Annotated in this window: 49 protein-coding genes (2 of these 49 cut by a window edge); 35 read left to right on the forward strand and 14 right to left on the reverse strand. The window is 46.7% G+C overall.

Going from position 1 to position 57,671, the window contains the following annotated elements:
• Positions 1–795 carry the 5' portion of a LysR family transcriptional regulator gene (locus L6H70_RS03915; RefSeq protein ID WP_236329958.1) on the reverse strand. Its footprint begins 93 nt before the window's first position, so 795 of the gene's 888 nt are visible here — the first part of the coding sequence; the start codon lies at positions 793–795; the stop codon falls past the left edge of the window.
• Between the two features lie 99 nt (positions 796–894).
• Here L6H70_RS03915 and zwf point away from each other — a divergent pair, with 99 nt between their 5' ends.
• The 5 genes from zwf (at position 895) to L6H70_RS03940 (ending at position 6,439) form a co-directional block, all read left to right on the forward strand.
• Positions 895–2,424 (forward strand): glucose-6-phosphate dehydrogenase, encoded by a 1,530-nt coding sequence (gene zwf / locus L6H70_RS03920; RefSeq protein WP_236329961.1) that lies wholly within the window; start codon positions 895–897, stop codon positions 2,422–2,424.
• 39 nt (positions 2,425–2,463) lie between these two features.
• The gene (gene fsa, locus L6H70_RS03925; protein WP_236329962.1) at positions 2,464–3,132 is read left to right on the forward strand and encodes a fructose-6-phosphate aldolase; all 669 of its coding nucleotides are present in this window, start codon (positions 2,464–2,466) and stop codon (positions 3,130–3,132) included.
• Between the two features lie 35 nt (positions 3,133–3,167).
• Positions 3,168–4,586 (forward strand): NADP-dependent phosphogluconate dehydrogenase, encoded by a 1,419-nt coding sequence (gene gndA / locus L6H70_RS03930; RefSeq protein WP_236329964.1) that lies wholly within the window; start codon positions 3,168–3,170, stop codon positions 4,584–4,586.
• Positions 4,587–4,770: 184 nt separating this feature from the next.
• On the forward strand, positions 4,771–6,003 hold the full coding sequence (locus tag L6H70_RS03935) for an MFS transporter (protein ID WP_236329967.1): 1,233 nt from the start codon (positions 4,771–4,773) through the stop codon (positions 6,001–6,003).
• Between the two features lie 88 nt (positions 6,004–6,091).
• Entirely contained in the window at positions 6,092–6,439 is a 348-nt protein-coding gene (locus tag L6H70_RS03940; RefSeq protein WP_236329968.1) for a VOC family protein, read from the forward strand.
• 57 nt (positions 6,440–6,496) lie between these two features.
• Here L6H70_RS03940 and L6H70_RS03945 read toward each other — a convergent pair whose 3' ends face one another.
• From L6H70_RS03945 to L6H70_RS03955, 3 genes are read right to left on the reverse strand one after another with little or no spacing between them, the layout of a single operon-like run.
• Complete coding sequence (locus L6H70_RS03945; protein WP_236329970.1) at positions 6,497–7,192, reverse strand: LutC/YkgG family protein; 696 nt, start codon at positions 7,190–7,192, stop codon at positions 6,497–6,499.
• Entirely contained in the window at positions 7,189–8,616 is a 1,428-nt protein-coding gene (locus L6H70_RS03950; RefSeq protein ID WP_236329972.1) for a LutB/LldF family L-lactate oxidation iron-sulfur protein, read from the reverse strand. The genes L6H70_RS03945 and L6H70_RS03950 overlap by 4 nt, the downstream gene beginning before the upstream one ends.
• Positions 8,613–9,362: a (Fe-S)-binding protein gene (locus tag L6H70_RS03955; RefSeq protein WP_236329974.1), complete on the reverse strand. Its 750-nt coding sequence runs from the start codon at positions 9,360–9,362 to the stop codon at positions 8,613–8,615. Before L6H70_RS03955 ends, L6H70_RS03950 begins: the two co-directional genes overlap by 4 nt.
• 165 nt (positions 9,363–9,527) lie before the next feature.
• Here L6H70_RS03955 and aldA point away from each other — a divergent pair, with 165 nt between their 5' ends.
• The gene (gene aldA, locus L6H70_RS03960; RefSeq protein ID WP_279306725.1) at positions 9,528–10,973 is read left to right on the forward strand and encodes an aldehyde dehydrogenase; all 1,446 of its coding nucleotides are present in this window, start codon (positions 9,528–9,530) and stop codon (positions 10,971–10,973) included.
• Positions 10,974–11,075: 102 nt separating this feature from the next.
• On the opposite strand, the gene L6H70_RS03965 is transcribed toward aldA, so the two are convergent.
• Positions 11,076–11,492: a GNAT family N-acetyltransferase gene (locus tag L6H70_RS03965; protein WP_236329976.1), complete on the reverse strand. Its 417-nt coding sequence runs from the start codon at positions 11,490–11,492 to the stop codon at positions 11,076–11,078.
• A gap of 110 nt (positions 11,493–11,602) precedes the next feature.
• On the opposite strand from L6H70_RS03965, the gene L6H70_RS03970 reads away from it, so the two are divergent.
• A complete protein-coding gene (locus L6H70_RS03970) occupies positions 11,603–12,550 on the forward strand; it encodes a glycerophosphodiester phosphodiesterase (protein ID WP_236329979.1) in 948 nt (315 codons plus the stop codon).
• Between the two features lie 93 nt (positions 12,551–12,643).
• On the opposite strand, the gene L6H70_RS03975 is transcribed toward L6H70_RS03970, so the two are convergent.
• Positions 12,644–13,819: a serine hydrolase domain-containing protein gene (locus L6H70_RS03975; RefSeq protein ID WP_236329982.1), complete on the reverse strand. Its 1,176-nt coding sequence runs from the start codon at positions 13,817–13,819 to the stop codon at positions 12,644–12,646.
• 159 nt (positions 13,820–13,978) lie between these two features.
• Here L6H70_RS03975 and L6H70_RS03980 point away from each other — a divergent pair, with 159 nt between their 5' ends.
• From L6H70_RS03980 to gshAB, 3 genes are all read left to right on the forward strand, one after another.
• Positions 13,979–14,110, forward strand: a complete 132-nt coding sequence (locus tag L6H70_RS03980; RefSeq protein ID WP_236329984.1) for a DUF6254 family protein — start codon at positions 13,979–13,981, stop codon at positions 14,108–14,110.
• A 126-nt stretch (positions 14,111–14,236) separates the two neighbouring features.
• On the forward strand, positions 14,237–14,545 hold the full coding sequence (locus L6H70_RS03985) for an ArsR/SmtB family transcription factor (protein ID WP_206104849.1): 309 nt from the start codon (positions 14,237–14,239) through the stop codon (positions 14,543–14,545).
• A 92-nt stretch (positions 14,546–14,637) separates the two neighbouring features.
• Positions 14,638–16,947 (forward strand): bifunctional glutamate--cysteine ligase GshA/glutathione synthetase GshB, encoded by a 2,310-nt coding sequence (gshAB, locus tag L6H70_RS03990; RefSeq protein WP_236329986.1) that lies wholly within the window; start codon positions 14,638–14,640, stop codon positions 16,945–16,947.
• Here the strand turns inward: gshAB and L6H70_RS03995 are convergent.
• Positions 16,924–17,877 (reverse strand): helix-turn-helix transcriptional regulator, encoded by a 954-nt coding sequence (locus tag L6H70_RS03995; RefSeq protein ID WP_236329988.1) that lies wholly within the window; start codon positions 17,875–17,877, stop codon positions 16,924–16,926. The genes gshAB and L6H70_RS03995 overlap by 24 nt on opposite strands.
• Positions 17,878–17,976: 99 nt before the next feature.
• Between L6H70_RS03995 and L6H70_RS04000 the strand changes: the two genes are divergently transcribed.
• From L6H70_RS04000 to L6H70_RS04010, 3 genes are all read left to right on the forward strand, one after another.
• A complete protein-coding gene (locus L6H70_RS04000; RefSeq protein ID WP_236329990.1) occupies positions 17,977–18,456 on the forward strand; it encodes a GyrI-like domain-containing protein in 480 nt (159 codons plus the stop codon).
• 22 nt (positions 18,457–18,478) lie between these two features.
• Positions 18,479–18,943, forward strand: a complete 465-nt coding sequence (locus L6H70_RS04005; protein ID WP_236329992.1) for a phage tail protein — start codon at positions 18,479–18,481, stop codon at positions 18,941–18,943.
• 276 nt (positions 18,944–19,219) lie between these two features.
• A complete protein-coding gene (locus L6H70_RS04010) occupies positions 19,220–20,491 on the forward strand; it encodes a BNR-4 repeat-containing protein (protein WP_236329995.1) in 1,272 nt (423 codons plus the stop codon).
• A gap of 78 nt (positions 20,492–20,569) precedes the next feature.
• On the opposite strand, the gene L6H70_RS04015 is transcribed toward L6H70_RS04010, so the two are convergent.
• Both L6H70_RS04015 and L6H70_RS04020 read right to left on the reverse strand, forming a co-directional pair.
• Positions 20,570–22,309: an alpha-glycosidase gene (locus tag L6H70_RS04015; RefSeq protein ID WP_423802802.1), complete on the reverse strand. Its 1,740-nt coding sequence runs from the start codon at positions 22,307–22,309 to the stop codon at positions 20,570–20,572.
• A 170-nt stretch (positions 22,310–22,479) separates the two neighbouring features.
• Positions 22,480–23,232: a YqjF family protein gene (locus L6H70_RS04020; RefSeq protein ID WP_236329999.1), complete on the reverse strand. Its 753-nt coding sequence runs from the start codon at positions 23,230–23,232 to the stop codon at positions 22,480–22,482.
• Between the two features lie 155 nt (positions 23,233–23,387).
• Between L6H70_RS04020 and ku the strand changes: the two genes are divergently transcribed.
• Positions 23,388–24,230, forward strand: a complete 843-nt coding sequence (gene ku / locus L6H70_RS04025) for a non-homologous end joining protein Ku (RefSeq protein WP_236330001.1) — start codon at positions 23,388–23,390, stop codon at positions 24,228–24,230.
• Between the two features lie 89 nt (positions 24,231–24,319).
• Here ku and L6H70_RS04030 read toward each other — a convergent pair whose 3' ends face one another.
• On the reverse strand, positions 24,320–25,174 hold the full coding sequence (locus L6H70_RS04030) for a manganese catalase family protein (protein ID WP_236330003.1): 855 nt from the start codon (positions 25,172–25,174) through the stop codon (positions 24,320–24,322).
• A 170-nt stretch (positions 25,175–25,344) separates the two neighbouring features.
• Between L6H70_RS04030 and bcbE the strand changes: the two genes are divergently transcribed.
• The gene (gene bcbE / locus L6H70_RS04035; RefSeq protein WP_236330005.1) at positions 25,345–26,625 is read left to right on the forward strand and encodes a bacillibactin exporter BcbE; all 1,281 of its coding nucleotides are present in this window, start codon (positions 25,345–25,347) and stop codon (positions 26,623–26,625) included.
• Between the two features lie 105 nt (positions 26,626–26,730).
• On the opposite strand, the gene L6H70_RS04040 is transcribed toward bcbE, so the two are convergent.
• Complete coding sequence (locus tag L6H70_RS04040) at positions 26,731–27,231, reverse strand: spore coat protein (RefSeq protein ID WP_236330007.1); 501 nt, start codon at positions 27,229–27,231, stop codon at positions 26,731–26,733.
• A gap of 365 nt (positions 27,232–27,596) precedes the next feature.
• Between L6H70_RS04040 and L6H70_RS04045 the strand changes: the two genes are divergently transcribed.
• The 15 genes from L6H70_RS04045 to asnA all read left to right on the forward strand — a co-directional run bounded on the left by L6H70_RS04045 (position 27,597) and on the right by asnA (position 48,731).
• Entirely contained in the window at positions 27,597–33,992 is a 6,396-nt protein-coding gene (locus L6H70_RS04045; RefSeq protein WP_236330009.1) for a rhamnogalacturonan lyase family protein, read from the forward strand.
• Between the two features lie 232 nt (positions 33,993–34,224).
• On the forward strand, positions 34,225–35,214 hold the full coding sequence (locus L6H70_RS04050) for an NAD(P)-dependent alcohol dehydrogenase (RefSeq protein WP_341482694.1): 990 nt from the start codon (positions 34,225–34,227) through the stop codon (positions 35,212–35,214).
• 62 nt (positions 35,215–35,276) lie between these two features.
• Positions 35,277–37,889 carry a phosphoenolpyruvate synthase gene (ppsA, locus tag L6H70_RS04055; protein ID WP_236330013.1) on the forward strand — a complete coding sequence of 871 codons (2,613 nt, stop codon included), beginning with the start codon at positions 35,277–35,279 and terminating at the stop codon, positions 37,887–37,889.
• 96 nt (positions 37,890–37,985) lie between these two features.
• Positions 37,986–38,249: an FAD/FMN-containing dehydrogenase gene (locus tag L6H70_RS04060; protein ID WP_236330015.1), complete on the forward strand. Its 264-nt coding sequence runs from the start codon at positions 37,986–37,988 to the stop codon at positions 38,247–38,249.
• A 51-nt stretch (positions 38,250–38,300) separates the two neighbouring features.
• Positions 38,301–39,044, forward strand: a complete 744-nt coding sequence (locus tag L6H70_RS04065) for a response regulator transcription factor (protein ID WP_236330018.1) — start codon at positions 38,301–38,303, stop codon at positions 39,042–39,044.
• Positions 39,045–39,084: 40 nt separating this feature from the next.
• Entirely contained in the window at positions 39,085–40,377 is a 1,293-nt protein-coding gene (locus L6H70_RS04070) for a sensor histidine kinase (protein ID WP_236330020.1), read from the forward strand.
• Between the two features lie 14 nt (positions 40,378–40,391).
• Complete coding sequence (locus L6H70_RS04075; RefSeq protein WP_236330021.1) at positions 40,392–40,610, forward strand: SHOCT domain-containing protein; 219 nt, start codon at positions 40,392–40,394, stop codon at positions 40,608–40,610.
• A 76-nt stretch (positions 40,611–40,686) separates the two neighbouring features.
• The gene (locus L6H70_RS04080; protein ID WP_236330022.1) at positions 40,687–42,120 is read left to right on the forward strand and encodes an MDR family MFS transporter; all 1,434 of its coding nucleotides are present in this window, start codon (positions 40,687–40,689) and stop codon (positions 42,118–42,120) included.
• A 223-nt stretch (positions 42,121–42,343) separates the two neighbouring features.
• Entirely contained in the window at positions 42,344–43,009 is a 666-nt protein-coding gene (locus tag L6H70_RS04085; RefSeq protein WP_236330025.1) for a MarR family winged helix-turn-helix transcriptional regulator, read from the forward strand.
• 216 nt (positions 43,010–43,225) lie between these two features.
• Entirely contained in the window at positions 43,226–44,578 is a 1,353-nt protein-coding gene (locus L6H70_RS04090; protein ID WP_236330027.1) for an MATE family efflux transporter, read from the forward strand.
• Positions 44,579–44,654: 76 nt separating this feature from the next.
• Complete coding sequence (locus L6H70_RS04095) at positions 44,655–45,977, forward strand: LTA synthase family protein (RefSeq protein ID WP_236330029.1); 1,323 nt, start codon at positions 44,655–44,657, stop codon at positions 45,975–45,977.
• A gap of 66 nt (positions 45,978–46,043) precedes the next feature.
• Positions 46,044–46,355, forward strand: coding sequence for a WGxxGxxG family protein (locus L6H70_RS04100; RefSeq protein WP_236330031.1), 312 nt, complete (start codon positions 46,044–46,046; stop codon positions 46,353–46,355).
• Positions 46,356–46,523: 168 nt separating this feature from the next.
• A complete protein-coding gene (locus L6H70_RS04105) occupies positions 46,524–46,907 on the forward strand; it encodes a hypothetical protein (RefSeq protein ID WP_236330033.1) in 384 nt (127 codons plus the stop codon).
• 75 nt (positions 46,908–46,982) lie between these two features.
• Entirely contained in the window at positions 46,983–47,618 is a 636-nt protein-coding gene (locus tag L6H70_RS04110; protein WP_236330034.1) for a LysE family transporter, read from the forward strand.
• A gap of 102 nt (positions 47,619–47,720) precedes the next feature.
• Positions 47,721–48,731 carry an aspartate--ammonia ligase gene (gene asnA / locus L6H70_RS04115; protein WP_236330036.1) on the forward strand — a complete coding sequence of 337 codons (1,011 nt, stop codon included), beginning with the start codon at positions 47,721–47,723 and terminating at the stop codon, positions 48,729–48,731.
• Positions 48,732–48,761: 30 nt separating this feature from the next.
• Here the strand turns inward: asnA and L6H70_RS04120 are convergent, their stop codons facing one another.
• Positions 48,762–50,141, reverse strand: a complete 1,380-nt coding sequence (locus L6H70_RS04120; protein ID WP_236330038.1) for an amino acid permease — start codon at positions 50,139–50,141, stop codon at positions 48,762–48,764.
• Positions 50,142–50,328: 187 nt separating this feature from the next.
• Here L6H70_RS04120 and L6H70_RS04125 point away from each other — a divergent pair, with 187 nt between their 5' ends.
• From L6H70_RS04125 to L6H70_RS04140, 4 genes are all read left to right on the forward strand, one after another.
• A complete protein-coding gene (locus tag L6H70_RS04125) occupies positions 50,329–50,517 on the forward strand; it encodes a hypothetical protein (RefSeq protein ID WP_236330040.1) in 189 nt (62 codons plus the stop codon).
• Between the two features lie 364 nt (positions 50,518–50,881).
• Positions 50,882–51,973, forward strand: a complete 1,092-nt coding sequence (locus tag L6H70_RS04130; RefSeq protein WP_236330042.1) for a GerAB/ArcD/ProY family transporter — start codon at positions 50,882–50,884, stop codon at positions 51,971–51,973.
• A complete protein-coding gene (locus L6H70_RS04135; protein ID WP_236330044.1) occupies positions 51,973–53,385 on the forward strand; it encodes a spore germination protein in 1,413 nt (470 codons plus the stop codon). Before L6H70_RS04130 ends, L6H70_RS04135 begins: the two co-directional genes overlap by 1 nt.
• Positions 53,375–54,583 (forward strand): Ger(x)C family spore germination protein, encoded by a 1,209-nt coding sequence (locus tag L6H70_RS04140; RefSeq protein ID WP_236330046.1) that lies wholly within the window; start codon positions 53,375–53,377, stop codon positions 54,581–54,583. The genes L6H70_RS04135 and L6H70_RS04140 overlap by 11 nt, the downstream gene beginning before the upstream one ends.
• Before the next feature lie 152 nt (positions 54,584–54,735).
• Here L6H70_RS04140 and L6H70_RS04145 read toward each other — a convergent pair whose 3' ends face one another.
• Positions 54,736–55,953, reverse strand: coding sequence for an NAD(P)/FAD-dependent oxidoreductase (locus L6H70_RS04145; protein ID WP_236330048.1), 1,218 nt, complete (start codon positions 55,951–55,953; stop codon positions 54,736–54,738).
• A gap of 182 nt (positions 55,954–56,135) precedes the next feature.
• Between L6H70_RS04145 and L6H70_RS04150 the strand changes: the two genes are divergently transcribed.
• On the forward strand, positions 56,136–56,960 hold the full coding sequence (locus L6H70_RS04150) for an acyltransferase domain-containing protein (RefSeq protein WP_236330050.1): 825 nt from the start codon (positions 56,136–56,138) through the stop codon (positions 56,958–56,960).
• A gap of 292 nt (positions 56,961–57,252) precedes the next feature.
• Here the strand turns inward: L6H70_RS04150 and L6H70_RS04155 are convergent, their stop codons facing one another.
• On the reverse strand, positions 57,253–57,671 hold the 3' portion of the coding sequence (locus L6H70_RS04155; RefSeq protein WP_236330052.1) for a TetR/AcrR family transcriptional regulator. The gene runs 130 nt beyond the window's last position; only the last 419 of its 549 coding nucleotides appear in the window; its start codon lies beyond the right edge, outside the window — the gene reads right to left on this strand; its stop codon occupies positions 57,253–57,255.

The following is a 57,671-nucleotide window of genomic DNA, read 5'->3' on the forward strand; positions in this document are numbered from 1 at the left end:
CTGTACATCCAGCTTGATCTCAAAGAGCGAGCCCTCTTCCAGCTCCTTGGATACGAATTCCCGGGTCACGAAGGAGATGCCGAGGCCTTTGCGGGCAAATTCGATCAGCAGGCCCACACTGCCGACCTCGAATTCGGGCTTCAGCTCATATCCGTAGCCTTGAAATAAATCCGTAATGGCCATACGCGCCCGGCTGCTCCGCGAGAACAGGATAATAGGATACTGAAGCAGCTCTTCGATAGAGAGCACCTTCTGATTCAGCTCGGCATAACGGCTGCCTGCGATGAAGCAGTCCTGCAGCTGGAGCCCTTGCCGTACTTCAAGCTGCGGATCGGTGATCGGCATACGCACCACTCCTAAATCTACGAGACCTTCTTTTAAATAAGAGATCACTTCCGGTGTCGTACCATGGATCAGATGAAGACGGATACCGGGGTACTGCTGGTGAAAGATCTCAATAAACGGCAGCAGATAATGCTTGAACAGGGAATCACTGCCGCCAATCCGCAGCTCCCCGTTGTCGAGGTTTTTGAGCTCGGCCATTTTCTTCTCGGCCTGTGTGATAAGAATATGCGATTGTTCTATATAAGAGTAGAGAATGGCCCCCTCCGGTGTCAGTGCAACGCCCTTGGAATTCCGGATGAAGAGGGACAGGCCTAAGCTGTCCTCCAGCTGCTTAATCGCATGACTGACACTCGGCTGGGTGATATACAGCGATTTGGCGGCTTGAGTCAGGCTTCCGGTCTTGGCAGCCCAGTAAAAAACCTTGTATAATTCGAAATTTATCATAGACATAGTCTATAGCTCCTGTGAAATATATTAATTACTTGTATAGTTCGTATTTGTATTATAGTGTAACCAGGAAAGATAAACCAGAGCAGAAGGAGAATGGAGATGGAGGCAACTACGTTTGTTTTGTTTGGAGCGACAGGAGATTTGGCCCGGAGAAAAATCTACCCTGCGCTATATAATCTTTTTCTCGATCACAAGCTTAACCATTCATTCTCTGTGATTGGTCTTGGCCGAAGAGAAGTAGCTGATGAAGCCTTTCAGGCGATGGTGGAACGGTCGATCCGGGACTTTTCCCGGCGGGAAGTGAAAGATTCTGCGTCCGTGCGCAGCTTCCTGAAGTCCTTCCGATATAATGTGCTGGATGTTGGGCATACAGAGGATTATAAGAAGCTCCTTCAGCGGGTTGAGCAGCAGGAGAAACGTGCGGGGGGTTCCCCGAACCGGATGTTCTATCTGTCTGTTGGCCCAGAGTTTTTTGAGACAATAGCCTTCAATATTAAACAAAGCGGTCTGGGTAACGCCAAGGGCTGGAAGCGCCTGGTGATTGAGAAGCCCTTCGGACATGATCTGCTGTCTGCACAGGAACTGAATCAGAAGTTGAGCGAGGCTTTTACTGAAGAAGAAATTTACCGGATCGACCATTACCTCGGCAAACCGATGGTTCAGGAGCTCGATGTGTTCCAGCAGAGTAATCCGGTGCTTCATGCCCTCTGGAATAACCGTTACATCTCCAATGTGCAGATTACCGCAGCCGAAACCGTGGGTGTGGAAGAAAGGGCAGGCTATTACGATCATGTAGGTGCACTCAGGGATATGTTCCAGAATCATATGCTGCAGCTGCTGATGATGCTCGCCATCCGTTTGCCAAAGGACAGTTCCCCGGACGAGGTACGCTTCAAGAAGAAAGAGGTAATGGAAGCACTGGAGTCACTGGATGAGGGGGATGTCCAGTTTAACGTGGTCCGCGGGCAATATACTGCTGGCACGATCCAGGGTAAGCCGGTCCAGGGCTATCTCTCTGAGCCGGGAATTCCGGCAGGATCAACGAACGATACCTTTATTGCGGCCAGACTACAGATTGACGATCCATTCTGGAAAGATGTGCCGTTCTATATCCGGACCGGAAAGCGCATGAAGGAGAAATCGACGCGGATTGTGATCGAGTTCAAAGAGCCTCTCAAGCAGAGCTCATCGGCCGGAGAGAATGATATCCCGAATCTGCTGGTGTTTGAGATCAGCCCGAACGAGGGGCTAACCCTCCAATTGAAAGCAAGAGATCCACAGCATAAAGGGAAGTTCAAGGCCATGCATATTGATTTCCATACCAGCTCTATTGAGGTTCCTGAGGCATATGAGAACCTTATACATGATGCATTACATGGTGATCCGTCATTTTTTGCCCATTGGAACGAGGTTGAGCTATCCTGGAAATGGGTGCAGCCGATCCTAAATGCTTTTGATAAGAATACAGTTCCACTTCACACCTATGCTGCGGGTTCATTCGGACCTGCCGAATCAGATCAGCTGCTGGCCAAGAAGGGACATCACTGGTGGCTCGATACTGCCGAAGCTGCAAACGGTGTTGAAGAAGAAGAAAACGATGTTTCTTTACCCGATGCTTCAAATTTTTAATACTAAGTTTAGTTCAACTAAAAAATGGAGGTTATCACAATGAAATTTTTCATCGACACAGCAAATGTAGAAGACATCAAAAAAGCATACCAGATCGGCGTTCTGTCCGGCGTCACAACGAATCCGTCTCTCGTGGCCAAAGAAGGCGTCAAGTTTGAAGACCGCATTGCAGAAATTCTTCAAATTGTACCTGAGGTGGAGTCCGTATCCGCTGAGGTTACTCCGGATGCCATTACCGCGGAAGAAATGATCGCACAGGCGAATGAACTGATCAAGATCAATAACTATGACAAAAACATTACCATCAAGCTCCCGATGACGCTCGCAGGTCTGGAAGCCTGCCGGTATCTGACTCAAAGAGGCGTGAAAACGAACGTAACGCTGATCTTCACCGTCAACCAGGCGCTGCTCGCGGCCCGTGCCGGAGCCACTTATGTATCACCGTTCCTCGGCCGTCTGGATGATATTTCAGAGGATGGGGTTCAGCTCATTGTAAAAGTTGCCGAACTGTTCCGCATTCATAACCTGGACGCGCAGATTATCGCCGCTTCGGTCCGCCATCCTGACCATGTGACCCGAGTAGCGATGGCTGGTGCGCATATCGCCACTATTCCTTTCAGCGTGATCGAGCAAATCTCCAAGCACCCGCTGACCGATCAGGGGCTAGAGAAGTTCGCTGCCGACTGGAAGAAAGCTCCACAGGTCTAATTGTCCTGCACAAATCATAGGGAGGTCTATTGACGATGGGTAAACAACAAATTGGTGTGGTCGGCTTAGCCGTCATGGGTAAGAATCTGGCCTTGAATATGGAGAGCAAGGGGTTCTCGGTAGCTCTGTACAACCGCTCCCGTGAGAAAACAGATGAGCTGCTTGCTGAAGCAGCGGGCAAAAACTTCGTCGGCGCATACAGTATTGAGGAGTTTGTCCAGTCGCTCGAGCTGCCGCGCAAAATCATGATCATGGTTAAGGCCGGCAAACCGACAGATGATACAATTCAACAGCTGGTGCCGCATTTATCACCTGGGGATATTCTGATTGACGGCGGGAACGCCTTTTTCCCGGATACCCAGAGACGGAACAAAGAGCTGCAGGCGCAAGGCTTCCGTTTTATCGGAGCAGGTGTGTCGGGCGGTGAAGAAGGCGCGCTGAAGGGGCCGGCGATTATGCCGGGCGGGCAGAAGGATGCCTACGAGCTGGTTGAACCTATCCTGACTGCCATTTCTGCCAAAGTGGACGGCGATCCTTGCTCGACTTATATCGGTGAAGACGGTGCCGGGCACTATGTGAAAATGGTGCATAACGGTATCGAATACGGCGATATGCAGCTCATTGGTGAAGCTTACCAGCTGCTGAAGGATGTACTGGGCTTGAATACAGATGAGCTGCATGAGATTTTCTCAGAATGGAACAATGGAGAGTTAAGCAGCTATCTCATCGAGATTACTGCCGACATCTTCGCCAAAGCAGATCCGGAAACCGGCAAACCAATGGTCGATGTGATCCTGGATTCTGCAGGTCAAAAGGGAACCGGCAAGTGGACTAGTCAGAATGCGCTTGATCTCGGCGTTCCGTTATCAATCATTACCGAATCCGTCTTTGCACGGTTTATCTCGGCCATGAAGGAAGAGCGCGTCGCTGCAAGCAAGCGCTTGAAGGGGCCTGAGGTTAAGGGCTACGACGGCGACGCCAAGGAATTCATCGAGGCAGTCCGCAAAGCACTGTATGCCAGCAAAATTGCCTCTTACGCCCAGGGCTTTGCCCAGATGAGAGTGGCTTCGGACGAGTATAACTGGAACCTGAACTATGGCAGCATCGCAATGATCTTCCGCGGAGGCTGCATTATCCGTGCCGGCTTCCTTCAGAATATCAAGGACGCTTATGACCGTGACCCTGAGCTCAAAAACCTGTTCCTGGACGAGTATTTCAGCAGCGTCGTTCATAACTACCAGGAAGCGTGGAGAGATGTAGTGGCGATCGCAGTTAAACGGGGCATTCCGGTTCCGGCCTTTGCTTCTGGATTGGCTTACTATGACAGCTACCGTTCCGAACGTCTTCCGGCCAACCTGCTGCAGGCGCAAAGAGACTACTTTGGAGCTCATACCTTTGAACGGGTGGACCAACCGGGAAGCTTCCATTTTGGTTGGATGAGCAACAACGACTAATTTAGTAACAATCGAATATATATTTATCTGCCAAATCGCACATTAATGCGGTTTGGCTTTTTATATTCCCATGGAATAAAATTAAATTTTACATAATTTATTTTTTATACGATAATGTAACAACCGAAATAAACTTAGACCGCTTGTCCTGAAAAATTAATAAGATAACGGGGGGATCACGGATATGAACCAGACTGTAGACCTACAGCAGTATAATAAAAACTATTCTTTGATGACGGTCATTTTGTTCTGGTGCGGGTTAGTTATTCTGACCAGTATGTATATTACGATTCCGCTCGCGAATGTATTTACCCAGGCGTTCCAGATTAGCGCGGCTCAGGCGGCTTGGATTGGGAGTTCGTTCTCCCTCTGCTATGCGTTGGGCTGTCTGCTCTACGGGCCATTCTCCGACCGCTACGGACGTAAAGTATTTCTGGTAGCTGGTATAATCGGGTTAACGGTCGTTACCATTGCGATAGGTTTTGTGGATAGTTATTACGGGCTTATTGTGCTCAGAGGCGTGCAAGGTTTGGTGGCCGCCGCCTTTGCGCCTATTTCACTTGTATATGCAGGAGAGATGTTCCCGCCTCACAAAAGGCTTACCGCTGTTGGTTTTATTAGCTCAGGACTACTAATGGCAGGGATCGTTGGCCAGGTATTTAGCGGAATCGTTCACGATGCTCTCGGCTGGCGGGCTATTTTTTACATATTAGGGATTCTATACGGGATTACTGCAGTAATCGTCATCGGCTTTCTCCCGAAAGACGAGCTGCACCGGCCGAAAGAAAATGTGCTGCTGAAGTTTAGGCAAATGACAAGCTTGCTGAAACAAACCCAGCTGCTGGCGGCCTTTTCTATAACCTTTGTGCTGCTATTAACTCTTGTCGGCATGTATACCGTCTTGGGAGATTATTTAAGTTCAACTAAGTTCGGACTCTCTGCGCAGGAGATCCTGTATGTCCGGGCAATCGGAATTGCGGGAATGCTAGTAGCACCTTTCTCAGGTCGGATCGCGCAAAAGCTGGGGATGACAGCTGTGCTACGGGGCGGATTGGCTTTGTCTGCAATCGGGCTGCTTACGCTGGGTTTAGTGCCGAATCTGGTGTTAATTGTCCTCATGAGCGTTGTATTCGTGGCGGGTATCGCGCTGGTAACTCCCGTTATTATCTCCACTGTCAGTCAGCTAGGCGGGAATGCAAGAGGTGCTGCGATCTCATTCAATGCATTTATTCTCTTTCTTGGTGCCAGTACAGGGCCGATTATAGCCTTGAGATTATTAAAGACTGAGAACTATCCGCTGTCCTTCAGCGTGTTAGGCGGTATTATTACATTAGGCTTTGCCGTATCGCTGTTTCTTAAATTATCTTCTAAGGCACCTGGCAAAAAGGAACGTGCTGCATCTGTACAGGCGGAGTAATTCCTGCCGAAGGAACTTCCCTTTAAGTATCGAATATCTAATTAAACCGGAATGCTACAAAATTTGCTGGCAGGGAGGAGCAGATACGATGATACTAGGTTTTGGAGGCATTTTTTGGAGAACGAAGAATCTGGAAGCTATAAAAAAATGGTATAGCGAAGTGCTGCAACTTGAGATAGGAGATTGGAATGGGACTGTGATCCAACCCCAATCGGGAAATGAGACGATCTTCTCTTTTTTCACCGAGAATGACAGTTACTTTCCAACCGGACAACAGGTGATGCTAAACTTCCAGGTGAACGATCTGAACGAGACCCTTAAGCATCTTGAACAGCTTGGTGTACCACTTGCAAAGCAAAAAGAGGAAAGTGAATATGGAAAGTTTGTTTGGATCGAAGACCCTGACGGCCGGCTGATTGAGCTTTGGGAGAAGTAACTGGAAAAGAAGACCGGAATGTCCGGTCTTCTTTTTTTATGCGCTCTAAAAAATATTCTATATGAGAACATAGGTGGCGCTCAAAGGTCCATGCACCCCGACAACGAGCTTCATCTCAATATCAGCTGAATTAGACGGGCCGGAGATGAGATTTATCGATGAGCCCAGCGGTTCACCGGCCTGAACCCGCCTGTTCAGGGCTGCTGCCGCCTGTGTGGAGCGAAGCACGATCCGCTCCTTTTCGATTACCGCAATATAATGAGCAGGCAGAAAATGAAGGGAGCGTCCCTGATCCGGGCGGCTCTCCACAACAATTGTCCCTGATTCGGCAAGAGCATAATCAGCAAAAATAACCGCTGTGTTCGCCGATTCAGCTCGCATAATATTCAGCTCTCTTCCTGCAGCTTCCTCCCACGCGAATGAACCCGGGAACTTAAGTCCGTAAGCGGCAAACCGGGGATCGCCGGAAGTCATTACGCTTCCTCCGCCATTAGCTTCAATCAGATCATCGAGTGTCCTCTGCAGAATCTCCGGCTTCGACTCAATGACCTGAGTGTGGATGAAAAAGCACTGCTCCTTAAGAATGTCTATCAGATCGTCTTGAGTTAGACTGCCATAGCTGTCCGGGAGCAAACTTTGAATATCCGGCAGCTGAACCTCGTGCCTGCGTTCCCGTCCCAGCTTGGAGGCAATCGTGTTCAGAAAGGATTCCTTATTATTCCCTGATGTATGATGATTCCCTGAGACTGTCATTCGCCCGACTCTCCTTTACGTTTGTCCAGCCAGGCCCTGAAGCTGTCCTGCTGCTTGACGGGTTGGCTAAGATCGCGCGCGCCAATCCAACCTTGGATCAATTCCGGCCCTCTGACAATTCGGCCATGCTTACTCATCAGCCGGCTGGCCGGATGCGCAAACCGCAGTGTTTTACCGAATAGAGCAGGGGAGGACAGCAGCCGTCCCGCCGCCTTCATCTGGAATCTTTCCATGGAACCGGTCCGGTTCTCCTTAACGATGTTCTGCCGGTGCAGAATTAGCTGTTCATGCAACGGAATTCGGACCGGGCAGACATCCGTACAAGCCGCACACAAGCTGGAGGCAAAAGGGAGCTCTTTATAGTCATCGTATCCGCCAAGCAGCGGCGTGATGACGGCACCAATCGGCCCCGGATAGATGGACCCGTAGGCATGACCGCCGATATGGCGGTAGACCGGACAGACATTCAGGCAAGCCCCGCAGCGTATACATTGTAAAGCTTCATTGAATTCGCTGCCGAGAATGTCTGAGCGGCCGTTGTCTACGACAACCAGATGGAATTCTTCAGGGCCGTCCGTGTCACCGGCTACGGAGGGTCCCATTACGGTAATGTAGCTTGTTAACTTTTGTCCAACGGCACTGCGGCAGAGGAGATTATCCAGTACCTCCATTTCCGCAAGTGTAGGTACAATCCGCTCCATGCCCATCACGGCGATATGCGTTTTGGGGATGGCCGCTGTCAGATCGCCGTTGCCTTCATTAGTCACCAGGTTAATTGCCCCCAGGTTGGCGACAGCAAAGTTGCAGCCTGTGATTCCGACCTCAGCCTCCAGAAATTTCTGCCGCAGGACCTTCCGGGCAAACCGGGCAAGCTTCTCAGGACTTTCATCATCTGTATATCCAAGCTTCTCCGTAAACACCCGCTGAATTTGCCGCCGGTCTTTATGCAGTGCAGGAGCCACAATATGTGATGGCGGATCCCAATCATCCATTTGCAGGATATATTCACCTAGATCAGTCTCAATCAGCTCACAGCCGGCTTCAATCAGTACATGGTTCAGCTCAATTTCCTCTGTGACCATGGATTTGGATTTAACGATTTTTTTAGCCTTTTTCTGTACGATAACATCCCGAATATAGCTGCTGGCTTCTTCTTTGGTCGCTGCAAAATAAATATGGCCGCCTTTTTTCTCAATGTTTCCCGCGAGCTGCTCCAGATAATAATCCAGGTTCTGCAGGGTATGCTGACGGATTTGCTGGCCTGCGGTCCGCCACTGCTCCCAATCTCCGAGCGCGGTAGCCGCGGACAAACGCCTGGTCTTGAGACTGTCCTGCGCTGAACCTACGGCATTTCGCATAAATGAATCCCCGAGTCCGTCTGTAGTCCGTTCGCTGAAATCACGTTTATCCGTTTGCAGGCTCAAGTCTGGCTTCCTCCTTTGGCAATCACAGGATTTCGATGGTTCAGCACTTCCGCAATATGCATAATTTTCACAGGTTCTCCCTTACGGGACAGACGGCCGCCGATATTCAGCAGACAGCCCATATCTGCGCTGATCAGAATATCCGCTCCGGTGTCCAGGACACAGCTGCTTTTTTCATCAACCATCTGCTCGGAAATATCCGGCATCTTCACCGAAAAGGTCCCGCCAAACCCGCAGCAGTTATCGCTGTTCTTGAGCGGCTCCATGTGCAGCCCTTTTACATGCTCCAGCAGTTGAAAAGGGGTTTCCTTCTCACCCAGCAGTCTGGTCATATGACAGGAACGGTGGTAGGTAGCGGTCCCGTCAAGGCTTGCACCCACATCCGTGATGCCGAGTACTTTTACAATGAACTGTGTGAATTCATAAGACTTTTCTTTTAAAGTAATCGCTTTCAATTCCCAGTCCGGATCCCCCTTGAAGATCTTCGGATATTCATGAAACATAGCGACGCAGGAGCCGGAGGGACCTACGACATAATCGGAGCTCTCAAAAGCAAGCATCATATTCTTCATCGCAAGCTTGGAATCTTCAAGATAGCCGCTGTTGTAGGTCGGTTGACCGCAGCAGACCTGCGAAGCCGGATAATCGATTTCACAGCCCAGCCGCTCGAGAACCTCTACCATTGCGATCCCGACCTTCGGGGTCATGAGGTCTACTAAACAAGTGGAAAAAATACTGACTTTCACTCCTTATCCCTCCAATCGAAATAACCCTAACCATAGCTTAACTCAACAAGTCAATAAAAAACAACACAAAAACAAATAAAAAATGTGAATCTTATTGACAATAAATATTGATAGCGTTTACACTATTGGTGGGAAATGGAACAATCACCTTGAGGGGGAGAAACAGTGACCAAACATTTGATGTACATCGATGGCCAATTTACCGAAGCAGAAGGCAAAGAGTGGATGGAAGTAACGAATCCTGCAACAGATGAAGTGATCTCACAGGTTCCCAAGGCTACTAGGAATGATGTCATTCGAGCCATCAATGCTGCAGAAGAAGCCCAATCTGCCTGGGAGGAGACACCTGCGGTTGAACGCGGGAAGTATCTGCATGCCATAGCAGACGGGATTCGTGCAGAGGCGGACAACATCGCCAGACTGATCTCCGAGGAAGTGGGCAAGACACTGGAATTATCTACCGTAGAGGTTAATTTTACAGCGGATTATATGGATTATATGGCTGAATGGGCACGACGTTATGAAGGGGAAATCGTTCAGAGTGACCGCGATAACGAGAACATCTTTGTATTTAAACGCGCAATCGGGGTAACTACAGGTATTCTGCCCTGGAATTTCCCGTTCTTTCTGATTGCCCGGAAGATGGCTCCAGCCCTGATCACCGGAAATACGATTGTCGTCAAGCCAAGTGCAGAATCCCCGAATAATGCTGTGGCTTTTAGCAAAATTGTTGACGCAGCAGGGCTGCCCAATGGGGTATTCAATCTTGTCACTGGCAGGGGAGCTGAGGTGGGCAATGAGCTGGCCAGCAATCCAAAGGTCGGAATGGTCAGCCTTACAGGCAGCGTGCCGGCCGGGCAAAAGGTGATGGAAGCTGCTGCTGAGAACATCATCAAGGTTAGTCTTGAGCTAGGCGGTAAGGCTCCAGCCATTGTAATGGACGATGCCGATCTGGATCTTGCCATCAAGGCTATTGTAGATTCACGGGTAATCAACACGGGACAGGTCTGCAACTGTGCGGAGCGCGTCTATGTGCATGAGAAGATCAAGGATGAATTCACGGCCCGTCTGGTTGAGGCCATGAAGGCAGTGAAATACGGTGATCCGTTAAAAGATAAAGATATCCACATGGGGCCGCTGATCAACAAGGCCGCACAGGATTCCGTCCAGCAAAAGGTAGACCGGGCAGTTGAAGAAGGTGCAAAAATCCTCCTCGGCGGTAAAAAGGTAGAGGGAGCAGGCAGCTTTTTTGAACCGACGGTTATCTCAGAAGCTACGAATGACATGGAGATCGTACAAGAGGAAATCTTCGGGCCCGTGATTCCGGTAATTACTTTCTCCACTTTGGATGAAGCCATTGCGCTCGCCAATGACAGCGAATTCGGCTTGACCTCTTCTTTATATACGCAAAATCTTAATGTCGCGATGAAGGTCATCAAACGCCTGAAATACGGTGAAACCTATATTAACCGCGAGAACTTTGAAGCGATGCAGGGATTCCATGCCGGCTGGCGGAAATCCGGCATCGGCGGAGCGGATGGTAAACATGGATTGAATGAATACCTGCAGACGCATGTAGTCTATCTGCAGTATGACAAATCAGTAAACTAAAGGAATAGTGTAACGCAATTATTAGATGATCATAATAATAAGTAAGAAGCTCCCGGGCTGCCCGGGAGCTTTTATGATTGTTGGCACCTAACTGCAAACGGATTATAGGTTTTTCTTCAGATAATACTTAGTATGACCCTGGAGCGGGCAATCCTTGATCTCCCCGAAAATTTCGTAGCCTTGCTTCTGATAAAAATGCGGCGCCTGCCAGCTCATCGTTGTCAATTCACTCACTTTACAGCCGCGCAGCCGGGCTCTGGCTTCCAGCTCCTGCAGAAGTTCACCGCCCAGACCCTTACCTCTGTATTCCGGGTCCACTGCCAGCAGGTGCACATTTAATATATTCCAGACTATGTCCCCGGTGATACCACCAATGAATGTACCTTTCTCGTAAGCTGCCAGAGAGAGCTCTTCGCGTTCATACGGCGGAATGCTGTGATCCGCACGCTGGCTGTGCTCTTCCAGTAATCTCGAGATTTCCCGCTGATTGTGCTGATGGTCCAGCTCTACTATTTCCAACATATGTCCTCCTTATGTCCAAACTATGATAAGTATAATAGCAAGGATGAATTGTTCCAACTTAATGAAACCTGTGGATTTTAATTAGGCCAACTGTTAGTATAATATTCATGTCATTAAGGATAGAGAAGAATGAGGGTAACGGAATGATGAAGGTGTTCAGGCACAAAGCGTATTTTACCGGAATACATGTATTGCTGTTTGTTTCTTTGTTAACAATACTATACGCCTATTCCCCGACGATTCGGGTGAAGGTGAAAGAAATTATGGATCCTGCAGATAAAGTCTACACGATAGCCCACCGCGGGGCGTCCGGATATGCTCCGGAGAACACCATCCCTGCCTTCGAGCTGGCGGCCGAGATGAAGGCAGATATTATTGAGATCGATATCCACTTGACCAAGGATGGGATTCCGGTCGTGATTCATGATGATACCGTTAACCGCACGACTAATGGCAAAGGCTATGTAAAAAACATGACCTTAGAGCAGCTGGAGCGGTTAGATGCAGGAACCTGGTTCAACGAGGCCTACCCGATGTTTGCCCGGGACAAATATGCTGGTACTACCATTCCCACGCTTGATCAGGTATTTGAAACGTTCGGCAAAGAGATCAAATACATTCTGGAGATCAAGGATTCTGCACCAAGCCCTGGTATCGAAACCCTAATCAATGAATCCATTCAGAAATATGATCTGGAGGATGTGGTAGCCATTCATTCCTTCAGCGCAGGCAGTTTACGCAAATTCCACAAAATAAATCCGGACATTCCGTTATATCAGCTGGTCTGGTATGATTACAACGCAGAAAGAGTCTCAGAAACTTATCTGAAAGAGATAAAATCATATGCAGTTGGAATTAGTCCGAATTTTCAGGGGATCAGTTCGGCATATGTAGCACAGGTTAAGAATTTCGGGCTCAAGGTAATGCCCTATACAGTAAATTACCAGCTCAACATGGATAAAGCCTATTCCTGGGGCGTGGATGGGGTATATACCAATTTTCCTGACCGTCTGCTTGAAGTCATAGACACCAACAGAGATAATGCCCAGTGGTAAAGCAATGGGGCCAGAAGAAGGCTGTAGCTTATATATTTAAAAGAGGTCCATTTCTTGTTCTTTCTCCGGAACAAGAAATGGACCCTTTTTGTCTTACAGCGTGCTGAACACGATGTTGCGAAGCTTGCGGGTAACGGCCATCGTGCCGGCATCCTTTTTCTGAACCATGAACAGTACGGTCAGCGCGTCTGCCGGACTGTTGGTGAAATAGGCCCCAAGCCAGCCGTCCCAGCCGTATTCACCGCGGCTGCCGAGACAGCCGGCTTTCCCTGGCTCAGTCATGATGCGCATCTGGTTACCATAACTATGGCCGCATAAGGAATGCCACGTATCGAAGCCTTTTTGCTGCCAGCTGCTTAAAGAAGCCGACGTCATATATTGAACCGTTCTAGGCTTCAATAAAGTCGCACCGTTTAGGGTGCCTTGATTCATCAGCATTGTCGTAAATTTGGCCGCATCATCAATCGTAGATGCAAGGCCTGCTCCGCCTGACTCAAACAACGGTTCCCGGTCCATCTGATGGCCGATGCCTAGATGACTTTCCGCGTATAGCTTAAGCCCGCCTTCGCCGTCATCCTGATAGGTGTTCACAAGGCGCGCTCTTTTATCTTCAGGCAGCCAGAAGCCGGTATCCTGCATTCCCAGCGGGCCGAAAATTTCTTTCTGCAAAAATTGGCCGTAGCGCATGCCGCTAACCGCTTCCACAATTGCGCCAAGAACGTCAGCCGACGTTCCGTATTGCCAGTACGAACCCGGGTCGAACGAAAGGGGGCCTTGGCCCAGGCGGTTAGCGAATTCCATGGTGCTCATCGCGTTATCCGTGTTCAAACGGCTGCTTAGTTCCTGGAACAATGCGTCTGTATGCTGCCCGGCTTTGTCCGTTCCGCCGTATACCAAACCAGAGGTCATGTTCAGTAAATCGTGTATGCAGACCTCCCGGCTGGCTGGCACCAGTTCACCGTTTTTCTCAACCAGGGGGTTCTTGAACCCCGGAATATAGCGGCTTACCGGATCGAACAGATCGATCTCTCCACGCTCGAGCAGCATCATGACGGAAGTGGCGGTGACCGGTTTCGTCATCGAATATAAACGATAAATCGAATCCCTTGCGATAGGGCGTCCTGACTCTATGTCAGCCATCCCATCCTCATGGTAAAAAACTTCACTCCCGTCCTTGATCACCATATAATTCGCACCGGCGATTTCCTTGTTTTCGATGCTCGCTTTCAGCGTCTTTTTCAATTGGTTGGTTATGTTTGGCTCCAGCATGTGGCCTAAGTCTCCTTCTCAAATACAATTTTCTATAGAAAATAGTAAACGCTTTTTTAGCGGTTGTATAGTGCCGCATCATTTTATGAATGAACGCAGCCCAGGAATGACATCCTAAGGAAGTAGTATACAACTCAGTTCCCCGAGGAGGATTCTTGTATGACTCACCAGTTAAAAAGAAGAGAAGCTGCCTGGAAGTCACGAAAGCAAGAACAGCATCCCCATGGTAAAATCAAATCGCTCAAGACCTTGTCCAGCGAATATGATGAGAAGCATACTACTACTTTGTAAGGAAGAAGGGCTGCCTGGGCATTTGCCGGCAGTCCTTCTTCACTTCATTCAAAAATACTTTGACGAATCTCATGACTTGGCGTACTATAAACGCATCAAATAAATTTGATTTGATGAGGTTAATCTATGGATACAGAACAACAATCACGGCTTTTTACGAATTACGAACAAAAGTTCAAGGCGCTGGCCGATCAGAAGCGTTTAGCGATTTTACTCGAAATTAATAAACATTCTGAAGTCTGTGTGTGTGACCTGGAGGGAATTGTAGATCTTCCGCAATCTAAGCTGTCCTATCACCTTAAGCTGTTATTTGATGCAGATTTAATTAAATGCCGCAGAGAAGGCCGCTGGAATTATTACAGTATCAATGAGAAGGTTATGAAGTATCTTTTGCCGGACGACGTATGTTGTGTCTTTTACCCGCCGACTACATAAAGCGCGGGTAAAAATTTACTCTATCCATCAAAATAATTTGATGGATAGAGGCGGATAAGAACAATCTAGACGATTAAGAAAGAAGGTATACGATGGTGAAGCTAAACCCTGATTTTTTGAACTACATAATCGACAACAAGTTAAGTCAAGACATTCTAAAAGGACAGTTCGGCCTTGAAAAAGAGAACACCCGGGTCGATAAGCGGGGTAATCTTGCATTAACACCTCACCCGAAAGCCTTTGGCTCAAAAATGGATAACCCTTATATCAAAACGGATTTTTCGGAAAGCCAAGTGGAGATGATCACCCCCGTCTTTCATACCATCGAGGAGACCTATCATTTCCTGGATGCACTGCAGGATATCGTGACGCTGGAGTTGGGCGATGAGTATTTGTGGACCAGCAGTAATCCACCGGCGCTGCCGCATGAAGAGGATATTCCTGTTGCCCGGATGAATGACCCCTTAGAAGATGCTTATAGAGAAAAGCTGGCCAGAAAGTATGGCAAAAAGAAGCAGCTGCTCAGCGGAATCCACTTTAATTTTTCGTTCGATGAGGGTTTTCTGCAAAAGCTATATGATGCTTCACAAAGTCAAGGTGGCTTTAAGTCATTCAAAGACGGAGTTTATTTAAAAGTCGCACGGAATATTCTGAAATACCGCTGGTTACTGATTTATTTGACAGGCGCCAGTCCTGTATTTAATAAATCCTATGTAGAACAATGTGTTTCCTTAAGCAATCAGTTGGATGACGAGAGTCACTTCTTTCCCAATATGAGTTCACTTCGCAATAGTGTGTGCGGTTACCGGAATGAAAAACCTTTGTACGTTTCTTTTCATTCTATAGATGAATATGTGCGCGATTTGAGGAATTTGGTTCTTTCTGAGGAATTGCTGAGTACAAAAGAGTTTTATAGCCCCATCCGATTGAAGCCGGCTAAAGGGGATCATCCACTTCAGGAGCTTCAGGATCACGGGGTAGCTTACATAGAACTACGGATGTTTGATTTAAACCCGCTTTATAAGAACGGAATTGGCCTACAGACCTTGAAGTTTGTGCATTTATTTCTTGTCTATCTGCTGCTGAAGCAAGATGAACCCTTTAACCAACAAGAACAGCAGCAAGCGGATGTACATGTGGACGTACTTCTAATGACCGGACTCCAGGGTGAACTGCGGGATAAGGGCTTATCAATCCTTGATGAAATGAAAAAAATGATAAAATCACTGCAGCCTGACGACCAGGCGATGATCCAGTATCTGGATGAGCAAAAAAACATTCTTATGAACCCGGAGCTTAGTTACGCCTCTGTCATTAAAGCAGAAATACAGTCTTCATCCTATTTGGATTATCACCTGGACAGAGCGAAGCAATATGCAGAGGAAAGCTCCAAGGCCGGATACAAGTTAGCAGGCTACGAAGATTTAGAATTATCGACTCAGCTTTTACTAAAAGCTGCTGTTAAGCGCGGAATCCGGTTTGAGCTCATTGATCGAGATGATAACTTTGTTGTCCTTACAAAGGGAGACCATAAGGAATACGTTAAACAGGCAACAAAAACCGCCTTGGATTCCTATAGCACGGTCCTGATCATGGAAAATAAGATTGTTACCAAGGAAGTTCTGAAGCAGCATGGAATTCGGGTTCCGGCCGGAAAGGCTTATCGAAGCCCGCAGGAGGCAATACTGGATTATGAGCTGTACCGAGAAAGTAAAATAGTAATTAAACCGAAATCAACCAATTTTGGGCTGGGGATCACCATATTCACCCACAGCTTTACAGAAGAAGATTATCAGCAAGCGGTTGAAATGGCCTTTGCTCATGACCGGACGATCTTACTTGAGGAGTATATATCCGGAAAGGAATACCGCTTCCTGGTGATGGGGGATGAGGTTGTCGGAATACTGCATAGAGTACCCGCCAATGTTATTGGAGATGGAATTCATACGATTGAACAACTGATTGCCCGGAAAAACAAAGATCCCCTCCGAGGCAAAGGATACAGAACTCCGCTAGAACGGATTCAATTAGGCGAAGCCGAAAAGCTGTTTTTGAAAAATCAGTTCCTGAACCCCTCCGATATCCCGGGAACAGGTGAAATGATTTATTTAAGAGAAAACTCAAACATCAGCACGGGCGGGGACAGTATCGATTATACAGACGATATTCCAGAGAGCTATAAACAAATAGCGATCCGTGCGGCCAAAGCTGCAGGAGCCACCTTTTGCGGAGTGGATATGATGATCGGGAACATTCAAAAGGAAGCAAATAACGACAATTATAGTATTATCGAAATCAATTTTAACCCGGCGATTCATATTCATTGTTATCCTTATCAGGGAATGAATCGAAGAGCAGACGATAAGATTCTGGATTTATTATTCGGTCCCATACAAGCGTAATCTCTGTTGTAAACCTACTAAGAGTTCTTCCGGCATTTCTCTAACCTTAATATCCTCGCCCAGGAACAGCAGCCAGCTGGTTATCTCAGTCAATTCATCCGGCTTATTAACATGGATAAAAGTCTTTAGAATCGCTGTGGTTTGGTACGGATTCGTATAGGATAGGGAAACTTTAAAAGGATGGTATTTCTTAAACTGGGCAATGGCTTTTGGTCCGAGCTCCAGAATAAGATTGATTGCTTCTTCCTGCTTACTAAGTTTCTCTAAAATCTTTTTTTTGCTTACTCTTTTCTTCTCCGGGTAGGGAATGACATCAGTAAGTTGGTCAACTGAATAGATTTCTTTCTTTTCATCCTTCAGGTTAAAGGCTTCAATCAGCCAGAGGCTTTTTTCACGGTAGAGGTGCAGGAGATAAATAGGATAGGTTTCTTCCTTAATGCTAATCAATAAATAGCTGTCCAATAGAAGGATCTGGATCAGTTTTTCCAGCATGGGATGCGGCAGATCCGACAGATCCAGCAGGTCCGGATTCCTCGGATTGGTTCCTTCAAATAGCAGAATCTGATTTAGAAGAAACAGGTCTTCCTGCTGATTTTCTGAAATGAGGCCCAGTAACTTCTCCGTTAAAGACTGGCGGCTCTGAAGATAGGGGAGTTGCAGATTTCTTGTAGCCATAAAGGCAATGAATAGAGCTTTGACCTCATTGCCGGTAAAACGGACCACGGGAAGGACCGAGTTGCGCATGACAGAGTATCCGCCATCTCTTCCGACTTCTGCAACAAGCGGCATGCCCAAGGCCTCAATTTCCCTAATATCTCGAATGGCGGTCGAACGGGAGATGTTAAATTCACGCATGATTTCAGAAATAGTAAAGTGGGCACGGTTGTTGATATACCGCATGATGATATTAATCCGCTCAACTTTTTTCATAGGGGCTCCTAAACAGTATCCTTATTTGACATGATTTAAGGCTATCATATAACTATCAAGTGATGAAGACAAATCCAAAAGAAAAGGAAGGGATTACACATGACTCCATTTACCCTGGAAGAAAAAGAAGGCTTTACTGTCGTAGGTTTAGGAACTGAGCTTAAGAGCGATTACACAGACTATGCGGGTATTAACAAGGAAAAGAACGACTTTTGGGAGGCCGTCAGCCAAGATGGAAGGCTTGATTATTTAAAAGGCATCGCCATGAATGACTATATTTTTGCCGTAAATGAAGCAGTGAACAACAAGATGATGCATTATGCAGGCGTTATGACGGAAGCTGCGGCACCTGAAGAAGCCAGAGTGATCCAGTTTCCCAAGGGGCCTTATCTGGTGGTTAAAGGGGAAGCGAAGACGGCTGATGAATTAAATAATAAGCTGGCCGGGGTTGCCTTTGGTCAAGCCTTGCCTGAAGCTAAGGATTTCGCCTATGTAGGGGGGCCTAACACAACAGCCCTGATGGGGGAGCGAGACGGCTTAGTCTATGGTGAAATGTGGATACCTGTTGTAAAGAAATAATGAGCTGAAAGGAGGCAGGGAGATGTCCTATATTGTTGATTTTAAAAATGTGTCAACGGCTGGGTTAGAATCTTCGCCCGTAGCCGAAGTGCTTGCGGGTTTACGTGCGAATGAAGCCCGGTATTTTATGAACAAATACAAGCATGAATTTACGGTTGTACCCGCGAGCGAAAGTCAGGAAACTCTTGATTATGTGAACCGGATTTTGAAAATAGAACGTGATCTTGAGTTTGCGGCCAAGCCTTTGGAAACGTCGCGCTTTCAAGTGGAGAACATCCGGTTTGCCTACGTTTTTTACGAGGATGGACTAGCGCTTAATGTGATGTATACGGTTGATGACCCCAAGAAGCGGGCAGTTGGTTTTAAGCTTTCTGAGGGGATGGAGGTTCCTAAGGAGCTAGAAACAAAGTTTAAGTTTGCCCGGCAAAAGTCTAAATTGGCTGGAACAATCCGGGGCTCGTTTTTTGTAATAAAAGGAGAGTATTAATCGAAGCTTAAACGCATTTCGAAAAGTCCGGATTCCGGGCTTTTCTTTTTTTATATACAAAAGTCCGTGCTTGTACAGCATTCTTGCAAAAGTACAGTAACATTTCCGCCAGCCGGGTGCTATTCTTAGACCTGCGATACCGGAAAAGCCAACTGAAAAGGATGTGGTGCCGAGCATTTTTGAAAGAGTATTTTTGAATGCGTTTACACGGGATGGTTTTGTTCTAGATTAGTAAGGTGTGCTTACTAGAGGTAATTATCTGAGGGAGGCGAAACAATGAACAAAAAAAGAACATGGAAGCTCGGTCTCGTCATAATGGCGCTATTGACTCTCCTTCCGGCGGCTACGGGAAATGCGGCTGCTGTGCTTGAAGAGGTTCCTTTCCCGATGGATTCCAGTAATCAGGCCGGATGGTGGTCTCCTCTTGATACGTATGGACTAGGTTTTGAATATGCATATATGGCATATAATGCGCCGGGGTCAATCGTAAGTAAGCATACGGTAGCAATTGCAAGACGGGATAACGACGGCAACTGGAGTAAGCTCCCGCTAATGAATGGCACCGTCCCTGCGGAATTTAATGATGATCTTGGCCATAATCAGCCTTCCATAGCCAGAGACGGAAGCGGACGGTTTCACGTCTTCGCCTCCATGCACAGCAATCCGTGGAATTATTACCGCTCGGATACGGTAGGAGGGATCCCCCAGAATCATTCGGATGAGCTTCCCCAAGGGATGAATGTAACTTATCCGATTGTTACAACCGCCCCGAACGGGGATTTATACTTACTGGTCCGTGTCGACAAAGATACTGCAGGCAAAAGAGAGGCCGTCCTGTTCCGCTGGAATAACGCGGATTCGGTGTGGAGCCAGATCAAGGTAATTGCGTCTCACCTTAACCGGTCTGTCTACCCTGACGATCTGGTCTTCGATGCTAACGGAGATCTTCATATCTTGTTCGAGTGGGCGTATTTTGCCGCAAGTCCTCTGAGACATCAATTATCTTATCTGAAATACAGCCCATCTACGAACACCTTTACTAAGGCTGATGGAACATCTGTGGTGCCGCCAGTCTCACTGACTACGGCGGATATTGTGCAGCCCTTGGCTCCTAGCGAAATCTATGTACAGAGTGGCAGCGATCCCGGCGGCCCGGGTGTACAGAGTGCAAAGATGACTGTGGATTCTGACGGCCATCCCTATATCGCTTACCGCTATCGTGAAGAGGGAAGTACAAGCTTTTCGGTGAAGCAGGCCACTTATGGCACAGGGGGCTGGGCACTGCAAACGGTCTATAATGCTGCTCCGACGAATGCAGCCATTGATGTGACCTGGACAGGAAATGCGGCAAGAATCTATTACGTAAAAAGCAGCGGAAGTGACCGGGCGTTTATGGCAGTAAATACAGGCGGAGCCTTCACTGAAACCTCTCTTGCGCCGGGTATCCCGGTGGAACGGCTGGCCGTGGACCGCAGTCCCAAAGGTGTTGATATTATGTATCTGGTGGATGTAACGAATCTGAAGCTCTATTACGGCCGGAACGAATAAGCTGCAACAGAACAAAAGCAAGGTCAGAGCACACAGCTTTTTGGAATTGGCTGTGTGTTCTGACCCAATAGTTCGTGTTTAAATTCCAATTAATATTTTATAGCTGAAAGGCTCCAATTGCACTTTAATGTTGCCCTCTGCCGAACTGACAGATTCGTTGTCCAGATAATCCTGCCAATTGCCCTCTAGTGGAAGAGACAGGGTAACAGGCTGTTCGGAAGCATTCATCCAGACAGTCAAATGGGTATTGCTATCCTTCCGCTCATAGACAAAGGAGCGTTCCTGCGGCTCCGCTTGCAGAAATCTGAAATCACCGGTGCGCAGAGCCGGATATTGCTTACGAAGCCGGATGAGTGCCTTATAGCAGTTTAACAGGTCCCGATCCTGCCGGTCTTCTTCCCAGATCATACATTTCCGGCAATCCGGATCACCCTCGCCTTCAAGGCCAATCTCGTCCCCATAATAAATACAAGGTGTACCGGTAAAGGTGAGCAGAAAAGCGATAGCCATCTTCAGTTTTCTTTTGTCGCCTTTCAGCTGGGTAAGAACACGGGGTGTGTCATGACTGGCCATCAGATTGAAAAGAACTTCATTGGCTTGCTGCGGATAGCGCATCAGCAGGCCGCTTATGTGGGAAGCAAAGGTTTCAGCATCCATCTCATCCGAGTTTAGATATTCGAGTAAGCGGTCGGACAACGGATAGTTCATTACGGAATCAAACTGGTCTCCGTGCAGCCAGCGCAGGGAATCATTCCATACTTCTCCGATAATAAAGGCTTCCGGATTAATCGCTTTGACCCGCCCGCGGAATTCCCTCCAGAAGACATGATCAATCTCACTGGCCACATCCAGACGCCATCCGTCTATGCCGACCTCCTTGAGCCAGTACTCAGCAATATCAAGTAAATATTCGCGGGTATCCGGATTGGCGGTATTCAGTTTTGGCATTTGTTCGAAAAATCCGAAAGTATCATAGTTTGGATTTCCTTCCCGTACTTTGACCGGAAACTCGTTAATATGGAACCAGTTCACATATTCCGATTGCTCTCCGTGCTCAATCACATCCTTGAATTGGGGAGAATTAGCGCTCATATGGTTGAATACGGCATCAAGAACGATTCGGATCCCTTTGGAGTGTGCGTTCTCCACCAATTTTTTCAACAACTCCAAATCTCCGAAATGCGGATCGACTTGTTTATAATCCGTCGTGTCGTATTTATGATTGGTGGGGGCTTCAAAGATAGGGGTAAGATAAATAGCTGTAATCCCCAAGTCCTCCAAATAATCCAGACGGTCTATAATCCCTTGCAGATCACCGCCAAAAAAGCTCTCTCTTGTGGGTGTATCCCCCCATGGTGAGATATTCTCCGGATCATTACCGGGATCACCGTTTGCAAAACGGTCCGGCATGATCTGATAGAAGACAGCTGATTTTGCCCATTCAGGTGCCTGGAACAAATCAATCTCATGAATATATGGACGGTCATAGAAACCTGTAGGAGCCTCCGGCTCTTCGGAAAGGATGTCATTTTCGGTCATCCAAACGGTTTCGTCCCCGCTGTGAAAACGGAATCCGTAAGAGAAGCGCCGATGCTCCGGCCGTACCGCCGTCTGCCAATAATCAAAGAACCGGTCGGACGATACCTTTGTCATTTCGTGCTCGTCATGATAGGTTTCCCAGTCATATTTGTCCCCCGTAAGAGCAAAGACCCGATCTACATTCTGCTTCTTGGTCCGGACACGAAGATGGAAGGTATCCTTATCATACAGGTACGCCCAGTTGCTATGGGGTACATGGTGCAGGCAATCCAGCTGGATGTTTGTTTGAAGTCCTGCAGAGTTAATGGCTTGTTCATTTGAGATCATGTGTGTCCCTCCAAAGCGGCTAGTATTGGCAGATTTACTCGCTATTCATAAATATTAACAATTATTTGTAAACCAGCTTTATAAAAAATAAACATTTGGAAAACCCCCGTGCTACCCTGTTGTTATATTCTTGTTACCGGCCAGAACAAAACCTCCAATCGTTTCGTAAAGGTAAGGAGTGAAGGATCAGGATCATGCACAAGACCGAATACACGGGTTGCCGAATTGACATCAAGCTCAAGCTTGGCTTCCTGTAAGGGCCATGGCAGATGGTGAATATCGCCGGTATACAGGCGGCCCTCCGAATCGGATGCATATAGGCAGTACCGCTCTGTCAGCCAGTGGACAAGACTTCCGGGCGCTGCATGAAAGCAATCAGATCCTTTAGAGTGATATTTTCCGCTGAATTCTGCCTGCCCGTGACCGGGAATTGGCCGTTTACTGCTGAATGTGAATTTCTCTCCATCGGTCTTACAGCTCATGTTTGCATACCGGTAAGGCAAATGAGCCAGTGAACGCGCTGACAAAACGGCTAACCGGCTGGATGCATCCAGATTTAAAAAGAATATACCTGCTTTGCCGTTTTTAATGACGTAAGTGCGAATATTGAGTTCCAGAAAGCGGTGTACAAATGGAAGCCGGGGAAGACCTCTCAATCTCAGCGGATCCATAAAAAAGGGAGAGACACTGATCCATGGAGTTCCTTCCCATAGCTGCAATTCCAAACCGGGCGGAATTAAGGATTTTAAACAAGAGCTGCTCACCGGCCAATGGGCAAAGAGCAGGTCATTCCAGGTCTGCTTCATCAGCCAGGGTCCCTGGGGTAATGGAAAGGGGCGATGATGTGTATGCGCAAGAATTTCATGATTCTTCAAAGATGGATCCTCCTTTAGCGTTTATCATCCTGCAGTGAATAGAATCAAGTTACCCTTCTTGCTTATCTTAAATCTCCGCTTACCTTCCTGTTGATTGCATACCACGGTATAAGGTTAATAATTGGCATCCGCAAACGATGAAGGAGGATGCCATGATGCAGGCCATTTGGAAAGGGGCTGTCAGCTTCGGCTTGGTCCATGTTCCCGTTAAAATGTATTCCTCTACTGAGGATAAGGATATTCCGCTCCGAATGCTCCACCGCGAGTATAAAGAACCGATTCAATATAGACGTACCTGTCCCAAATGCGAAGAGGAGGTTCCCTGGAGCGATATTGTCAAAGGCTATGAATACAAAGAAGGACAATATGTTATTTTTGAGCAAGAGGAATTAGAGGATTTGGTTTCTGAAACCTCACGGGAAATCCGCATTATCGATTTTGTTGATTTATCCGAGATTGACCCGATCTATTTTCAAAAAACATACTATCTCTCACCAGAGGAAACTGGCCGGCATGCATATATGCTGCTGGTGAATGCACTGGAATCGACCCAAAAAATCGGTGTTGCCCATGTAACGATACGGCAGAAAAGCAGCTTAGCTGCGGTAAGGGTGATAGATGGAGTACTCTCTCTGGTAACGATGTTCTATGCTGAGGAGTTCCGCGACAGATCTCAAATTCCTAACTTACCGGATAAAGAAAAAGTAGACCGTAGGGAACTCGATATGGCAAAAATGCTTATAGAACACTTAACAGGCAATTTTGAACCTGAGAAATATAGAGATGAATATAAAGCGCGCTTGCGGAGAGCCATTGAGGATAAGATGGAAGGAAAGGAAGTAAAACCGGCCAGCGATGAGAAGACTGCCAATGTGCTCGATCTTATGGACGCTTTGCAGGCCAGCTTGAAGCAGCTGAAGCCGTTTGATGAGACGGATAAAGACAGCAAGCCGTCGAAGAGACGCACAGCAAACCGCACTAAACGCACGGGAGCTTAAAGCACATAGAAAATTGTATTCTCCAAATCTTTCCTAAACATTAAGTTAGGAGAGATTTGGAGTTCTTGCATACATCATATTTACAACGCTCAGAAGTTCATGTCCTGCAGACCAGGACTATGCTCATTAGGCATCTCTGGCATAACAGGGACCGGGAAACCAGGAGGAGGCGGGACGACCTCCAGAGTGCCTTTATTCCGGCTAGGAGAAGTCCCTTGGAAGATTTCGGCCATCCTGGATGGATCCAGACTAAAATTGAACTGGGCATTATGATAGCCCATGTCTACATATTTGCGGCATTCCGGATATTTATTGATGTCATAGTTTGGAATCGGAAATATATTGCCCCAATTCACGCCAAGAGTCTCAAGCGCCTTTGCAAATGCGTTTTGGTGGGCATTATCGCGTACAATCAGGAAAGCCAGGGTTTCACGGAATGTTTTATTAGAGCTCATTTCATAAATCCTAGTCTTCTGAAGCACACCAGTCGATTCGAGGACAACATTATTCAAGAGGTCGCTGATCAGATTACCATGGCTATATACATAATTCCCCATCCAAGGATTACCCGCCGCATCTACAGGCAGTGAGCTTTGTGCACCCACAATGAAATGATGCGGATTCGCGTGCTTCACTGCTTCATCGAGAGGTGCACCATCTGAGCCTGCATTTCCGGCCTGCGCTTCACCGGAACCGTTTAGCAGCTGGTTAATGGTATGCTGTACCAGATCCACATGGGCAATCTCCTCTAAGAATACGCCGCGAAGCAAATCGCGAAACTGGGTTTCTTTCCCTCTGAAATTGCTGCTTTGGAAGAAATACTGCATCATCGTCCGCATTTCACCATAGTGGCCGCCCAGAATCTCCTGCAACACTTTGGCTGCTGCCGGATCTGGCTTATCGACTACGATCTCGTTAATCAATCCTTCTTTATAGAAATACAAAAGAACATCCTCCTTGTATATCTGGTTTGAGTTTTTCCACAATAGTTTCCTCTGCAGCAGGAATGATTATGCACTTCTTTTAGGACATCGTTTTTTAAAATGACTGAATAAATACAGCCTTAAGAACCACAATAAGCAAGGGTAGCAATAAAGAAGAAGGTGGTTCTTCGATGAAAGGTAATAAAGGCGCATTAATCGCACTTGCTTCGATTCCGTTAATTATGACACTTGGCAATTCCATGTTATTACCTATACTGCCTCAAATATCTGAAGAGCTGGGTATTAGTGCTTTTAAAGTCAGTATGGTCATCACGGTTTATGGCCTTATCGCCATCCTGATGATTCCAATTGCCGGATATTTATCGGACCGCTTCGGGCGGAAAATCGTCATATTACCCAGTCTCATCTTAGCAGCCTTAGGGGGCGCAGTCTGTGTTGCGGCTGCTTGGTTTTTTTCAGGAGTAACGGCTTATTGGGTCATCCTTGGGGGACGTTTTCTCCAGGGGATTGGGGCAGCAGGCGCTTTTCCGATCGTTCTTCCTTTCGTAGGGGATCTGTTCAAGGATGAAAAAGAGGTCAGTAAAGGATTAGGAATCATTGAAACCTCTAATACCTTCGGTAAAGTGCTAAGTCCGATTCTTGGCGCTTATTTAGGTATCGTGCTGTGGTATGCACCGTTTATTGCCATTCCGATCTTGTGTCTCATTTCATTTACGCTGGTTGTGTTTCTGGTAAAGAAACCAAAGTCAGAGGAAAAGGCTGAAGTTAAAAGCATCGGGCAATTTTTAACCGGCATTAAAGAAATCCTGCATGAAAAGGGCCGGTGGCTGTATGCGATCTTTGCGATTGGCGGAATATGTATGTTTGCAACCTTCGGAGTGTTGTTCTATTTATCCGAGACCTTAGAATCAGAGTATAACCTGCATGGAGCTTCTAAAGGATATGTGCTGGCCATCCCCCTTGCATTGTTGTGTCTGGCTTCTTACGGAAGCGGGAAGATCATCGGGAAAAATAAGCTGTTAATGAAATGGCTTGGCTTCGGGGGAATGGTGCTGCTAACTGCGGCAATGCTCATTACAGTCTTTAGTCAAAATATATTTTTCATGGTAGGGTTCCTAAGTGTAGTTGGTATCGGGATTGGTGTGGTACTGCCTTGCATGGATGCTCTGATTACAGAGGGGATTGAGAAAGAGAACCGGGGAACGATCACCTCATTATACAGCAGCATGAGGTTTATCGGAGTTGCGCTAGGACCTCCGGTCGTGTCGCTCCTGATGAACCGGGGGCATTGGGTCTTGTTCGGCACTATGGCAGCCGTAGGGGCGGTTGGAGGACTGCTGTCGTTATTCGCCGTAACTCCGAGCAAGGAGGAGAGCGATGGAGGAGACCATCCCAAAGAAAACAGCTTTGGACAAAAGAAAGGGTCTCTGTTCCGTCAGCGGGCGCGGTAGGTGGCTTTATGTGCAACAAATTTGATATCTGGAGTCAAAAAAAAGGGATGTCCTATTGGCCTTAAAATGGCTGTTTGGACATCCCTTTTTAATTGTGCTGCCCAGTTACAGCGATAAAGCCTTATTCGCAGTTGTAACGTCATTGGAGAGCAGCTTGGGAAGATCATAAGACGGGTACAGGCCACGCTCCAGCATGAAATAATAAATTTTACCGTGAAGCATAATGGCTGCGTTCAATTGCTTTTGCAAGGTTTCCCGAAGCTTCGGTGTAGCTGTTTCAGTAATTCCGATTGCATAGCTGCGCACTGCAGTCTTGGCGAAGCCCAAGAGCAGCCCGGAATAGAATCCGGTCATATCCGATTCTTTGGAGCTTTTCCGTGTACCCTGAGGTGCGAGCGGATAGTACTGCAGCAGCTCCTGTAAATTCGATTCTACAGCCTTAATGGTTTCTAAATAAAGGGCGTGCAGCTGAGGATCCTTCACATCATCATGCACCATCTTAAACAGCATAAGCTGATTGCTCTGGAAAGCGGTCAATTCGTGCAGTTCAAGCGTCTCATGCCAGGCTAAATGAGTAGACTGCGGTCGCGATTCATAAGTATACAATCATAATCCCTCCTAAACGGTATGCGTTAGCCTATTCATGCAGGTGATGCAACGTGATTGAATGTGCCTCGCAAAAAAGTCGATTCTAGGTCTAAAATGCGTTTTTTTGCGAAGAATTGACTACCATTATTTGATACACTTGTGCATATTTGGTGCCGGGACATAACCGAACGATTCTCTAAGATTCGTATAGGAGAAGCCTGCACAATATAGAGGATTCTATGAAAGGGGTGAACATCTCCATAAGAAGCCGAGAACTTTTGAAATAACATAAGGATTCGAGATGAGTTGTTTTGCTGGTTTCGTGATCAGAGTTTCCCCTGATTTCTAAATTGAATTTTAGATACGTAGGAGGAGTTAAGTACATGGGTAAAAAAGCTATTTCCATCAAGAAACCGGTTCTTGCATTCATGATGTCATTTCTAATGGTAATTTCGCTTGTAGTTCCCCAAACTCCGGGATATGCAGAGACAGCGGACAGTCAGCCCGGCCGTCAGGCAGAGTATCTTAACCGCGGATTGGTTGCAGTCCTGCAAGGTAACGGCGTATTCCTCAGCTGGCGGTACTTGAATACGGACTCAGATGAAATCGCTTTCAACGTATATAAAAACGGATATAAAGTCAATGCGGCGCCGATAAGCGAAGCTACGAATTATGTGGACACGACAGGCGCAGACAGCTCACAGTACCAGATATCCACCATCGTTGCCGGCAAGGAAGAAATGCAGCCGGAAGTCGTATCGGTGCTGCATAACAATTATTTGCCTATTCCGCTGGATAAACCGGCCGATGGCCGCACGAAAGACGGCGGCACGTATTCCTATTACGCCGGCGATGCCTCCGTCGGAGATTTGGATGGCGACGGCGATTATGAAATCGTTTTCTTATGGAGTCCGAGTAACTCCAAAGACAATTCTCAGGCCGGCTATACTGGTAATGTCTATATCGACGCTATTGAACTTGACGGGACGAGGCTCTGGAGAATAGACCTGGGTGTCAACATTCGCGCCGGAGCCCATTACACCCAGTTGATGGTGTATGATCTGGACGGAAACGGCAAAGCCGAAGTCGTCGTCAAGACGGCTGACGGCACAAAGGACGGCCAAGGTAAGGTAATTGGTGACGGCAGCAAGGATTACCGCAACGAAGGCGGGTACATCCTGACAGGTCCGGAATATCTCACCCTGTTCGACGGACAAACGGGAGCGGCCGTTTCCTCTGTTGAATACGTACCGCCAAGAGGTGACGTTAGCGCATGGGGTGACGGATACGGGAACCGCGTAGACCGTTTCCTGGGCGGCATTGCCTACCTGGATGGCGTTAAGCCAAGCGTGATCATGGCACGCGGCTACTATACACGCACCGTGCTTGCGGCTTTTGACTATATTGGAGGCCAACTAGTACAGCGTTGGACCTTCGACACTAACGAAGCCGGTGCTCAGTATCAGGCACAAGGTAATCATAATTTAAGTGTGCTCGATGTGGACTCCGACGGCAAAGATGAAATCATGTACGGCGCACTAGCGATTAACGACGACGGAAGCCTGATGTACAGCACCGGACTCGGCCACGGCGACGCGATGCACGCCGGCAAGCTCGACCCGAACCGGGACGGCTACCAGATTGTCAGTGTGCATGAGCATACAAATGCCGAATATGGGCTGGAGATGCGCGATGCCGCTACAGGAGAAATTATCTGGGGACAATACACGGGGAAAGATACCGGACGGGGAATGTCGGCGGATATCGATCCGAATTATCCGGGATATGAATCCTGGGCGTCAAACATTGTGGATGGACAAATGGACCCCTTAACCCGGGGATATGCCGCGAATGGGGAAGTCATTTACGAACAGAACGAGGTGCCGAAGACCGCCAATTTTGCGATCTGGTGGGATGGGGATCTCCAGCGGGAGCTGTTCGACCATGAATGGAACAGCACCACAGCCAAAGGCATTCCTCTCGTTTACAAGTGGGATTACGAGAATAAGCAGCTGAAGGAAATTTTCCGCGCAACGGGAGCCTTGACGAATAACCACACCAAAGGTAATCCGGCGCTTCAGGCTGATATCCTGGGCGATTGGCGTGAGGAGCTTCTGCTCCGCAGCGAAGACAGCGCCGAATACAGACTCTATACAACAACAATACCTACAAGCTACCGTATTCCTACACTGATGCAGGATCCGGTATACCGGCTGGGCATAGCCTGGCAAAATGTCGGTTACAACCAGCCGCCGCACACCGGATTTTATCTCGGGACGGAAGCAACAGCATTTCCTAAAGCGAACTTGGCTCTTACCGGTGGACAAGAAGAACCGGAGCAGGTTTATCACTTTGACTTCGGTACTGAGACGTCCGCAGGGACAACCGCTGTGCAGGACAACGTCTATACCCAAGAGACCGGTTACGGCTTCGAGAATATAAGCGGAATTACGGTGGGCACAAATCATGTTACCCTGCCGGAAAACGCCAAATTCGCTGTTAACCTGCCTAATGCTAATTACAAGGTAACGCTGAAACTGGGCGATGATTCCCGGGGCTCAAACGTAGGCGTCAAATCTGAATTTGTTCAGAAACTGGCTGTGACCAACGTGAATGCGGGAGCACCTCTCGAATATTCCTATGATGTTGCGCTGGTAGACGGCCAACTGGAGTTCATCTTCTCCGGCACAGCCATAGATGTGCAGGAACTTACCATTGCGAAATACCCGGAGAAAACGCAAGGAAACGGGACAACGATTTATATGGCCGGCGATTCGACCATGCAGTCATACAGCAGTATGCAGGCTCCGCAAGAAGGCTGGGGCCAGCAATTCGGGCGGTATTTTGATAGTGGTGTAGTGATTCAGAATGATGCAATCGGCGGCAGAAGCAGCAAATCGTTTATGGTTGACGGCCGTCTGGACACGATCCTGCAGCAGATTAAGCCGGGCGACTATTTCTTTATTTCCTTCGGTCATAATGATGCCAGCATAGGCATTCCAGACCGCTATGCGTCACCGGCGGATTATAAAATGTACTTGACCCGTTATGTGAACGGAGCCAAACAGCGCGGCGCAACACCTGTGCTGCTCACTCCGGTAGGGCGCAGAGATTTCAATACGATTACCCAGGAGTTTAACGTCAGCTTTCCGGAATATGTAAAGGCCGCCAAAGAAGTGGCTGAAGAGCAGGGCGTGGCACTGGTTGATTTGAGCCAGTTAAGCATCGCGTATTACGATAAGATCGGATTAAGCGCGACGGAGAAAATTTTCCTGTACGCTAATCCCGGTGAGTATCCGAAGTACCCGAACGGCATCAGTGACAATACGCATTTCAGCAGCTACGGTGCGAAGGTTATTGCAGCTTTGGTTGCGGGAGCGGTAAAAGACATGAACTTAAGCATTTCTCCGTCTGTCATCGATCCGGACATCTCGGAACCGGAGCCAGAACCGGAAATCCAGGTTTACGAGGAAAACTTTGAGGGAGATCCTGCTTCAGCACAATACTCCATGGTGAATGCCACGGGTATCGCCGGTCAGATGACGGGAACGGTCGTCGATCAGAGCGGAAACAAGGTATTGTCCGTTGCCGGATCCGGCTCCGGTAATCGTGCGAAGGTATTCCGGTTATTCGATGCGGTCAACGGAGACATAGTCAATGTCAATTTTGACTGGCAATCCGGAAATGTAAGCGCATCCCCATCGGAAGGACATCTGACGCTGCAGGATGCGAACGAGAATATCATTCTCACTCTGTTAACAAAGACCGGTACTGCCGATCCATACACCAAAATCCATTATTTTGTTGGCCCTTATACCCCAGATTACGGAACCGGTACGACAGCTGTTCCGAATGGCGGAATCGCCACGAATATCCTCAAAAATCAGTGGGTGAATGTAGACGCAACGATCAACTTCGCCGAGAAAACAATCGATTTGACCTTGACGAGTCTTGCGGATTCCAGTATCAAACAGACAATTAAGGATATACCGATGAGTCCCGGCGTCTACGCCAATAACGTAAGGGGAATCCGGTTCCTGGGGACCCGAAAGGGTGGCGGCGGCACATTGAACTGGACCACCCAGATCGACAACGTGAAGCTTGAAGGCGCAAAGCTGCCGCCGGTTGCAGGTGATCAGACGGCCTTGATTGCGCTTCGTGACGAGGTGAAAGCCTTGGATCTATCGGCCTTTACCGAAGCCTCTGTAACGGTGCTGAACAGAGCTTTGGCCGCTGCCGAGGCGGTGATCGGTACAGAAGCGACGCAGGCCCAGATCGACCATGCTATGAACATGCTGACGGTCGCAAAGGATTCGCTGACGAGCGAACCTGTTGGCGAAATCAGTGAGTATAAGTTTGATTTTGGCTCAGGTAACGCTGCTGAAGGATACACTAAAGTGGACGCCAAGCGGGCATACGTGGAAGGCAACGGCTATGGCTTTGCCGATACTGCTCTGCTCGAGGACGAGAACCGAGAAACCGGAGATAAACTTAAGGAAGATTTCATCCGTGTGTACGGCACCTCCTTCCGGGTGGAAATGAGGCCTGCCAATTACCGCGTAACGATGACCATCGGCGATGCACAGGAATCAACCAACACAGGCGTTGTCGTAGAACAAATGCCGAAGTTGCCGGTTACAACCATACCGGCAGGCCAGTATACCGAGGTAACGTACGACATTGCCCTGATTGACGGCATCTTTGATTTTGCCTTCTCAGGCAGCACACCGAAGATCAATGCGCTGAAGATCGAACGTCTGCCGGGCAACGGTGCTGGCGATAAGCCAGTCCTTTATCTGGCAAGCGATTCTACGGTTGCCAACTATGCTGAAAGCTATCGTCCGCAGACTGGATGGGGAGAAACACTGGGCGGTTACTTCGATCTGGATAAGATCAGCATCGATAACCGGGCAGTCAGCGGATTAAGCAGCAAAACCTTCCTAGTAGGCGGATATCTCAACGACATTCTGCTAGACATACACGAAGGGGACTATCTCTTCATGCAGTGGTCGCACAATGATTCCACGCCTTCCCGTCCGGAGCGGTACCTTACACCGGAGCAATTTAAGGTTTATCTGAAAGATTACATTAACGGGACTGTACAAAGGGGCGCAACTCCGGTACTGGTTACGCCGGTGAACAGACGCGATTTTACCGGAGAAGTACTCAATAAGAGCTTCCCGGAATATGTGCAGGCAATGAAGGAAACGGCGCAAGAAACCGGAACCCTGCTGATTGATCTGAATCAGGCCAGCTGGGAAGTTTTCCAGGATCTCGGTCCTGAAGGCACGAAATCCATTTTCATGTGGGTAGGTACAACAGAAGACAATACCCATCTTCAGATGAACGGTGCGGTCAAGGTATCCGAGTTGGTGGCACGGCTTGTGCAGGAGCTGGATATCCCGCTCTCAGATCTGGTCACCCTGGAAGGGGAACCCTCCGATCAGAAGGCACCGCATACGACAGCAGCAGTAAAAGGAGAGTTGCGGAATGGCTGGTATACTTCAGCAGCAGAAGTGACGTTCACCGCGACCGATGAAGACTCCGGAGTGGAATCGACGTTCTTCCAGGTCGACGGCGGCGAGGTCGTGAGCGGAACGCATCTGACCCTGAGCGATGAGGGCAAGCACACCGTGACCTATTGGAGTGTCGATCTGGATGGCAACAAAGAGGCTGCACAGACGCTTTCGGTGCCGATTGATCTCGCGCCTCCGGCCATCGACATTCAAGGTCAGCCGGAATACACGATCGATCAACACGTAGACATCACTTACACCGCATCCGATACAGTCTCTGGTGTTGCTGAACCTAGCGGTGTACTGGTGAACGCACCTGCCTACACGCTGGATCCAGGTTTGAATGTAGTAACCGCTGCTGTCTATGACCGTGCTGGCCGGGAACAGACAGTAGACTATAGCTTCGGGGTCAGCGCTACCTTCGCAAGCCTGGCTGAACTTACGCGCAACTTTGCAGGCGGCTCACAAGACCCGAGTGAAGGCGCGGTCGCCGAGAAGCTTGCCGGTATTCTGCAGCAGGCTGAACAAGCGGCGAATGCACATGAAGGAGCTAAGGCACGCCAGCTGCTTACGGCCTACAGTAATGAGGTTAATGCCGGCAGAAGTACGGTATTTACCGCTGAACAGGCTGATGCGCTGCTTAAGTGGGCTGCATGGCTCAGCCAGGCGACACCGCTGGCAAGCAGCGCTCCCGGTACTCCGGTCTTGTCGGATAATAACGGCTACGACACGGGTCTGAAAGACGGAGACTATACCATTACCATGAATCTGTGGTGGGGCAATAACGGTAACCGATTCAAGCTGTATGAGAACGGTGAACTGATCAGAGAAGTAACCCTGGTTGACCAGTCTCCGTCTGCCCAATCTCTCCAAATCGACGTTGCCGGCAAGAAGAACGGCACCTATGTGTATACCGGCGAATTAATCAATTCACTGGGTACGACCAAGAGCGCTCCGCTCACTGTGACTGTTACAGATGCCTCTCCGGGAAAAGCGGTGTTATCGAATGACAACTGGGACCGGGACGGAAGCTATAACGTCAGTATGAATCTGTGGTGGGGAACGAACGCTACCGGATACAAGCTGTACGAGAATGGAATTCTGGTAGACACTCAAACGCTGCAGGCTCACACTCCTGATGCCCAATCAGCAGTAACGGCCATTTCCGGTAAGGCACCTGGAACCTATGAATACGAAGCCGTTCTAAGCAATTCGGCAGGAGAAACCAGAACAGCAAAGATGATCATAACGGTACGAAAGTAACCACATCAGTACAAAATATCCAGAGATGAACGGAAGAACTTAACGCATTCAAAAGCCCAATGGAACGGCGTAGCCGGTACTTGGGCTTTTTGAGGTGTCATGGGTGGGAACATTTTCCTGGATGATTCGTATGAATCCCTAGAAAGATTAGCTAAATTATGAATATTAACGGAATTAATTTAATATGAAACTATAGATTAATTCCCCAAATCCGATCGAATGGAGAATGAACATGAGAGAACATGGCTCAATGAAAGCAATGGTCTATGATTCCTATGGAACACCAGAAGTCCTGCGGATAGAATCGGTAGATATCCCTGATCCCAAGGATCATGAAGTGTTAATCGAAGTCCATGCGGCTTCAGTGAACTCCTGGGACTGGGACCTCCTGCGCGGGAAACCGTTCATAAACCGGCTTGGAGCGTTCCGCACCCCACGTTACCGGATCCTCGGGGCAGATATTGCCGGGAAGGTCATTGCGGTTGGAGCGGCTGCTACACGATTTAAACCAGGGGATGAGGTTTTTGGTGATCTTTCCGGCTGCGGCTGGGGCGGATTTGCGGAGTATGTATGTGCTGCCGAGGAAGCATTGACACCAAAACCTGCAGGAATAAGCTTTATAGAGGCAGCATCCATTCCCCAAGCAGCCGTACTTGCCTTGCAGGGCCTACGTGATGCGGGGAATTTACAAAGCGGGCAACACGTTCTCATTAATGGAGCAGGCGGCGGAGTCGGGACCTTTGCAATCCAGTACGCCAAATTGCACGGGGCAGAAGTGACCGTAGTTGATAACACCGGGAAACTGGATATACTACGTGCTATAGGTGCGGATCATGTGCTAGATTATACGCAAGAAGATTTCACAGCAAAAGGTATAACATATGATTTGATTCTTGATGTAGTCGGAAACAAATCCATTTTCAGCTTGAAGCGCGCACTAAGCAAGGGTGGCGCCTATGTCATGATCGGAGGCCCCATGGCACGGATTATCATGAATCTGCTGTGGGCTCCATTAGTTTCTCTGCTTGAAAAGAAGAAGGTAAAGGTGCTCGTCCATAAACCCAATCACGGAGATCAGCTGGTTTGGAAAGAGCTTGTCGAATCAGGCCAAGTCACACCTGTTATTGACCGGCAGTACCCGTTACATCAGGCAGCCCAGGCGATTCAGGATCTTGGAAATGGTTCTGTAAAGGGAAAAGCGGTCGTCTGCCTGAAGCTTTAGACAATATGCAGGTAAACTCTCGGCAAATTTTTTTCGCAATCTAATCGTTAGGAGAGATGTGTATGAGTGCTTTGGTTATCGGTTTTGAGGAAGTGGACAGTACGCAGCTTTTGCTCGTTGGCGGAAAAGGGCTCCATTTAGGGGAATTATCAAAAATTGAAGGAATACAGGTGCCCGAAGGCTTTTGTGTTACAACAGCGGGATTTCAACAAGCTCTCGAACATAACGGACCGTATCATGCTTTACTGAACCGGCTAACCATGCTTACCGCAGATAATAGGGATCAGATTGATGAAATCAGCAGGGAGATTCGGGAAATCATTTTGACAATCGAAATTCCTTCTGATGTTGTGAAAGAAGTTACTCTCCGGCTCTCCCGGCTTGGCGAAGAACTCGCTTATGCAGTGCGTTCCAGTGCTACTGCTGAGGATTTACCGCACGCCTCTTTTGCCGGTCAACATGACACCTATCTAAATATCATCGGTAAAGAGTCAATCCTGCAGCATATCCGTAGATGCTGGGCTTCTCTATTTACAGAACGCGCGGTAATCTACCGTATACAAAATGGATTTGACCATCATCAAGTTTACTTATCTGTTATCGTCCAAAGGATGGTTTTCCCGCAGGCCTCAGGAATTGTATTTACCGCTGATCCGGTTACTTCTAACCGAAAGCTGCTCTCCATAGATGCCAGTTTTGGACTGGGCGAAGCATTGGTCTCAGGCCTGGTATCTGCTGATTGCTATAAAGTACAGGGAGAGGAAATCGTTAATAAACGGATAGCAGCTAAGAAACTGGAGATTTATGGGTTAAAAGAAGGCGGAACAGTGATCCGTGAGATCACTCCCGAACTGCAGAAGATGCAAACACTTACGGATGAACAAATTTTACAACTCGCACGCACCGGAAGACAGATCGAGGCTTATATGGGTTGCCCGCAGGATATCGAGTGGTGTCTGGAGCAGGATATCTTTTATATTGTCCAGAGCCGGCCCATCACTACATTATACCCGATCCCGGAAGCAAATGATCCGGATAATCACGTCTACGTATCTGTCGGTCATCAGCAAATGATGACGGACCCTTTGAAACCACTCGGAATGTCGATTTTCCAGCTCTCTTCCTTTGGACCCCGTTATCAAGCGGGTGGAAGGTTATTTGTTGATGTTACACAAATGCTGGCTTCACCGGAAAGCCGGGACAAGTTATTACATACCTTTGGGCAACATGAGCCGCTCATTCATGATGCAATCTCGACTATACTAAAGCGGGATTTTATTAAAATACGGCCAAGAAATGATAAGGACACGCTAAGTCCCCCGAAAAACAATACAGATATGTCCTCTGGTCTTCAAGCCCGGAGTGAAATTGATCCGGCAATCGTACCCGATTTGATTAAAAACACCCAAACCTCAATAGAAACATTGAAACAAACTATCCAAACGAAGTCCGGATCAGAATTAATGGACTTTATTCAAGAGGACATACAAGAGTTGAAGAAGATTCTGTTTGACAAGCAAAGTTCAGCTGTAATTAAAGCTGCGATGGATGCTGCGTTATGGATCAATGAAAAGATGAACGAATGGTTAGGTGAAACAAACGCAGCAGATACGCTATCTCAATCTGTACCAGGTAATATTACTTCGGAAATGGGCCTTGCATTATTAGAAGTCGCAGATGTGATTCGGCCATATCCGGAAGTTATTGATTATCTACAGCAGGTTAAAGAAAATAATTTCATGGATGAACTGGTTAAGCTTGAGGGCGGACGGGAAGTCCAAGACGCTTTGAATGATTATCTCAGTAAATACGGAATGCGATGTGCCGGAGAAATCGATATTACCAGAACCCGCTGGAGCGAACAACCCGCTATACTTATCCCAATCCTTCTGGGTAACATTAAGAACCTTGAGCCTAATGCGGGCATTCGGAAATTTGAGCAGGGTCGACAGGAAGCTCTGACCAAAGAGCAAGAGTTATTAGGGCGATTGCAGCAATTGCCGGATGGTGCGCAAAAAGCCAAAGAAACCAAAGTAATGATCGACCGTATCCGTAATTTCAGCGGGTATAGAGAATATCCCAAATATGGCATGGTTAATCGATACTTCATTTATAAGCAGGCCTTATTGAGAGAAGCCGGGCAACTCGTGCAAGCAGGCGTTATTCATGAACAAGAAGATATATACTATCTTACATTCGAAGAACTTCACGAAGTCATCCGCAGCCGTAAACTGGATTATCAGACAATCACCAAACGAAAAGACGAGTACAAACGATATGACAAACTAACCCCGCCACGTGTTATCACGTCTGATGGTGAAATCATTACAGGTGAGTACAAAAGGGGTGATTTACCATCTGATGCAATTATAGGTCTGCCTGTTTCTTCCGGAGTGATAGAAGGTCGGGCACGTGTCATTATCACTATGGAAGAGGCTAATCTAGAGGATGGAGATATATTAGTGACCTCCTTTACTGACCCCAGCTGGACAGCATTGTTTGTATCCATAAAAGGCCTGGTCACCGAAGTTGGCGGATTGATGACCCATGGAGCAGTTATCGCACGCGAATATGGCTTGCCAGCAGTTGTCGGAGTGGAGAATGCGACCCGATTGATCAAAGACGGGCAACAAATTCGGGTACATGGAACAGAAGGGTATATTGAAAAATTGTAATTAATAATTTTTTTGCAGCTTCATAACTTCTTCATAAGCTGCAAATTTGTTCTTCATAACTCTTTTATATAGTGTATCTATAAGGAGGAGATACAAATGAAGAAATTGTGGATTGGTTTATCAGCATTGGTACTGGTCTTGGGAGTTGGAACCGCTGGTGCGTACGCCGCAACAGCAAACAATGATAATAACGACAGCGGCTTTTTTGAGAAAATGCTGCCCTTCGCCAAACAAATGCACCCCAACCTGTCAGAGGAACAAATTAAGAAAATGCATGACAATTGCAGTACTTCATCCGGAACGGGAATGTCAGGAATGATGCAAAATTCTCACAATGGCGGGAGTATGATGAACTTCTAAACCGATCATGATAAGATAAGACCTCATAGAAATGAGATAGATCTCAAAGAAATGAGGTCTATCTCATTTTTTACAAACAAAGTAGGTGATGAGTCCGTGAAAATTCTAGTGGTGGATGATGAAGAAAATATCCTGCAGGTCATTAAGGCTTATTTGGAAAAAAATAAATATATAGTGTATGAAGCCGATACAGGAAAAGGCGCGATCCATCTTTTTGAGACCTTACAGCCCGATCTGATCGTGCTGGATCTGATGCTTCCAGATATGACCGGAGAGGAAGTATGCCGAATAGTCCGCAAATCATCGAACGTTCCCATTCTCATGCTGACTGCAAAAAGCAGTGAAGACGATATGGTGAACGGGCTTATGATCGGAGCCGATGATTATATTACCAAACCATTCAGCCCAAGAGAGCTGCTCGCTCGGGTAATTAGTCTATTAAGAAGAACTAACGCTCAGCAACAAGGGAATACATCACGGCTGTCCTTTGCCCAAGGTTCTTTGACAATGGATTTAGAGCGTTATGAGGTGTGGATGAATAAGGAGGCCGTATCCCTTACCCTTATGGAGTTCAAGCTGCTTGAAATTTTAGCGAAGCATCCCAAGAGGGTGTTCTCACGACTGGAACTGGTCAACCTTACCCAGGGTGATTCATATGAAGGATTTGAGCGAACCATCGATGTTCATATTAAGAATATTAGACAAAAAATTGGCGATGACCCTAAGCACTCTCTTTTTATTGGTACTGTATTTGGTGTAGGGTATAAATTCTTGGTGAATTCAGATGCTACATAGAGGCGGATTGAGCAGAAAGCTACTTATATCCCATGCCGGTGTGGCTCTTGCTGCGCTTCTGTCCATTGTCCTGCTCGTCAACATCGTAATGAACGTCTCATTCAGCCAATATCAGAAAAACCAGGAACAGGCGGAAATACAAAGTTTACTGGAAAACCTAAAAGACGCTTATCATGAGTCTGCCGGCCAATGGAATCCAAACGTATGGATGATCATTTCGCACCAGGCGATGGTCAATGAATATATCGTTCGTGTCTATGACATAGACCGTCAATTGATTTGGGACACTAGCCAAATGGCGATGCATAAATCTCAGTCTACGCAAGACACCATTACAAAAGCAATTGTTAAAGGCAATCATCAGGTAGGGGCATTAGAATTTCAGTCCTTGGACAAAACATCCCAGAGTCTGAATCAGCAGTTTCTGCGCATGTTTAATATATTATTATGGGCCGCAATGTTTCTCGTTGTAGCCGGTACGTATCTGTTTAGCCGCTATATGGCCAAAAGCATTAGCCAGCCTCTTTTAGAGATCAAAGATATTGCATCGCGAATGAGGCAGGGAGACCTCACTTCCCGGGTTGAAGTGTTAAATCATAATACGGAGATCGATGATGTGGGGCGTGCACTCAATCATTTGGCTGACGGACTTGAAAAGCAAGAGCAGTTTCGGAAAACACTGACCGCCGACGTGGCACATGAGCTTCGGACGCCCATAGCTACGATACAAAGCCATTTGGAAGCCTTTCAGGATGGCATTTGGGAACCGACGCCGGAGAAGCTTCAGGTGTGCCATGACCAGGCTCTGCGACTAGTCCGCCTTATCAGTGATTTGGAAAATCTGGCTAATGCAGAGAATCCAATGATTCAGTTGAAGACTGAGATTGTATCTCTTAACGAGATTGTAGAAGAGTCGTTAAATATTGTATCCAGCCAGTTTTGGCAGAAAGGACTTTCTTCTGACCTGATTAGTTTAAATAACGTTTGGATCACCGGGGACCGTTCGCGGCTGGTTCAGGTTTTCGTAAATCTGATAAGCAATGCATATAAATATACGAGTTCTGGACGGATTCAAATTGAAGTGTCCCAAGAGAAAACAGAGGCCGTTGTTATTGTATCCGATACGGGGATGGGGATAACTGAAGAAGAACTTCCCTATATCTTCGAACGTTTTTACCGCGGGGAGAAATCACGGAACCGGAAGACTGGCGGAGCCGGAATAGGTCTTGCCGTTGTAAAAGCAATTGTGGATGCTCATAGTGGAGCTATCTATATTGAAAGTGAGATCCATAAGGGGACTACAGTCCATGTTCGTCTCCCATTAGTTCGGTGAATGGAGGAAACCATATGATGATGGGTTATGGTTTTGGGTTCGGTATGTTTGGATTGGTCATCAATTTTCTGCTGATACTAGGTGTAGTTTATTGGGTAATAAAATGGGTTAGGGGGGGAGGGGAATCACGTATTAGTGACAATACGCCTGAGAGAATCTTAAATGAACGATTTGCAAGGGGTGAAATCACGGAAGAAGAATATCTGCGGATGAAGAGTATCCTCCGGGACTGAACCAAGTTCATTGGGGAGATGATCACCTGACTTGAGCGAAATCTCGCAATCGGTGCATAGGAGTGAGACGGGAATAATGAAAAAATACAATACGAGGGCTATCATGGCGTCACTGCTGATCTGCGGGTTCGTCGGCATGTTCAGCGAAACAGCCCTTAATATTGCGATAAGTAATTTAATGGATGTGTTCCAAATATCCGCGGCGACTGCTCAGTGGCTGACAACAGGATTCTTGCTAACGCTCGGTATACTGATGCCAATGACAGGGTGGTTGCTGCAGAGGTTCACGACCAGACAGCTGTTTATCGCTTCGCTTGCTAGCTCAATCGTGGGTACTTTAATTGCTGCACTCGCATTTAATTTCGAAATGTTAATGCTGGCTCGCGTCTTACAGGCGGTGGGTATGGGTCTGTTGATACCGCTGATGTTCAATACGATTCTTATCGTATATCCGCCGGAGCAGCGCGGAGCGGCAATGGGCTTCGTCGGACTCGTTATCATGTTCGCGCCGGCAACCGGTCCTTCAGTAGCAGGTCTGTTAATCGAATATTTCACTTGGCATTATATTTTTTGGCTGTCGCTTCCGTTTTTGATCGTGGGTTTATTGGTGGGACTGAAGTATTTGGAAAATGTAACCGAGGTTACGAAGTCCCGCATCGATATATTGTCTGTCATACTGTCTACAATCGGGTTCGGCGGGGTAGTGTTCGGCTTCAGCAAAGCAGGGGAAGGAGAAGGGGGCTGGACCAGCGCAGTTGTCGTGTCCTCCATCATCATTGGGCTGATTGCGCTCGTATTATTTGCCTTGCGTCAGAATGTGATGCGTGAACCGATGATGAACCTGCGCGTATTCAAATATCCTATGTACATCGTTGGATTGGTTCTGGTGCTGGCATGCATGATGATCATCTTGTCGAGTATGATTATTCTGCCGATGTTCCTGCAGAACGGTATGGGGCTAACTGCTTTCGCCGCAGGCCTCATGCTGCTGCCGGGCAGTGCACTGAACGGTATTCTATCACCGCGAATGGGGCGTTTGTTCGACAAATATGGTCCGAGAGGACTTGTCATATCAGGCCTCATTATTGTTGTTGCAGCATTATGGTTTTTCTCCAGTATATCCGTTGTATCTTCGGTGGCTTTCCTGGTGACGCTGCATGTCGGACTTATGGTTGGGATCTCTATGGTATGGATGCCGGCGCAAACGAATGGCCTAAACCAGCTGCCCCCTGAGCTATACCCGCACGGTACGGCAATTATGAATACCTTGCAGCAAGTGGCTGGGGCGATCGGCACAGCCGTTGCGATCAGTATTCTTACTGGCGGCATGCAGACTTACTTGCATAGTTCCACCGCACCGACAGAACAGGCCGAATTAGCAAAAGCACTGACCTTCGGCTCCCAGAATGTGTTCATATTCGCGATGATCGTCACATTAATCGGCCTCTGTACCGGATTCTTCATTCGCCGCGTAATCGTAAAGCATGCGATGATGAATTCTCCACATTAACGATTCCCGGGAGCTTCCTCATAGTTCAACCTAATCAGCAGCAGCAGACCATGACTTTGCGTCTTGGTCTGCTGCTGTTTTCTATATAAACGAAGACCGAAAATATATCCTAACGGTACCTGTAAAAAGTTTTTGACTTTTCTAACAGGTACCGTTATAATCGTAATCAACAGGTACCGTAAGAATATTTGATTAATCCGAATTAGGAGGCTCCACTAAGAACATGAATACTGAATTGTACGAAAAACTCGCTAAATTGCAGTGGCTTTTGCAGAGGAAGCATTTTAAAACACACAACGCTGTTGGCCCTATGGCTGATACATCCCGCGGGCAAGGCCGGATACTGGCGTTTCTCAGGATGAAGGACGCGATCAGCACCAAAGATTTATCCTATATGCTGGACATTCGTGTATCATCCCTCAATGAATTGCTGGCAAAATTGGAAAAGGCCGAATATATCACCCGTAAACCCTCAGAAACAGATAAACGCATCATGCTGATTTATCTGACACCTAAAGGACAAACCGAAGAAGAACACGAAATAGACAGCAGCGACATCTTTTCATGCTTATCTCCGGAAGAGCAGGTTACCTTCGGGGAATATCTCTTACGCGTAACTACAGCTTTGGAGGAGGAACTTGGAACTGAAGTAGAACGTGACGAAATGGCGAGCTGGCTGGAGGCTGCTAAAGAGCGTATTGGTGCTGAGGAATTAGAAAAGCTAATGTCCATGCGCGGACAAATGCATAGAATGTGGGGAAATTCCGGGGACGAACGCTTTAGCAGAGGGTTCCCCGGGTTTGGCGGGGAAGGATTCGGCAGCGGTATGCAGGGATTTGGCCGGCCCTCCATGGATGGAAGAAATTCGCCGGACCCGGAAGATAAGTAAGCAAACCACTTATAGTAAACAGCAGAGCGCTGCCTTACCTAAAGCCGTTAAGCGGTGCCCTTGTTTAATTGCGCTTATTTTTACTGAAAAATGAATGGCATCAATGTCGTTACGGCTCAGTGGGTTACTGGGCAGAATGTATCCCCGAATTATAGTTAGAATTCTAATTGTTTGATCAAAAATTAAATGATAAAACAGAAGAAAGTGGTGACCCGCATGGATACAGAAAATCTCCATTACTTTGAAAAAGCACCGATTGCAAAAGCAGTCGCTCATTTCGCTTTACCGATGATGTTAGGCACGTCAATGAGCGTCATCTATTCCATCTTAAACGCTTTTTTCATTGGTACCCTTAATAACACTGCCATGTTAACCGCATTGGCACTAACCTTGCCGTTATTCGCGGTCATTATGGCGCTGGGCAACTTGATTGGCGTCGGCAGCAGTGCATTCATCTCCCGTCTGCTGGGAGAGAAAAGATATGCAGATGTTAAGCATGTTTCTTCCTTCGCTTTTTACAGCAGTTTAGTTATCGGACTTATCGCCATGGCTATTGGACTTCCGCTCATCGATTCCATCGTTCATGGCCTGGGGGCAACGCCTGACTCCTTCGGGTTTACCAAGGACTATGTCACAATTATGCTTATAGGTTCACCATTCGTCGTATTATTCTTCACGCTGGAGAATATCGTACGCTCGGAGGGTGCAGCAATTACATCAATGATAGGTATGCTCCTTAGCGTTGTCGTGAATATTATTCTTGATGCACTAGTCATCTTCGTCTTCCATTGGGATGTGATTGGTGTTGCATCTGCTACGGTCATTTCTAATCTGGTTGCAAGTGCTTATTACACCTACCATATAGGCTATAAGAGCCGGTTTTTAACGATCTCAATCAAACAATTCATGCCTTCCAAGGATATTCTGAGCAATGTCTTCAAAATCGGCGTACCTGTCTTTGTGATGAGTATATTCATGGGTGCAATGTCACTCATCTTCAACCGTTATCTTGTCCAGTATGGGGAGCAGGCGATAGCAGGGTTCGGACTATCTTCGCGTCTGCTGCAATTTCCCGAGTTAATTCTGATGGGCTTAAGCGAAGGAGTCGTGCCGCTCATTGCCTTCTCTTTTACAGCAAATAGATTGCGCATGAAGCATACCATTCAATTCACGATTAAAACGATTTTCGCTTTAGCCGTTGTGTTCGGTGTGATCGTCTATCTGATCTCGGACCACTTAATTGGTTTATTTACGAATGACCCGCAATTAATTGAAATGGGCAGCTATATTCTGCATGTGACGTTTTTGTCCTTGTTCATTACAGGAATGACGTCGTTATTTACGGGGATTTTTCAGGCCACAGCACAAGGGACCGCCGCCTTTATAATGTCAATCATTCAAGGCATTACTCTGATCCCTGTGCTCTATATCGCCAACCGGATGAACGGTTTCCACGGGGTAGTGTGGTCGCTAGTTATTTCGGATGTCGCCGCGTTCCTTGTCGGTGCCAGCATGCTCTATATGCTGCGTACGAAATTGCAGCCGGATTTAGATCATTTAGCCCAATAGGATTTGGTGGCTGCATAATTACAGCTGTAAGAACCACAATAAGCAAAGCAGCATGAAGCAAAAGAAAGGGAATCAAATGCTACGTAAATTATACTTCCGGAGAACGGCTATACTGCTGATGGTGTTTCTCTTCAGTATGGCTGATCTTAAATTCAAAGCTTTAGGCGGCCCGCTTCCAATCAAACTGTTTGAATATAAGAAGGTCAGCCAAAAAGCTTACTTCGGTGCAGGTAGCGGATATAACCTGATTGTAGTTCAGCTTGAATCATTTCAAAATTTTCTTGTGAATCTGTCGGTCCAAGGGCAGGAAGTCACTCCAAATTTAAATAAGCTAGCGGCCAAAAGCTTCTATTTCCCTAATGTTTTTTCACAAATAGGGCGGGGGAATACCTCAGATGCCGAATTCACGAGCAACACTTCTATTTACCCTGTAGGAGATCCGGCCATGTCGTCCAAGTACGCAGACCGTGACCTTCCCAGCATAGCAAAGCTACTGCACGCCAAGGGTTATATTGCTAACACTTTCCATGTTAATGAGGTAAGCTTTTGGAACCGGAACCGGCTGTATCCGGCATTAGGCTTCGATAAGTATTATGATAAACCCTATTTTAAGAAAGAAATCTTTAACCGCTATGGAGCCTCCGATGAAGAATTATATACGGTGGCTATCGAAAAGCTGCAGTCGCTACATAGAAACAATAAGCTGTTTTATGCACAACTGGTTACTGTATCCAGTCACTCTCCCTTTAATATACCTAAAGCCAGCAGGAGATTGAAGTTAAACAAGGACCTGAACGGAAAACTACTGGGTAATTATCTTACGGCTGTTAACTATGCGGACTATGCACTTGGCACCTTTATTGAGAAGCTTAAACATGCCGGGCTTTGGGACCAGAGTGTACTGGTTGTATATGGGGATCATTTCGGATTAAGCAAAAAGAAATATAATCCCGAGAAGATCAGCCAAACCTTTGGCATCCGTTATCACAAGCAGATCAGCACACTAAACATTCCGCTCCTTATTCATCTGCCGGGGAAACACTCGGGGCATAGAGTTGAGCTTACGGGGGGGCAAACGGATATCCTCCCTACAGTTGCAAACATTATGGGAATGGATTTGAAAAGCTTAGGATTCACAGCTTTCGGTCAGGATTTGCTGAATGTAAAGCATAATACAATAGGGGTCCGGTATTATTTGCCGACCGGATCATTCTTAAATGATGAAATCCTCTTTATACCCGGTAAAAAAGGGTTTGAGGACGGGACCGCGACCTCCATAAAAAGCTTCAAAAAAATAAAAAACACTGCGCCCTACAGATCTGAATATGAGAAAATCATTGAACGTATGAAGCAATCTGACGCATATGTAAAACAACTCCCTGTTCAACTTAATGGATAAGAAGGTTATCGATGGGAAAAATAACCTTGGGTACTGCCTGCCCAATAACAATCTGGAGGGAACCATATGAAGAAGGCTGCTGCATTCGCATCAGTTGTTTGTCTTAGTTTGGTATTAAGTATTCCGGCATTTGCAAACCAGGAGCAGACAAATCAGGGTACTCAAGTACGATTCGTGGTCAACCAAACCAATGGCAACTTGAATACAAACAATGGTAATGTAACGGGGAATCAGAATACAACAGCAGCTAAAGGGGATGGAAATTACAGAGCCCAGGCAGTTGGAGATAATGACCGGGACACCAATTGGAGCTGGTTAGGGCTTTTAGGTTTACTCGGACTTGCAGGGTTACGGAAGAAAAGCCACGAGAGAAGCTAAGCTTCGGAACATCACAAAGATATCCCATAAGCAGCATAGCGGCTTATGGGATATCTTTGTGAGATGCATTGAGGAGAAAGAATGTTTCTATATGGTATTTAAGAGGTATATAGAACTGATTGATCCTAATATTCTATTTTAAATGTATTTCTAATTGGAGCTGAATTAATGACAGAATCCCAAGATAATATGCCTATCAAGTTCTACATTCCGGTAGCAGAGGTGTTTTACTCTTTCCCAATTCACTTTCTGCGTATCGCCTCATTAACCCCTTACGATAAAAGCCTTTCGAGAATACTTAATGCCCTTAAGGAGAATCAGGTTACAACACTTGAAATGGCTATAGATACTACTGTTAATCACTTAAGAAGTTCCAGGAATATCGGAGAAAAGGGCATTTTAGTGTTAATAAATCTTTTGGAAAACATATCTCAAAAACCTGAATTAGTTATACATACTGATCATCTTGATCCCGTTCTTAGAAACGAGTTGGAACAATTTAAGCAGATCCCTTCAATAAAGAAGCAGCTCATCGAAATGGGCATTGTTTAGGTACAAGATGTATGATCCGCAGCTCCCAAACATAAAGTGTACAAGGTAGTACCTTTTATGGGGGAGTGAGGAAGGTTGAGCGTCCAGCTGCTGCTCAGTTATATTTTCTTGGGTTTAACATTAGCCGCGCCCATGGGGCCGGTAAATTCTGCACGTTTGGACAAGGGAATCAAGAATGGATTCTGGAATGCGTGGAGTGTCGGGGCCGGCTCGATGATCGCTGACGGCATCTTTATGCTGCTTATTTACCTGGGAATGGTCCGGTTTCTGAATTTGCCAGAAATTCAAATATTCCTATGGCTTTTTGGAGGCTTGGTACTGGTGTATTCAGGGGTTGAAAGTATTATTTCTGCTGAAAAAATCGATATTCAAGCAACCATGCGCAATAAAGAGTCGTTAACGAAAAGCTTTATGACCGGTTTTATGGTCTCGATCACAAGCCCTTTATCCATATTGTTCTGGCTCGGCATTTACGGCTCCATTCTGGCTAAAACGGCTTCGGCTTATGGCACCACACACTTGCTAGTTTACAGCAGTATGATATTTCTCGGGCTTGCGCTCTGGGATCTGACAGTTGCTTCCCTGACAACGGGGCTACGGCGATTTTTGAATGATCCTATGCTGAAGTGGATTTCAATGATTTCAGGCACCTCATTAATCGGGTTCGGGGTCTATTTCTGCATACAGGGGATCAAAGCGCTGGCGGGTTAACCAATTTGGCTGTAACCCTTTTTCTTCTTGCTCATAAAATACATGGGTACTACGAGGGCTCTTGCCCATAAATTATATGAGATCATTGGAGGAAAATCTAATATGCCTACTGTAAGCATCCCCAAAGGCTACGAATCTTTACTGAATTTGAATCAGACTGAAAGAGCAATAAAGCTCACGAAAGAGTTCTTTGAGCAGGAATTAAGCCATTCACTTAATCTGCAAAAAGTATCAGCCCCGCTTATAGTAAGGCAAGGAAACGGGATCAATGATAATCTGAACGGCGTGGAGCGGATCATTTCCTTTGATGCGATCGATATTTCGGACGGACAGCTTGAAATTGTGCAGTCACTGGCCAAATGGAAACGGATGGCCTTAGACCGGTATCAATACCGGGCGGGAGAAGGATTGTATACGAATATGAATGCTCTCCGAAGAGATGAAATTCAGGACAATCTGCACTCGATCTATGTAGATCAATGGGATTGGGAAAAGGTGATATTGCCTGAGCAGCGTGACCTTCATACTTTGAAATCTGCAGCGCTTCAAATCTTTCAAGCCATCAAAGCCACGGAAAAGTTTTTGGTTCAAGCATTTCCCGGACTGGAGCCTGTTCTCCCTGAAACCCTCTATTTTATTACCTCTCAGGAGCTGGAGGTTCTGTATCCGGAACTTTCGCCGAAAGAAAGGGAAAACTCAATCGCCAGACGCTATGGTGCTGTTTTTATCATGCAAATTGGCGGTGAGCTGCTCTCCGGCAAGAAGCATGACGGCCGTGCTCCGGACTATGATGACTGGAATCTGAACGGAGATATTATACTGTGGTATCCTGTGCTGGAACAGGCATTTGAGGTCTCCTCTATGGGTATACGTGTAGATAAACAGCGTTTGGCGGAGCAGCTTCAGCTATCCGGAGAAGAAGACAGGCAGAGTCTTGAATTCCATCAGCTCATTCTCCAAGACAAACTTCCGCTCTCGATAGGAGGCGGTATTGGACAATCTAGATTATGCATGTTCCTGCTGAAGAAGGCTCATATCGGAGAGGTGCAAGCATCCGTATGGAACGAGCAGATTCTCCAGGAATGCAGGGATGGAAATATCAAGCTGCTGTAATCCATAAACGCCCGTTCTACAAGCAGTCACTCAAGGAGTGGGCTGCTTGTTCGTTTTTCCGGATTTATTCCAGACTCTCGTCATGATCCAGGTGACAATCGCAATCAAGACAACAAGCACCACACTAACAAAGAAACCCAGACGGATACTCTTCTCCATAATCGTTCCCGTTACAGCCAGGACAAGCAGCAGCAGGCCGGTAATGGACAACCATTTATCTTTAACTTTCAGCTCCAAAACCTTGTAGGCAGATATGATAATGAACCCCCAATTGTACATCTGAAGAATTCCTGCCGCAGTGGTAATGTAGGCATAGATTTTTCCCGGCAGGAGTAGGGAGGTGACGACCGATGCCGATAACCCGAGAGCGGCAAGTGCCAATGAGGGCAGGGGCAGGCTCCGGAACTTAAGCTTCTTCTTAAAGATGCGCGGAGCGTCGCCATCCTTGGACAGCGTGACCAGCAGATTTGTAACGGCAAATAGAGAAGCCGTCATTGTGGAGAAACCTGCGGTCAGGATTGCTGCATTGAAGACATGGGGGAAGAAAGGCAGCTTATAACTGGAAAGAGCGGTCACAAACGGACTTTCTTTCTCGGTGATCGCTTCATAGGAGACCATAGTGACAACATATCCGATTGAAATTACATATATAATGGTCAGAACAACCAGCATGACTTGCCCGGCCTTAGGGGCATCCTCCTTGTTCTTCAATTGCATAGACATCAGGCCAATCGTTTCGATTCCGCCATAGGCAAAAAAGGCATACACCAGTGACGACCAGAATCCGCGGTATCCTGCAGGAAAGAAGGCTTTCACCCCGTTTGGTATTCCGGGCCTATTATCATTTCCGCCATGAATCCAGCCGATGAGAGCAATTCCAGCGAGGATAATGAACATCACGATCGCAGCCGTCTTAGTCACCGCGAGGATGTTCTCCACTTTGTCGAACCCCTTGGTGCCCAGAAGAACCACCGCAATGGAGAGCACAGCATATACAGCGGCGAATATCCATAACGGGATACCCGGGAACCAGAACCGGGATAGAATAGCGAGTGCAGTCAGCTGACTGCCCATTATCAGAATTTTGGAGCTCCAGTAGTTCCAGCCGCAGCTGAACCCGGCCCAGCGTCCAAAGGCCTTTTCGGCATAGAAACAAAAGGAACCCTCCTGGGGGTCGGCGGTTGTCATCAATGCGAGCAAATGATACACGATATACGTTCCTGCTGCGGCAAGAAGAAACGAGATCACTATGGAAGGCCCTGTAATTTTGATACCAAGGCCGGATCCCAGGAAATAACCGGTTCCAATCGTACATCCGATACCCAGCAATGACAGCTGCCACCACTTCAAATCTCCGCTTTTTCCTTCTTTAGCGTTTGTCCCCTTACTCCTAGACGATGATTGACTCATATTACACCCCCTAAGCATGTAATGTGTATCATTAAATGCAGGTTTATACGATACATAGAGGATTAGTAAATGATACAAGCTGCGAGAAGGAGGATTGTGAATTTCTTGCATAAGCTCCACGTTTTAATGGAAAACTTCTGTAGTGCGAATCAATACATTGATTCGATTACTTAGGAGGTTAAACCTTATGACAACTCAGGATCCGCAGGAGCTTCTTAAGCTTAAGCACGAGCAGGATGACGAAAAAAGGCAGTTCACAAATTTCGCCCGGGCTGTCTCCGGCCACGGTGAAGTTGAAGCAGGTCAGGAAAACAGTCATGACCGGCTGCCTGACGATCAAAACCGTATGAAATCTGTGGAGAACAGACAAAATTAAGAAATAAAAAGAAGCCGATCCCTCAAAGGATCGGCTTTTAAAGGTTAACCCTGTTACATATTAATAAGTTCTAATGTTCATATTAACCTTAACTCAAGGTGAACGGGGGACGATGCATTGATTTTTCTGGGCATTTTCGTTCTAGCGATTATGGGGACACTGTTACTGGTGATCCTTGACGTATTGGTGTATCATTTTTCATTCCAATCAGCATTGCTACACTTATATTACATTCCTTCTAATTCTTCAGTTGGCTGGTTTCTTGGGGCTGCGCTCTTAACAGCAGGGGGAGTAGACTTGAAGAACTCAGCTTTAATCACGCGATTCGTCTTAATGCTGTCGAGAAAAAGGGGATGAGACCTCAATGAAGACTACCCGCCTTCAGCCCTTTCACACCTTTACAATTATGACGGTCTTTCTGTTAGGTACCTCGATTATTTTCGGAACTCCCCGATTGGTAGAGGACACATGGATTGTAGACCTCATCACACTTATTCCTTCCTGCGCTTTATTCATGTTATATACCCATTTGTTAGTGGCTGGTAATAGTAACGACCTTTATTCGCTTTTATATAAAATATGGGGACGATTACTGGGCCAGATTCTTGTATTAGGTTATACCGTTTATTTTTTATATATTGCCTCCCGGAACATACGCGACATGATTGAGTTAGTCAAGACAACACTTCTTGCGGATACCCCAGAGGAATTGCTCATTCTCTTGTTCACTTTAGTCATTGCCTATGCTTCAGCCGGAGGACTATCTGCGATTGGGCGTGTAGCCATTCCGATTTCGGGTATGGTTATCTTTTTCTTTCTTCTACTTGCGGTACTTCTCGGTTTCAGTGGATCATTGGATACGGAACGAATTCTTCCGCTACTCTCCAAAGGGATTTCACCTGTTATCAATGCTACATGGAAAAGCACAATTTGGTTTCCCTACGGAGAAATTATCGTGTTCCTCGTGTTTGTGAATGGACTCGGTAACCCGAGACGATTTCGGGTACTGGGATTAGCCGCGATGATTTGCAGTTGCTTCGTGCTAACCTTCTCTAGCCTCCTGCAGATCTGTACCCTCGGGAAGGAGAATATGAAATTCTCGGTCTTTGCATTATTGGATGCAGCAAGACAAATCAACATTGCCGACTTTATTACCCGTATGGATGCGCTGGTGGCATTTATTATCTTCTTTAGTGTTCTTTTAAAATGCTCAATCTTTCTATACGCTGGCACGAAGGGAGCCGCATTCGTATTTAAGAGAAGCTTTAAAAAGTTCACGTTACCCTGTGCGTTCCTTATTGGCGGCTATTCCATTTTGGTTACGAACAATTATGGTGAACATGTAGAGGAAGGTTTGAAACATGTCATCTTCTGGCTACATATACCGATGCAGCTGGTGATTCCGGTTGCTACTCTGCTTCTTGTCTGGATTCGTAATCTGAAGGGAGAAGAATGATGACTACGGATGAAAAAAAGCCAAGTACCGACATTAATATGGAGTCCGTAAAAGAGGAACTCGAACAGCGTTTGGGTGAGACCTCTGATTTGGCATCCGTAACGATTAGGATTTTTGGGGAGGCAGGGGTGTTTAGCTATTTGACCTCAATGACTAACACTGCTTTCCTAATGGATAATGTTATAAAACCACTCACCCATGCTGGGAGCCCCTTGGACAAACTGCAAAAGAACCAGTGGCTTGATCGGATTCGTGAGCAGTATTTGGCGGGTTTAACCACGGAGACATCCAATGACCCCGGGCATTTCACAGACTTAATAATGAAAGGTTATGCCGCTTTATATATCTCAGGTATGACAGAAGTTTTAATGATCGATATCAAGGAACTCGAAACGCGCGCCGTGACGGAGCCGACTACGCAGAGTGTAGCCATTGGCCCTAAGGATGGATTCACGGAATCAGCGGAGACGAATATCAGCTTAATCCGGAGGAAGATTCAGAACCCATACCTGCGCTTTGAGAAATATGAACTTGGCCAGATGACAAAGACGTCCATTTACCTCTCCTATGTAGATGACTTAGTTGAGAAGGATGTCTTGAATCAAATCCGCGATAAAATTCAAGAGCGCAAAATGGATAGTCTGTTCGCTACCAGCAACCTTGACACACTGTTTCAATCCAAAGAACTTTCGTTGTTTCCCACCGTTTATGCAACTGAAAGACCAGATAATGTTTGCAATGGATTGATAGATAAGCGTGTCGCCATTATTGTAAACGGAAGTCCGTTCGTACTAATGGTTCCCTCACTATTTAATGATTACTTCAGATCACCTGAGGACGTCTACCAATGGTTCTCCTTCGGTGTTTTTATCAGGTACCTGCGATATTTGTCCTTTCTGATCTCACTCTGTATGCCGGCGCTCTATATCGCAATCACTTGTTATCATCAGGAGCTGATTCCGACCCTGCTGCTCACGAGCATAGCCGCCCAGCGGCAAGGTATTCCATTCCCGGTTGTTTTTGAGGTTTTGGTGCTCGAGATCACCTTTGAAATCCTTAGAGAAGCAGGAACCCGCATGCCGCGCATTATCGGACAATCCATCTCGATTGCAGGCGCGCTCGTACTTGGACAGGCTGCTGTTTTAGCGGGATTTGTATCAAATGTCAGCTTAATCGTTGTTTCGTTAACGGTTATTTCAGGTTTTGTATCCCCAATCTACAGCTTTGGTGCAAGAATACGTTTATTCCGATACGGGCTTATCATACTCGGTTCCATCCTAGGATTGTTTGGCATCTTCCTTGCAGTTGCGTTTCTGTTGCTACACTTGTCGCGAATCGAACCTTTCGGGATACCTTATCTAACATCCAGTCTAACGAAGCGCGCAAAAAAGGGGGAGCGAAATGCTGCGTAAAGGTTTGCTTCTGTTTATGGCGGTTATCCTCTGTCTGCTTCAAAGCGGCTGCTGGGATTGGGTAGAGGTGAACCAGTCCTCCATGTTGACCGGAATGGCGATTGAGCCGGGGAAGAATGGAATGTTAAAGCTCACCATGGAAGTGTTAAATCCCGCCGAGGCGCAAAGAGTACAAAGCAGCAGTGGAGGGCCTCCTACACTTTTATATACCATGGAGGGGAAATCAATCAGTGAGGCTTCTTCCCGCATGAATGAGATGGTTGAACGGAAAATCATCTACTCTCATATTCATATGGTTGTCGTCGATGAAAGCATTGCGCGGAAAGGATTAAATCAGATTATTGATGTTCTTCAGCGATCCCGCTTTGTGCGCGAGGATGTGCTGATACTGATAGCCAAGGATACACCAGCATCAGATGTCCTAAAGATCATGTACCCAAGTGGACAATATTCGAGCTGGAAGCTCAGAATGCAGATCATTCATTTTTACCGTTCGTGGGGCGGCACTCCGAAGAGTACATTGTACAACTATACAGATGCAATCTTAAGTGAAGGAAGGGAGCCTGTTCTCGCAGCAATTTCCGTTGAAGGAGAAGTCAACAATAGTGAGAACAGCAAAGACACAACTTCATCAATTCCTAGAGCAATCGTCAAATGTGCAGGTTCCGCCGTGTTCAAGGAAGACAAGCTCATTGGTTTTATTTCGGTGCCAGATACAAGATTGTTAAACATGATTAGAGACAAAATTACAGGAACGAGTTTTGCGGTTCCGGTTGATAAGAAGCAAGGCGTCGCAACGATTCGGATGGACCCGATCCACACAACCATGGATGTAACATTGGAAAGCGGACGCCCGCAGGTAAAATTATCTATTGCAGGGGAAGGCCATGTGAGCAGCATTGATACGGATTTGCCTCTTGATACTGCGGCAGGGTATCGACAACTGGAACAGATGGAGTCTAATTTCCTGAACGAACAGGTTAAATCCACAATTAGTCGTGTCCAAAGAGAGTTTGGTGTCGACATTTTTGGATTCGGTGAGTATATGAACCGGCATCACTATTCTGAGTATAAGCTCGTGAAGCAAGATTGGAACGGTCATTTTAAAGCAGCTGAAATCGAGGTTTCAAGCAGAATTGTCATTTCCCGATCGGACTTGAAAACTAGGAGGTTAAACAAACCGGATGTCGGGCAGTGAACATAAACCAATTTGTGAGGATATAGCATCAACTTCTAGGTTTTAGTACACTTTGAGATGACAAAAATAAAAGCGATAAGAAAGCCTTAATCTGGCTTACCTATCGCTTTTATTATAGAAAGGGGGTTGCAAAGGCAGCTCCCGTTTTCATTTTACCGGGATACAAGCGGTCTGCTTTGCAGGTAGATTTTCATATCCGGGCTGGATCCAGTTAGGATCTGGTCCGAAACAATTTTGGCTAAAACACCGTTATATACGGTTCCGTTATCTCCGTAAGCCATAAGGATATAACAATGAGGATATGTCTCGTATTGGCCGATGACAGGCAATCCGTCATGCGTTCCTCCATAGAAGGCACCCAAATAGTATTCCGGTATGACCTGAATGTCCGGGAATAGATTGTGGAACGCCCCAATGAGTTTGTCCTTGCTTGCAAGGATTTTAGAATCCCTTGTTTCAGCGTAGGATGTATCCTTATCCATTCCTCCAATAATAACCCGGTTGTCAGGGGTCGTACGCATATATACATATGGGCGTGCTGTTTCCCATATTAAGGTTCTTTTATGCCAGCTTGATAAATCGGCGATCGGCTTCGTAATGACGGCATAGGAGCTTGCAAGTGTAGCATTTTTTTCGGTTTTGAAGTCGCTGTCTTCATAACCGGCCGCGATGATGACATGTCTGGCCCGAATTTCTCGCTTTTCTTTGGTATAAAACAGGGCATAATCCTGTTCGAAACGCCTGCCTGTTATTTCTGTATTTTCATAAATCATTCCGCCCTGTGACTTTACTTTCTCAAGAAGCCCGTAAACAAATTTAAGCGGATTCATCTCGGCATCATCGTGATAGTACAGTGCTGCCTCTTTTTGAAAAGGATAGTGGCCCGATATCCGCTGGGCATCCCAGAGATCTACATTAAACCCGTATTTCTTCAGGAGAACATGTTCTTCGGTTAATTCAGAAATATCCTCCTTAGAGCTTGCGTAATACAGGCTGTCCCGTCTTATAAAATCCGGATCAATGGGTAACTGATGGCTTACCCGCTCAATGTCGGTAATAGACTGCTCACATAGTTTAAGATGACGCGCAGCCACCTGTTCACCAAATGAGTGGCTCAACGATACAAAACTTTTTTCTCCGGCATATTGAATCAAAGCGGTATTGCTGCTGGTGCTGCCTTCTCCGGCTTTTCTTTTGTCAACTATAACGACGGACATCCCTTGTTCACAAAGGATATTTGCACACTGGGCGCCGGAGCTGCCTGCACCAATAATGAGTACATCACAGGATATGTCCTCTTCTAGCCTAGGATAAGAAGGAGGGTTAACAACCGTTGTCGGCCAGTACAATTTACCACTTTGCAGGTCCATATCAAGTCTCCCTTATTCATATTTCGATACTTAGTATGGACACTTTGCTGCAACTCGATGCAACACATTTATGAAGCAAATGTATCAAAATCGAAGGAGATTTAAAAAGAGATGTTACGATGGAAAACATATATAATGATGGGTAAGGCTACCGGCTAAATGATCGATAAAGGAGAATACAGATGACGACTTTAAAAGAAGTGTGTGAACGTATTTGTTTACCTAATCCAATGAAAAGAAAAGTACTTGAATTGGCAGGCGAAATCGAAGAGAGAACAACAGAGTCACTTTCAGCCGCCCTCTATGATCCATCATCCTGGGAAAATGGAGTAAAAGAAATAGCCGGCGTACTTGGAGAGGATCCGGATGGGACCAAAATGCTCACTTTTATGCTTCTGCGTGCAGTAGCTTCCCATAAGGAGTATGAAAAAAGAGGAATCAGCGAGCGCATTTTTACAGATACGATGAAGTTTTGTACCCGATTCATTGAGGAACATTACAAGCTGTACGGGACATATGCATTCACGTGGGCTTGGTGGTTTCCAAGACAGATTTCACTTCGCGAATTCCGAATTGGTGCACTTGAATATGAAATGATCGAGCAGGAAGATGAGAAATTAATAAATATACATATCCCCGCTGATGCGGATTTGGGGCGGGAGAGTTTGCGGAAGTCCTACGAGGAGGCCAGGGGATTTTTCGCCGAATTTTATCCGGAATATGGACAGTCGGAAATGGTGTGTGATTCCTGGCTGTTATCTCCTGTCCTAACTAAATTGTTACCTGAGAACTCCAACATACTGGGCTTTCAAAAGGTATTCGGATTAACACACGTAGATCATTCTAACGACAGCTCTATTAGATGGGTATATGGAAGAACAGATATTCCAATACACGAACTACCGGAACATACATCCTTACAGAAAAAAATCAAAACCTATCTGCTAAAAGGCGGTAGCATTGGCGCAGCCAAAGGAAGACTGCATGAAGACCCCTGGAAGGGTTAATCTGTCTGTTAACAAGAATATAGTCACATAAGATCCCGCGCCCAGCGCGGGTTTTTGTTTTATTGGATGGAGTTATGCTGATACATCGGAACTGAAATTCACACCAGCTTCTGTGCAGTAGAGGAGAATACTGGTACGTTTGATTCTTATCGTCAAAGTATATTAGCGTTGTATACAACATTTCTCATTTTCCATTTTACTGTAAACGAGATGCCTAAGTTTAACGCGGTGTCTCATAAAATTAATCGGATAAAAAACCCTTAACAAGATTCGAGGGTTAGCCTGTTTTTATCTACAGACTTCTATCTAACAATATCCCTACTTGCTTAGCCATAACTTGTGGCGGATAAGGCATTCCATTTCGGATCCACCATTCAATGATTCCAACATAAGCGTTCCCGGCATATTGCACCATGATATCTTCAGTTAAATCCATATTTTTATCGCTTTCTTTGTCAATTTCCCCCTTGAATCCTTCTATAAAGGAAGCGAGGAGCCGTGTTCTGAAAGAGGAGGGAGTATCCTTACTGGCTAACATCGTTGAAAAGAATAAATAATGTTTCTCGAAATATTCGAAATAAGGGACAAGTGCGTCTATCCAATCCAGCTTACATGCCCACTCATCCATTTCCTCTAATTCAGCAAGATGCATTTCAATGAGTTTATCCAATAAATCGAACTTGTCCTGGTAATGCAGATAGAGTGTTCCTC

The organism is Paenibacillus auburnensis (genome assembly GCF_927798115.1).
GTDB lineage: Bacteria > Bacillota > Bacilli > Paenibacillales > Paenibacillaceae > Paenibacillus_AQ > Paenibacillus_AQ auburnensis.

Coding starts and splice junctions, on each gene's coding strand:
- zwf (WP_236329961.1), top strand. CDS start 895: ATGGAGGCAACTACGTTTGTTTTGTTTGGAGCGACAGGAGATTTGGCC.
- fsa (WP_236329962.1), top strand. CDS start 2,464: ATGAAATTTTTCATCGACACAGCAAATGTAGAAGACATCAAAAAAGCA.
- gndA (WP_236329964.1), top strand. CDS start 3,168: ATGGGTAAACAACAAATTGGTGTGGTCGGCTTAGCCGTCATGGGTAAG.
- L6H70_RS03935 (WP_236329967.1), top strand. CDS start 4,771: ATGAACCAGACTGTAGACCTACAGCAGTATAATAAAAACTATTCTTTG.
- L6H70_RS03940 (WP_236329968.1), top strand. CDS start 6,092: ATGATACTAGGTTTTGGAGGCATTTTTTGGAGAACGAAGAATCTGGAA.
- L6H70_RS03945 (WP_236329970.1), bottom strand. CDS start 7,192: ATGACAGTCTCAGGGAATCATCATACATCAGGGAATAATAAGGAATCC.
- L6H70_RS03970 (WP_236329979.1), top strand. CDS start 11,603: ATGTCATTAAGGATAGAGAAGAATGAGGGTAACGGAATGATGAAGGTG.
- L6H70_RS03975 (WP_236329982.1), bottom strand. CDS start 13,819: ATGCTGGAGCCAAACATAACCAACCAATTGAAAAAGACGCTGAAAGCG.
- L6H70_RS03980 (WP_236329984.1), top strand. CDS start 13,979: ATGACTCACCAGTTAAAAAGAAGAGAAGCTGCCTGGAAGTCACGAAAG.
- L6H70_RS03985 (WP_206104849.1), top strand. CDS start 14,237: ATGGATACAGAACAACAATCACGGCTTTTTACGAATTACGAACAAAAG.
- gshAB (WP_236329986.1), top strand. CDS start 14,638: ATGGTGAAGCTAAACCCTGATTTTTTGAACTACATAATCGACAACAAG.
- L6H70_RS03995 (WP_236329988.1), bottom strand. CDS start 17,877: ATGAAAAAAGTTGAGCGGATTAATATCATCATGCGGTATATCAACAAC.
- L6H70_RS04000 (WP_236329990.1), top strand. CDS start 17,977: ATGACTCCATTTACCCTGGAAGAAAAAGAAGGCTTTACTGTCGTAGGT.
- L6H70_RS04005 (WP_236329992.1), top strand. CDS start 18,479: ATGTCCTATATTGTTGATTTTAAAAATGTGTCAACGGCTGGGTTAGAA.
- L6H70_RS04010 (WP_236329995.1), top strand. CDS start 19,220: ATGAACAAAAAAAGAACATGGAAGCTCGGTCTCGTCATAATGGCGCTA.
- ku (WP_236330001.1), top strand. CDS start 23,388: ATGCAGGCCATTTGGAAAGGGGCTGTCAGCTTCGGCTTGGTCCATGTT.
- bcbE (WP_236330005.1), top strand. CDS start 25,345: ATGAAAGGTAATAAAGGCGCATTAATCGCACTTGCTTCGATTCCGTTA.
- L6H70_RS04045 (WP_236330009.1), top strand. CDS start 27,597: ATGGGTAAAAAAGCTATTTCCATCAAGAAACCGGTTCTTGCATTCATG.
- L6H70_RS04050 (WP_341482694.1), top strand. CDS start 34,225: ATGAGAGAACATGGCTCAATGAAAGCAATGGTCTATGATTCCTATGGA.
- ppsA (WP_236330013.1), top strand. CDS start 35,277: ATGAGTGCTTTGGTTATCGGTTTTGAGGAAGTGGACAGTACGCAGCTT.
- L6H70_RS04060 (WP_236330015.1), top strand. CDS start 37,986: ATGAAGAAATTGTGGATTGGTTTATCAGCATTGGTACTGGTCTTGGGA.
- L6H70_RS04065 (WP_236330018.1), top strand. CDS start 38,301: ATGAGGTCTATCTCATTTTTTACAAACAAAGTAGGTGATGAGTCCGTG.
- L6H70_RS04075 (WP_236330021.1), top strand. CDS start 40,392: ATGATGATGGGTTATGGTTTTGGGTTCGGTATGTTTGGATTGGTCATC.
- L6H70_RS04080 (WP_236330022.1), top strand. CDS start 40,687: ATGAAAAAATACAATACGAGGGCTATCATGGCGTCACTGCTGATCTGC.
- L6H70_RS04085 (WP_236330025.1), top strand. CDS start 42,344: ATGAATACTGAATTGTACGAAAAACTCGCTAAATTGCAGTGGCTTTTG.
- L6H70_RS04090 (WP_236330027.1), top strand. CDS start 43,226: ATGGATACAGAAAATCTCCATTACTTTGAAAAAGCACCGATTGCAAAA.
- L6H70_RS04095 (WP_236330029.1), top strand. CDS start 44,655: ATGCTACGTAAATTATACTTCCGGAGAACGGCTATACTGCTGATGGTG.
- L6H70_RS04100 (WP_236330031.1), top strand. CDS start 46,044: ATGAAGAAGGCTGCTGCATTCGCATCAGTTGTTTGTCTTAGTTTGGTA.
- L6H70_RS04105 (WP_236330033.1), top strand. CDS start 46,524: ATGACAGAATCCCAAGATAATATGCCTATCAAGTTCTACATTCCGGTA.
- asnA (WP_236330036.1), top strand. CDS start 47,721: ATGCCTACTGTAAGCATCCCCAAAGGCTACGAATCTTTACTGAATTTG.
- L6H70_RS04120 (WP_236330038.1), bottom strand. CDS start 50,141: ATGAGTCAATCATCGTCTAGGAGTAAGGGGACAAACGCTAAAGAAGGA.
- L6H70_RS04125 (WP_236330040.1), top strand. CDS start 50,329: ATGACAACTCAGGATCCGCAGGAGCTTCTTAAGCTTAAGCACGAGCAG.
- L6H70_RS04130 (WP_236330042.1), top strand. CDS start 50,882: ATGAAGACTACCCGCCTTCAGCCCTTTCACACCTTTACAATTATGACG.
- L6H70_RS04135 (WP_236330044.1), top strand. CDS start 51,973: ATGACTACGGATGAAAAAAAGCCAAGTACCGACATTAATATGGAGTCC.
- L6H70_RS04140 (WP_236330046.1), top strand. CDS start 53,375: ATGCTGCGTAAAGGTTTGCTTCTGTTTATGGCGGTTATCCTCTGTCTG.
- L6H70_RS04145 (WP_236330048.1), bottom strand. CDS start 55,953: ATGGACCTGCAAAGTGGTAAATTGTACTGGCCGACAACGGTTGTTAAC.
- L6H70_RS04150 (WP_236330050.1), top strand. CDS start 56,136: ATGACGACTTTAAAAGAAGTGTGTGAACGTATTTGTTTACCTAATCCA.